Source organism: Pseudomonas sivasensis, assembly GCF_013778505.1.
In the GTDB taxonomy this organism is placed as follows: domain Bacteria; phylum Pseudomonadota; class Gammaproteobacteria; order Pseudomonadales; family Pseudomonadaceae; genus Aquipseudomonas; species Aquipseudomonas sivasensis.
In genome coordinates this window covers 169147-226817 of record NZ_JAAOWU010000007.1, presented here as the reverse complement: position 1 = coordinate 226817, position 57671 = coordinate 169147, and the positions used below count along the sequence as shown (strand labels likewise).

The following is a 57671-nucleotide window of genomic DNA, read 5'->3' as shown; positions in this document are numbered from 1 at the left end:
ATCACCCCGCAGCAAAGCACGGCAATTCTGAAGAGCTTCAACGAAACTTCGGTCACCGACTTTCGTGGTTTCCTCAGCACACTAGCCAAGGGAGACCTGGGCAAAACGGCGGATGTAGGCCCTGCAATCAGCGTCTTCCTCGACAACCAGACCCTGACCGCCGACCAGCAGAACGAGATCCATCGCTTGCTGGGTATTTACACCCGAGTTAAATACGGAAAAGCCGCCCTAGAAACTCTGCGCGAACTGGTGGAAATCCCAACCTTCAACGTAGACGGTGTTCCGCAATACAAGAATCCGGAATTCACCCGGATTGCCGACAAGCTACAGGCCCTGGCCAAGACCTTTGACCTGAACTTCCGTAACGTCGACAACCGCGTGTACGAAATTTCCCTGGCAGGCAGCGGCGACGAAGTGGTGGGCATCCACGCCCACGCCGACGTGGTGCCGGTAACCCCGGAAAACTGGGTACTGAAAGACGGCACCAAGCTTGATCCGTTCAAGGTCACGCTGATCGGCGACCGCATGTATGGCCGTGGTACCGAGGATGATAAAAACGGCATCGTGGTGGCTATGTATGCCATGAAAGTGATCAAGGAAGAAAAGCTGCCGCTGGCGCGCAATTTCAAACTGCTGGTGGATACCACCGAGGAGACCTCCGGAGACGCGATCCCTTACTACTTCGAACGCAACCCGACACCGCAATACAACCTTGCGCTGGATGGCGGCTATCCGGTGGTGATTGCCGAAAAAGGTTATGGCACCGTCATGGCCACCTTCCCCCGCCGCAAAGGGGAAGGCAAAGGCGCAGAAATCATCGCAATGACCGGCGGCATGGCCACCAACCAGATTCCATCGGCGTCGGTGGCCACGTTTATCAGCGACAACCCTAAGGAATTAGCAGCCAGCCTCCAAAAGGCCGGCACGGAATACGTCAAGCGCAACGGTGGCGATTTTGAGGTGAGCGCCAAGGTCAACGGCAAGGACGTCAAGCTGACTGTCACCGGCGTGTCGGCGCACTCCTCCGAGCCGGAGTCCGGCATCAACCCGGTGGCGCGCATGCTGGAGCTGATTCACAGCGTCGACGGCAAGATCGCTCTCAAGCACAACCACATCACCGACGCTGCGCGGTATGCGTCCGACAATTGGGGCCTGGATTACTTGGGTGGCAAATTGGGCGTGGGTTTTGCGGATGATTTCATGGGCCCGCTGACCACCTCACCGACCTTTGTCGGGCTGGATGAAAAGGCTTTCAAGCTGGCAGTCAACCTCCGGGTGCCGAAGGGTAAATCCCCGGAGCAGCTCAAGGCCGAGATCGCCGAAAAGTTGAGCGCCTGGGACAAGAAAACCAAGGTCAACGTGGACTTCACCTACTCGGTGGCCGAGCCGATGTTCCGCAACCCGGAAGGTGAATGGGTGAAGGCCTTACTTGCGGTAGCCAGCGAAAACCTGGGCATGGAACACAAGTTCGGCACCTCGGCTGGAGCGACCTCCGTGCACGAGTTGCCCAACGGTGTGCAATTTGGCCTGGCGCGACCGGAAGTGAAGTACACCGGGCATACCGACAATGAGTTCAAGACGGTCGACCAGTTCTTGCTGGATCTGCAGATCGTCACCGAAATGATGGGGCGTATCGGACAGCTGCCCAAGCTCTGATAGCGGCTGAAGCGCTCCCCAACAACAAACGCCGATCATTGCTGATCGGCGTTTTTGTGTGCGGCGCAGGGGTTAACGCGTCAACCCGCAGCGCCCAGGAACGGCAGCGCCAGATACAACTTGATCACCACCGCATTGGTGATATCGATAAAGAATGCGCCCACCATCGGCACCACCAGAAACGCAATCTGTGACGGCCCGAAGCGTTGCGTCACCGCCTGCATGTTGGCAATCGCCGTCGGCGTGGCACCGAGCCCGAACCCGCAGTGCCCTGCGGCCAGCACTGCCGCATCGTAATTGCTGCCCATGACCCGGAACGTGATGAAAATCGCAAACAGCGCCATCAGCAACGCCTGCGCGGCCAGCAGGATGACAATCGGCAAGGCAAGTGCTGCCAGGTCCCACAGCTTGAGCGACATCAAGGCAATAGCCAAGAACAACGACAGACTGACATTGCCCAGCACCGATACCTCGCGCTCGAACACCTGATGCCAGCCCAGCGCCGACAAGCCGTTACGCAGCACGACGCCGACAAACAGCACACAGACGAAAGTGGGCAACTCCAGTGCTGTGCCTTGAAGGAAGCCGTTGAGGTAGGTGCCGACCTGGAGGCTGATCGCAAGCAACGCGAGGGTTTCGATGAATGAGAACGGGGTAATCAAACGCTCCCGGTTCGGTTGCTCGAAGCCCTTGGGCAGGCGCGGCTGCACCTGCTCGATACCAGGCACCTGGACCCGCTTGATCAGCAAGCGGGCAACCGGACCTCCAATCAAGCCCCCGAGTACCAAGCCGAAGGTTGCGGAGGCGATCGCCAATTCTGACGCGGAGGCCACGCCATACTTCTCGCTGAACACAGTCCCCCAGGCGGCACCCGTACCGTGTCCGCCTGACAGCGTCACCGAGCCGGCGAGCAAGCCCATCAACGGGTCGAGTCCCAAGGCCTTGGCCAATGCGATGCCCATGGCGTTTTGCACCACCAGCAGTGTGGTCACGACCAACAGAAAGATCGCCAGGATTCGGCCGCCTTTCTTCAAACTGGCGAAATCCGCGTTCAGTCCAATAGTGGCGAAAAATGCCAGCATCAACGGGGTTTGCAACGAAGGGTCGAAGCGCACCTCAATATCGGCCAGCCCCCGCAACGCCAAAAGCACTAAAGCGACCACCAGGCCGCCGGCTACCGGCGCGGGAATATTGTAGGCGCGTAAAAAGCCTATGCGGGCAACCAGCCAGCGGCCAAGCAAAAGCACAAGGGACGCGGCGACCAGGGTTGAATAGAAGTCCAGCTGTAACATCCGGGCAGCTCTCTGAGGTGAACAAGGAAAATAGGCACGCCAGAGTAGAGACAGCGGGACCAATTCGCATCAACCTCACGGAAAGTACAGACTATTCCTACAAGACCCACCACATCAGCGGCGCAGCAGATGGCTTTACCAGGAAAAGCACATCTGGAACCTGTAAGAATGAAAAAAGAGGCCGAAGCCCCTTTACGTAAATCGCAGGCAAAAAAAAGCCACTCGCTTGAGTGGCTTTTTTCTTGAATATGGAGCGGGAAACGAGACTCGAACTCGCGACCCCGACCTTGGCAAGGTCGTGCTCTACCAACTGAGCTATTCCCGCAAATGGCGTCCCCTAGGGGACTCGAACCCCTGTTACCGCCGTGAAAGGGCGGTGTCCTAGGCCACTAGACGAAGGGGACACGCTACTGAAACACATGGTGTGTATTTCAGTGCCCAGAGGCCTCATCCGAAGATTGGGTCCTGGTTTCACTCAGTGCCGCCCGAAAGCCACACTGTTTGTAAATTGGAGCGGGAAACGAGACTCGAACTCGCGACCCCGACCTTGGCAAGGTCGTGCTCTACCAACTGAGCTATTCCCGCATATGGCGTCCCCTAGGGGACTCGAACCCCTGTTACCGCCGTGAAAGGGCGGTGTCCTAGGCCACTAGACGAAGGGGACACACGTACAACATTCACTACTCAACGCGTTTCGCTGTGTGCTTTACGCTTTAAGTGGCGCGCATTCTATGGATGGATTGGGGGATCGTCAACCCCCAAGGATAAATTTATTAAAATCAATGACTTCGCCCGCGTTTACCAGCCGTTGCGAGCATTCTGCCCGTCCGCACCTTGACGCCTATATTCTGGCACCCGACAAGACGTTATAGTTCGCCCTGGCAAATAATGGCAATGTGCATCTACGCAGGGAGCGCTTGTCTATATAGAAGAAACTACCCGGGCAGCTGGTCGATCAGCTCTATCCGATAGCCGGCCCAGTCACTACACTCCATTGCAAACCCTATAAAGAGGTCACACCGGTGACACCACTCATGATCACCCTGCTGGTAATAGCCGGGATCGTAATACTGATCGCCATTGGCTATATGAACCACGTGGTGGAAAACAACAAGCTGGAAAAGCAGCGCGTCCAGATCGAGCTTAACGATCGCCTGCGCCGTTGCGGTGAGATCACCGAAACATTCCCAGGCCAACTGATGACCCCGGCGCTCAAACTGTTGTTGACCCGCCTGGAGCTCAACGTGAACCAGCGCCTGTTGAACCTCAACAAGACCAGTGCTCCTATTAAAGCGCGCATCACTGAGCTGAACACACTGGTGGCCCAGGGCGAATCGATCCCGGTCAACAACCCCCCGGCACCGATCCAGACCGAAGCCAAGGCCAAGGACGTGCGCTTCCTACTGGAAGCCCTGCACGGCCAGGTCACGCGCGCAGCCCAGGACGGTTTCCTACCCTCCAACGAAGCCAAGCATTGGATCAAAGAAATCCGCCATATCCTGGTGCTGCTGCACATCGAGTTCTTCAACAACCTCGGCCAGCACGCGCTGCAGCAGGGCCAACCGGGCCAGGCACGCCTGGCCTTCGAGCGTGGTGTGCAGTACCTGCGCAAACAGCCGGAGCCGGTACTCTACAGCGCCCAGCTGCAATTGCTGGAAGGCCAACTGGCCCGCGCCAACTCCACCGTGCTGGCTAACAGCAAACAGGCCGCAGAAGAGGTCAACGAACTGACCCAAGGCATGAAAGAAGTCGACGCCGACGCCGAGTGGAAGAAGAAAGTCATCTACGATTGATCCTCGCAAAATAATAGGTGCCATCATCCTGGCACCTATCCTCCGCCCCCCGACTAGCGTAAAAAAGTGCGCCTCACTCCGTGAAGTCAGAGGCCTGCTATGCCTATCGCCGTCATTGATGGACAACCCCTGCACTACCTCGACCAAGGCACCGGCCCGGCCGTGCTGCTGGGCTCCAGCTACCTGTGGAACCGCGACATGTGGGCACCGCAGATCGACGCCCTGTCGCAACAGTACCGTGTGATCGTGCCCGAGCTATGGGGCCACGGTGAATCGGGCCAACTGCCCACGCAAACGCGCTCCCTCGACGACCTCGCACGCCAGACCTTGGCCCTGCTGGATCACTTGGCTATCACGCAGATCAACCTGGTGGGCCTCTCGGTCGGCGGTATGTGGGGCGCGCGCCTGGCGTTGCAGGCCCCCGAACGCATCAACAGCCTAATACTGATGGACACCTACCTCGGCGCCGAGCCCGAGGCCACGCGCCAGTATTACTTCTCGCTGTTCAAGATGATTGAAGACGCCGGCGCCATTCCCGAGCCGTTGCTGGATGTGATCGCACCGATCTTCTTCCGCCCGGACATCGACCGCGAATCAGCGCTGTACCAGGACTTTCGCACGTCACTGCGGGCCTTTTCCCGAGAACGCCTGCTGCAGAGCGTCGTGCCCTTGGGCCAGTTGATCTTCAGCCGCGACGACGTGCTGGAGCAACTACCGCGCCTGGACGCCGATACCACTTTGGTGATGTGCGGCGAGCAGGACAAACCTCGTCCACCCGTCGAATCCAAGGAAATGGCCGAACTGATTGGCTGCGCACTGACGTTGATTCCAGACGCAGGGCATATCTCCAGCCGGGAGAACCCGGACTTCGTCAACGAAGCGCTGCTGACCTTTCTCGCAAACCACGCTTGATCGCCCTCCCCTTTGATCGCAGCCTCGGTGCTGCGATCAAAGGCGGAAATGCCCCACCATCCCCTTGAGCTCCGCCCCCAACTGCGCCAGCTGGATACTCGACGCCGCATTGCCCTGCATGCTCAACGCCGATTGATCGGCACTCGCACGAATACTGGTGACGCTACGGTTGATCTCTTCAGCCACCGAGCTTTGTTCCTCAGCGGCAGCGGCGATCTGCTGGTTCATCTGCTGGATCAACGACACCGCCACCGCGATGCTGCCCAGGGCGCTCTCGGTTTCCAGGGCATCGCTGACCGCCAGCTTGACCAGCTCACCGCTTTGCTGGATCTGCTGCACCGATGATTGCGCCGCGCTGCGCAAGGTGCTGACCAACCGCTCGATTTCTTCGGTCGATTGCTGGGTACGCTTGGCCAGCGCCCGCACTTCATCGGCCACTACCGCAAAGCCACGGCCCTGCTCACCCGCACGGGCAGCCTCGATGGCCGCGTTCAGGGCCAGCAAGTTGGTCTGCTCCGCCACGCTTTTGATCACGCCCAACACAGTGCCAATGTTCTGGATTTCGGCACTGAGGCTCTCGATGCTCGCACTGGCATTGTTACTGGAAGTGGCCAGCAACTCGATGCGCTGCAAACTCTGGCGCACCACTTGCTGACCGCTGTCGACCTTGTCATCCGCGGTCTGCGCGGCTTGCGCGGCCTCTTCAGCGTTGCGCGCCACATCGTGCACCGTGGCGGTCATCTGGTTCATAGCAGTGGCCACCTGCTCGGTTTCCTCCTTCTGGCTGCTGACCTCGACATTGGTTTGCTCGGTCACGCTGGAGAGCGACTGCGCCGAGCTGGCCAATTGCTCGATACCGGCCTGCAGGCCGCTGACCATCTGGCTCAGGCCGTTGCCCATCTGTTGCATCGCCTGCATCAACTGGCCGATTTCATCACGACGACTGACCTCCATACGCCCGCTCAAATCCCCGGCGGCAATCTGCTGCGCCACCGCGATCACACTGCGCAGCGGCGCGACGATCAAACGGGTAATCACCCACGCTGCAATCAGCCCCACCAGCAAAGCCAGGGCCGACGAGCCGATGATCAACATCGCGTTTTTTTTCAGTTGTGCCTGCATCGACAGGTCTTCGGCGTCATAGGCCTGGTTGACCCGGCTGACCACCAGAGCCGCCCGGTCATGCAGTTGTTTGTAGACCACTTTTTCCTGGGCCAACAGGCCGGTGTATTCACCCAGCTTCTCGCTGAACGCGGCAATGTGCCCTGAGACTTCATTGAGCACCGTCTGATAACCGGAGTCCTTGACCGACGTTTTCAGTTGCTCGACTTGAGCAAGAGCCTGGTCAGCCTGCTCGATCTTGCCTTGCTCGGCATCCTCGGCATCCACTTTGCGGCTCTGGTCCAAGCGTACGTGAGCTTCGTTCATGGCCTGCAACATCAAGCGCGACACCTGACTGACCTGTCCAGCCTGCTCGATAAACTCGGCGCCCTCCTTGCCCTGGCTTTCCTTGAGGCCATAAGCCCCGTCGTCCGCCAGGCCGGCCTGCAACACGTCCAGGTTGTTCGCCACGCTGGACACTGACCAAGTGGCCATTTCCAGCGCCAGATCCTTGGTCTGGGTCAGCTCGACAAACTCATCGAACGCCTGGCGGTAGGCGACCAGGGCCTGCTCGACGTCAGTCATCACCGTCACATTCGCCGCAGACTGTGCCTTGAGGGCGGCGGCCTGGGCCGCCAAGGCGTCGACGCTTTCATGCAGGGCGTCGACAGCCTTGGGGTCGGCGTGCAGCGCGTAGTCCTGCTCGATCAGGCGCACCTTGAGCAAGCCGCTGTTGAGCGAAGACATGGCCTTGAGCCCCTCGAAACGCTGGCCAACGGTCTGCAGGGACCACACGCCGATAGCTGCTACCAAAGCCGTCAGCAGCAGCACCAGCATGAAGCCAAAACCCAGTTTTTTCGCCATACCGAGGTTGGCGAAACGTCGTTGCACGCCTGAAATCATTGCACTTGAATCCTCTTGCAATGGCAGATGCCATCAAGCCCGATTGACATCCAGCGAGATTCGCAACCACAAGGCACTGAACACAAGACGTTGGCGCCACAATAATGGCAAAAAGCTACACGCTCGTCGTTTTCAGAATGGTCGAGGTCGATCTGGTAGGCCCCATGGCACGGAACAATGCCAAAGCCCGTGGATCAGTTGCATAGGCCACATTGATGCGCAGCCACTCACAGGGCTCCGCCGTTGGGCTGAACAACGCCCCGGGAGACAACAACACTCCCAGACGTCGGGCACACCTCTGCAGCAGCGAAGGTTGCGCCTCCCCCGGCCGCGCCCACAGGAACATGCCTCCGGCAGGCACCGCGAACACCTCCCACTCCTCGTCTTCCAGCACTTGCAGGGTGGCTCTCATTTCAGTGCCCAGTCGCTTGCGCAGGCGCTGTACCCATTTACGATAGGTGCCATTGGCCAATAGCGTAGCAACCACTGCCTCGGCAAACCGCGAGGTGCCGAATCCGGTCAAGGTCTTGAGGCTGGCCAGTTGCGTGATGATCGCCGAACTGGCAGTGAGATACCCCACGCGCAACGCACTGCTCAGGGTCTTGGAGAAACTCGCGACATAGATCACCCGGTCATCATGGGGCAATGCCGCGAGCCGTATGCAACTGGCATGTTGCAGATCGCCGTAGACGTCTTCTTCAATGATCAGGAAGTTTTCGCGGTGCGCCAGTTCCAGCAAACGCTCGGCCACCTCGCGGCACAGACTCGTCCCGGTGGGGTTGTGATAAAGGCTGTGGATGAACAGGCATTTTGGCCGATGATCTTGTAGTAACGCTTCCAGGGCCAGGAGGTCGGGGCCGCCTCGGGTACGCGGCACCTCCAGCAGTTGCACACCCTGGAACGCCAATTGTTGATAGAGGTTGCCGTACCCCGGGGTTTCGACCACCACGCAATCGCCGGCCTTGAGCAGCGTGCGTATCAGCAGGTCCTGGGCATGGCCAGCGCCCGCGGTAGTGAGGATGCAGTCCACGCTGGAGGGGATATGAATCTGAGTCAGGCGCTTGGCCAGTTGTTCGCGCAACGCGGGTAAACCTAAGGGCGTGCTGTAGTTGAACAGTGCTGCAGTGTCGGTGCGGGTAACTTCACGGATTGCGTAACTGATGTCATCGCTTTCGCGCCAGGCGTCTGGCAACCAGCCGCAGCCCAGTTTCAACTCGCCCAGCGGATTATCGGCAAAGGCCCCCCATTCGCGCTCCGCCCCTTCATACCAATTGCCTTCGTGGGAGACGGCTGGCTGGGCCACTACAAATCCCGAGCCTTGCCGGGGGGCCAGCACTCCCTGGGCGACCATCCGTTCGAATGCTTCGATCACGCTGGATTGGCTGAGCAGATTATCCCGAGCCAGTTGGCGGATGGAGGGCAAGCGTGTGCCGGGGCTTACCTCGTCCTTGCGAATCCATTGCGCCACTGCACTGACAATTTGCTGCACCACCGGTACAAGGGCTTGTCGATCAATCCTTAAATCCATGAGCCACTCACTTCAACTGTCTGTTATCAACCCGAAGAGTTAAGCACAGAAGCCGTTGACTGCCGGTCACACAAATTTATTAAAGTATTGATTTAATTGAATTATTTACCTACTGACACATATTCGGTCGCGGCGTTTTGCCAGCTCTGGAAAAGCCCCACATCCCCCCAAGGCGTTTTCGAATAGAAGGCGACGCGAGGTCCTAGATCGCCGTCGCGCCACCGTCCACCGCCAAGGCGTGCCCGGTGGTGAATGCGGCGCCATCGCTGCATAGGTAAAGCACGGCGCTGGCGATTTCTTCTACTTTGCCGATACGCCCAACCGGGTGCATGGCGGCGGCGAATTCAGCCTTGCGGGGGTCGGCCTCATAGGCACGGCGGAACATATCGGTGTCGATCACCGCCGGGCAAACGGCGTTGACGCGAATTTTCTTCTTCGCGTACTCGATGGCCGCCGATTTGGTCAGGCCGATCACTGCATGCTTGGAGGCCGCGTAGATGCTCATCTTCGGCGCCGCCCCCAGGCCCGCGACCGACGCGGTGTTGACAATGGCCCCGCCGCCTTGGGCCAGCAACAGTGGCAATTGGTACTTCATGCACAGCCACACGCCTTTGACGTTGACGCCCATGATGGCGTCGAACTCATCCAGGCTGCCGTCCGCCAGCTTGCCCTTCTCAATCTCGATGCCGGCGTTATTAAAGGCGTAGTCCAAGCGGCCATAAGCGCCGATGGTCTGCGCCATCAATTGCTGCACATCCGCCTCCTGTGTGACGTTGCAGCGTACAAACAACGCCTCGCCACCGGACTGATGGATCAGCGCGACAGTGCCCTCGCCGCCCTCCACATCCAGGTCGGCAACGACGACCTTCAAACCTTCGGCGGCGAACGCCAGCGCGGTGGCGCGGCCAATACCGGCGGCGGCGCCGGTCACCAGGGCGACTTGGCCGGAAAACGTCATGCTCATGGGGGAGTGTCCTATGGGAGAAATAGCCGTGGGCCGAGTCTAGCCAACACTGACACTGGCGCGTCAGCACTATCAAACGCCCGGTTAGGGCTGCATGAGTACCAGTGATAAGGACACCCTGCGCACTATCAACGCAGCCTATCGACCAGCATTCGCGCCTTCAGCCGACCTTGCCCCCAACCCGCTCAAGGTCTATCACTCATGCTCCACTTCTTAAGAGTCCCTGCCATGACTGCCCAGACCAACCGCCAATTCCTGCTCGCCAAACGCCCGGTCGGCGCGGCGACGCGGGAAACCTTCACGTACCAGGAAGTACCGGTGGGCACACCCCAGGACGGGCAAGTGCTGGTACGCAATGAATACTTGTCCCTCGACCCGGCCATGCGTGGATGGATGAATGAAGGCAAGTCCTACATTCCGCCCGTCGGTATCGGCGAAGTGATGCGCGCGCTCGGCGTGGGCAAGGTGATTGCCTCGAACAACCCGAAATTCGCGGTCGGCGACTACGTGAATGGTGCCTTGGGCGTGCAGGATTATTTCCTCGGCGAGCCGCGCGGCTTCTACACCGTCGACCCAAAGCTCGCCCCTCTGCCCCGCTACCTTTCTGCACTGGGCATGACCGGCATGACCGCCTACTTCGCGCTCCTGGACACCGGCGCGCCCAAGGAAGGTGAAACCGTGGTCATTTCCGGTGCAGCCGGCGCCGTGGGCAGTATTGCCGGGCAGATCGCCAAGCTGAAAGGTTGCCGCGTGGTCGGCATCGCCGGTGGCGCTGACAAGTGCAAGTTTCTGGTAGACGAATTGGGCTTTGATGCAGCCATCGACTACAAGAACGAAGACGTACCCGCCGCCCTCAAGCGCGAATGCCCGAAGGGCGTGGATGTGTATTTCGATAACGTCGGCGGCGACATTCTTGACGCAGTACTTAGCCGCCTGGCGCTGAAGGCGCGGGTGGTGATTTGCGGCGCCATCAGCCAGTACAACAATAAGGAAGCCGTGAAAGGCCCGGCCAACTACCTGTCACTGCTGGTCAATCGCGCGCGGATGGAAGGCTTTGTGGTGATGGATCACGCGGCGAATTTTGCCGCCGCCGGGCAGGAAATGGCCGGCTGGATGGCGCAGGGCAAGCTCAAGAGCAAAGAGGATATTGTCGAGGGCCTGGAGACGTTCCCGGAGACGTTGATGAAGTTATTCAACGGCGAGAACTTTGGGAAATTGGTGCTTAAGGTCAGCTGACACACTGCATAGCAAATGTGAGAAGGGGCTCGCTACAGCAAGCCCCTTCCCCATTCGGATCAGGCGATCTCGGCAACGACCGCCGCCAACGCCTTGGCCGGATCCGCCGCTTGGCTGATCGGGCGACCGATCACCAGGTAGTCAGAACCTGCATCGAGTGCCTGACGCGGGGTCAGGATACGGCGCTGGTCATCCTGGGCGCTGCCCGCCGGGCGGATCCCCGGGGTCACCAATTGCAACGACGGATGGGCGGTCTTCAAGGCCTGGGCCTCCAGCGCCGAGCACACCAAGCCATCAAGGCCGGCTTTCTGGGCCAGGGCTGCCAGGCGCAGTACCTGCTCCTGAGGCTCGATGTCCAGGCCGATACCGGCCAGGTCTTCGCGCTCCATGCTGGTCAGCACGGTCACACCGATCAGCAGGGGTTTAGGGCCGCTGCGCTGTTCCAGCACTTCGCGGCAGGCGGTCATCATGCGCAGGCCGCCGGAGCAGTGCACGTTGACCATCCACACGCCCATTTCGGCGGCGGCCTTGACCGCCATGGCGGTGGTATTCGGGATATCGTGGAATTTCAGATCGAGGAACACTTCGAAGCCTTTGTCACGCAGGGTGCCGACGATTTCTACGGCACAGCTGGTGAACAGTTCCTTGCCGACCTTGACCCTGCAAAGCTTGGGGTCCAACTGGTCAGCCAGCTTCAGTGCGGCGTCACGGGTGGGGTAATCCAGGGCGACGATGATAGGAGTCTGGCAGACGGACATTGGAATGGGCTCTCAGGCAAGTCGAAATCGGCGCGGATTGTAGCGCAAGCAGCGGCGTTGCGGGATCCGATGATCGGTAAATACTGACCAACCGGCATTTGGCGGGCCTTTCGGGCAAATATTTCAAAGCTGATACATTCACGACATGCCCCCAACACGCCCCACCGCTAGCCTCGCCCGCACGACCCAACGACCAGCACTTCCAGCCATGGGGCTGGGCGCCTATGCTGACCGCAACAACCAGGCAGATGATCGCACTATGCATACCCCTTTTGTCCCAGTGAACGACGAACAAAAAGGCGCGGTGACCGCCGAGGACAAGCGCTGGAATACCCGCGCGCTGATCGTCGACGACGATGTGCCGATTCGCGAACTGCTGATCGACTACCTGGCACGCTTCAATATCCTCGCCACCGGCGTCACCGACGGCGCCGCGATGCGCCTGGCCATGCAAGCCGAAACCTTTGACGTGGTGGTGCTAGACCTGATGCTGCCAGGCGAGGACGGCCTTTCGCTGTGCCGCTGGCTGCGCTCGGAGTCGGATATACCGATCCTGATGCTTACCGCCCGCTGCGAACCCACCGACCGCATCATCGGTCTGGAACTGGGCGCCGACGACTACATGTCCAAGCCTTTCGAACCGCGCGAACTGGTGGCACGTATCCAGACTATCTTGCGCCGAGTGCGTGATGACCGCACCGAACAGCGCGCCAATATCCGTTTCGACAACTGGCGCCTCAATAGCGTGTTGCGCCAACTGGTGGCGGACGATGGCCTCGTGGTGCCGCTGTCCAACGCCGAGTTTCGTCTGTTGTGGGTGTTTATCGAGCGCCCGCGGCGGGTGTTGAGCCGTGAGCAATTGCTGGATGCCGCTCGTGGGCGATCCATCGAAGCGTTTGATCGCAGCATCGACTTGCTGGTGTCGCGCCTGCGTCAGAAACTGGGGGATGACCCCAAGGCACCACAGTTGATCAAAACTGTGCGGGGCGAAGGCTACCTGTTTGACGCGCGGGATATCGGTTGATGCGTGCCGCCTTCAATACGCTGTTTGGTCGGCTGTTCGGCGTGTTGCTGGTGGCGATTGTGCTGGCCCATGTGCTGGCGATCTGTTGGTTTCGTTATTACGGTCCTCCCCCGCCACCGCCTCAGGAAGCCTTTGTCGAACAGCCTGATGGCACTATGACGCAACGGCATAAGGAACATCGCCGCCCGTGGTTTGGCGGCCCGCTGGTCCCGCTGACGTTCCAGTTCATCTGCCTGATCATTGCCGCCTGGTACGGCGCCAAGCTGCTGAGCCGGCCGATCCAGCGTCTGAGCGAAGCGGCCGAGCGCCTGAGCCTGGACCTCGACAGCCCGCCGCTGGATGAGTCCGGCCCGCAGGAAGCGCGCAAAGCAGCATCGACCTTCAACCTGATGCAACGGCGTATCCGCGAACAGGTCAGCCAACGCGCACGTATGCTCGGCGCCGTCTCACATGACCTTCGCACTCCGCTGTCACGCCTCAAGCTACGCCTGGAACAGATCGACGACACGAAGTTGCAGGGCCAGATGCGCCAGGATCTGGACGACATGATCAACATGCTCGACGCCACCCTGAGCTACCTGCATGAACAACGCACCAGCGAAACACGGCATTGGCTGGATGTGCAGGCGTTGGTGGAATCACTGAGTGAAAACGCCCAGGACCAGGGCTCTGATGTGCAATTCGCCGGCACTTGCGTTCCGTTGCAGGTGCAACCGATGGCCCTGCGCTCCTGCTTGAACAACCTGATCGACAATGCCTTGCGCTATGCCGGCACGGTGCGTGTTGAACTTGAAGACAGCCGCGAAGCCCTGATCATCCGCGTGATCGACCACGGCCCTGGGATTGCCGCCGATATGCGCGAGGCGGTGTTTGAGCCCTTCTTCCGCCTGGAAGGTTCACGCAACCGCAATTCCGGTGGCGTAGGCCTGGGCATGACGATTTCCAAGGATGCCGCTGAGCGCCTCGGCGGCCGCCTGAGCCTGGAGGAGACCCCAGGCGGCGGTTTAACTGCAGTGATGTGGTTGCCCAGGGCTTAAAGAGGCTTGTCTTCGCGTCGCCCTTGAGCTTGTGTCGCGCTCCAATCCATCAACAGGCTGTAAGCCACGGCCAACAAGGTCGGGCCAATAAACAGGCCGATAAAACCAAACGCGATCAAGCCGCCGAACACCCCAAGCAAAACGATCACCAACGGCAGATTGCCGCCACGGCTGATCAGGTACGGCTTGAGCACGTTGTCCACGCCGCTGATGATGAACGTACCCCATACGCCCAGGAACACCGCATAGGTGTAATCGCCCTTCCAGGCCAGCCACGCCGTGGCCGGGATCCACACCAGCGGCGGGCCCATGGGGATCAGGCTGAGCAGGAAGGTCACGATCCCCAGCACCAGGGCGCCCGGCACGCCGGCAATCCAGAAACCGATCAGCGCCAGCAATGCCTGGGCAGCAGCGGTGCCGATCACGCCGTTGACGACACGTTGAACAGTACCTGCAACCAGTTCGATGTAATAACCGGCGCGATCACCGATCAAGCGCTCCAACAGGCGATGCACGAACATCGCCAACCGTGGCCCATCGCGATAGAAAAAGAACACGAACACCAGGCTCAGTGTCAGCTCAAGGATACCGCCGCCGATCTGTGCACTGCGCGCCAGCAGCCAGTTCCCCACTTGGCCCAGGTACGGCTTGATGCTGACCATCAGCGCCGCACCCTGCTCGTCAATGCTGTTCCACATCCCAACCAATCGCTCACCCACAAAGGGAATTGAGCCCAGCCAGTTCGGTGCCTCGGGCAGCCCGTCTACCTGGATATCCTTGATCAACGCCACCGCATCGCGCACATGGTCCGCCAGGTTGAATCCCAGCCACACCAGCGGCACCGCCACCAACAGCATCCAGCCCAGCGTCAGGATGCCGGCAGCCAGGGATTCACGGCCACCCAACCAGCGCGTCAGCAGCACCATCAGTGGCCAACTGGCGAACGCCAGAACGGCGCCCCAGAACAGCGCCGACCAGAACGGCGCCATTACCCAGAAACTGGCACCAAAGAGCACCAGCAGCAGGATTTGCACCAGCAGGCGATCGTTATTGAGCATGGGGTATCTCGGAAAAAGGCTGTAGGAAGAAAGCTTAGGCGAACGGCGCGGGTCCGTTCGCCTTATATGGGTCAGCGTATCAGATGCAGGTGCAGACCTTTGGTTTCACCGGTTCCGGTTTCAAGGCGCGCAGCGCGCACGCCTTTTTCGACCAAAGCCTGGCGCCAGGCTTCGGCGTGGGTGCCGGTCAAGCTGACGCGCAGGGTGGTATCGAGGTTCAAGCCACGGGAGATGAGGGTCAACCAGGTGTCGTCAGGCTCGGCGCCCAGCGCTGGGAAATCCAGTTCGCCGGTGCTTTTCAATTCGCGCAAGAGGGTCGCGGAGGTGGGCAGCAGGTCACCCAGCGGTGCGCTGGCGTCCAGTTGTTCCACATGCAGATAGGCACGGCGGTTGCCTCGGGTGATGCCGTACAACGCCACCAAGGAATTGTCCTGCGGTGCGGCCAGACGCAACAGCAGGTATTCCTGCTGGCCATCGGCGCCGACCAGCTTGGCGTTGCCGAACACCTCATTGGCCCACAGGCTGCTCTCGCCGCAGTCGCGGGCCTTACACCAGAACAACAGCTGTGCACCCTTTGCCTGCAATGCTTCGCGGGTCGCGGTGAACGCGGCGCTGGAGCTGTGTTCAGCGGGCAGTTCATAGGTGATGGCTGTGGTTTGGCCCCGGGCGGTGGCCTGGCCTTCATAGCGCAGTTGGCCACTGATCTTGCGGATCGCACCCATGGGGTAGATGCGTTCTTTTTCTTCAGCGGGACGGTAATCGACAATTTGTGCGTCGACCTGTCGGGCCACGGTGGGCAGGTCCTGGCTGCCCGGCAGGTCGGCGGCGAATACCATTGGGCTGAGCAGGCTCAGCCCCAGGATACGGATACATCCGTTACGCACGCTCATAAGCTCAAAAAGCCCTGGCCATTGGAGGTCGTAGCGGTGTTGAAAACATTCATGGTTGACTCCCTTTCAATCTGCCCAGCCTCGGCAGTTGACCGCCCCAAGTCAAGGCGCGGAGAAGAACCGATTGAAACAGTCTGCAACAAGGACTGCGCCGGGCTCATCATTCAGGTGCAAATGATGGCCGCCTGGCAGCGTAGTTACCGCAAAGGGCAGCTGGGAAAGCAAGTCAGGATGTTTCGCCAACATACCGTCGGCGGCAACCACCAACTGCGTAGGGCAACCCACTCGCCGCACGAAGGCCATTGCCTGCTCATCGGTCAGACGCATCGGCGAAGCCAGGGTGAGGCGACTGTCCGTACGCCAGGTGTAACCACCCGGCACCGGCATCAAACCGCGCTGGGCCAGCAGCTCTGCGGCTTCACGGCTGACGGCGACCAAGCCTTTCATGCGCGCTTCGACCGCTAGATCCAGGGTGCTGTAGACCGGTTTGCGCTTGCCCTGCAGGTTCAATTGCGCCTGCAATGCCATGCCCAAACGCTCCGCAGCGTTCTCACCACTGGCGGTGGGTGGGATCACGCCGTCGATCAAACCCAAGTGCGTTACCCGCTCCGGCAACGCGCCGGCCAGTACCAGGGAAACGATGGCTCCCAGGGAGTGGCCAAGTAATGCAAAACGTTTCCAACCCAGTTGCTCGGCGACTTGCAGTACATCGTGGACGTAATCCCACAAGGCATATCCGGCACCCGTAGGACGATGCGCGGAATGCCCATGGCCCGCCATGTCCAGGGCCACGATACGCAACCCTGAAAGCTTGGGCGCCAGACGCGCAAAGCTGTTGGCATTGTCCAGCCAGCCATGTAGGGCAATCACTGGCAAGCCATCCTCGGGGCCAAATAGATGGGCCGCCAATTCGATATGGGGCAGGCTCAGGCGCACTTCTTCGACCGGCGTGCTCATGCGCAACTGCGCTCACGGGCTTCCCAGCGAGTGAACAGGGTTTTGATCAAGGTCGCGGTGTCCTGAGGGCGTTCGAGTGGGAACATATGGCCACCGGGCATGGTGAGCATTTCACCCATGGGCAGACGGTCGACCCCGCTGGCGTGGTGACGCATCACTACCCGGCTCTGGCGGCCACGCACCACTGCCAGCGGCACCTTCAGTTGGCGCACCTGGCCGGGGCTGGTGTGGGGTACGCCACGGTAGATGCTGATTTCGGTGGCTGGGTCGAAGCGCAGGCGCAGGCGATCACCCGCCTGGTAAAGCCCGTGTTGCAAGTACGCGTCGAAACATTCCGGGTCGAAGCCACGGAACAGGGTCTTGCCAGCGAAGTAACTACGCGCGGCGTCGATGTCGCTGAACTCTTCACGACGGCCCAGCGTGCGGCCGGCCGGGGTCAGGCGATCGATAAAGCCGAAACGCTTGGCGGCGCGGATCACCCAGCGGTCCGCGCGGGTCAGCACTGGCGAATCGAGCATCACCACGCCGCGATAGAACTGTGGGCAACGCATGGCGGCGTGCAAATGCAACACACCGCCCAGAGAGTGGCCCACACCCCATACCGGCTCCGGCTGCTGCTCCAGATGGTGGATCAACTCGTCCACCAGATTCTGCCAGTTATCGTCCACCGGGAACCTGGGGTCGTGACCGTGCTGCGGCAGGTGAGCCACTGCGTACTCCGGCGCCAAGGCGGCAAACAGCTTGCCGTACGTGGCCGAAGGGAAGCCATTGGCGTGAGTAAAAAACACATGCTGCGACATACCGGACCCATCTACAAAAACAGAAATTGATTGTCACCATGCCTGGGCAGTACAGCAATGACTGTAACTGCCAGGAATGATGACACTCACGCCACGCCTATCGTGCCGGCGGGTTCTCGCCCAGCGGAACCACGGCCATGGTCAGACGTGAAACGCAGCTGGCCTTGCCATCTTCCGTGGTCAGGCGGATATCCCACACCTGGGTGGTGCGCCCAATATGGATCGCCCTGGCCACCGCAGTCACTCGCCCACTGCGCACGCCACGCAGGTGATTGGCGTTGACCTCCAGGCCCACGCAATAGAACTTGCTGGCGTCGACGCACAGGTAAGCCGCCATAGAGCCAACGCTTTCGGCCAGCACCACCGAAGCGCCGCCGTGCAGCAGGCCGTAAGGTTGATGGGTCCGGTGATCAACCACCATGCTGGCGGTCAGGGATTCGTCGTCGAAGCTTTCAAAGCGAATATCCAGCAGTTCACCGATGGTGTTTTTCTGGATGGCGTTGAGTTGTTCGATATTCGGTTGGGTACGCCACAGGCTCATGCGGTTGTCCTTGTTGGTTTTATGATGACCCTAATCCTGCCACACAACCGCCTCGGAACGCTCGCTCCAGTCCTGAAACTGTGGACCGTAAGTCGATTCGATCACGTTGCGCTTGATCTTCAAGGTCGGGGTCAGAAAGCCGTTCTCCACTACCCAGTTGTCCTTGACCACCACCAAACGGCGCAAACGCTCATGTTTATCCAGCGTCTGGTTGACCTGCTCCAGCCAGCGTTCGAGGCTGGCGCCAAGCGCTTGCCGGTCCTGGTCCTGCGCTGACAGCACACACAAACCGATTGGCGCGCCAAGGCCATCGCCCACCACGCAGACTTGTTCGATGCGCGCGTGCTCCGCCAGACGGTTCTCAATCGGCGCCGGAGCCACGTATTTGCCCTTGCTGGTCTTGAAGATTTCCTTGAGGCGTCCGGTCAAGCGCAGGCGACCCTCAGCGTCCTGCTCACCTTTATCGCCCGTGCGCAGGAAGCCGTCCCCAGTAAGGGTTTCAGCGGTTTTTCCAGGATCCTTGAAATAGCCGAGCATGGTCGCGCCGCTGCGCACCTGAACCTCACCCGACGCATCGATGCGCACTTCCACACCGGGGCACGGCAGGCCGATCCAGCCGATTGTCTGCTGACCAGGACGACACACATGGGAATAGCCGCAGCTCTCGGTCATGCCATACACCTCCAGCACATCCAGGCCCAGGCGTTGATACCATCGCAGCAACGCCTCGGGAACCGGCGCGGCACCGGACAACGCAATCCGCAGTGCATCCAATCCGAGGCCGGCGAGCACCTTGCGGCCTACGCGCTTGCCGATAAACGGCAGCCGCAGCAGGGTGCCCAGGCGCTTTTCAGGGATTTTGCTGTAAACACCCAGCTGGAATTTGGTCCAGATACGCGGCACACCAAACAGCGCTGTAGGCCTCGCCCTGCGCAAATCCGTCAGAAAGGTATCCAGGCTCTCGGCGAAAAATACCGTTTGCCCGGTGTAGATTGAGGCCATCTCTACAAACATCCGCTCAGCCACATGGCACAGCGGCAGGTACGACAGCAGCCGGTCGCCCTCCCCCAGGCCAAACAACTCAGTACCGTGTGTGGCGGCAAACCCCAGGGTGCCGAAGCTGTGCATCACGCCCTTGGGCAAGCCCGTGGTGCCAGACGTGTAGATGACAGTAGCCAGTTCAGAGGCAACGGGTGTGGGGCTGTCCTGGATCGGTGAGCAGGTTTGCAGGGCTGCCCACGTGAAGTCGAACGCGCCGGGTGGGCACAGCGGCAGGCTGATGGTAGGAACACCGTCCGGAACGCCGGGGGCCATGGTAGGCCAATCATCGAGCTTGCCGACAAACACCAGCGCCGCCTCGGAATGAGTGAGTACGTGACCAACGGAATCGGCGGTGAGATTGGGGTAAAGAGGGACCGAAACATGCCCCGCCATCCAGATTGCCAGATCGGCGATGATCCAGTGGGCGCAGTTTTTCGAGATCAGGGCAATGTGCGAGCCCTGAGGAAGCTCCCTGGCGCGCAGCCAGTGCGCAGCGCAACGAGCCTGTTGGCCAACGTCGCCCCAGGTGAGGGTCTGCACCTCGCCCCCGCCAACGGGTTGAACCAGATAAGCCTGGCGCGGGTGTCGCGCTTCACGTTCGAAGAAGAGCTGCAACGGCAAACGAACAGCGACGGGCATGGGACGCGCTCCTTTGTGGTCCGACCATAGCCAACCAAGCACTTGCTTGGTTGACTGTATAGCACACACAAAGCAGCGGTATTGCCTACGGGTTCTTCACACTTACCAGGCTCATCAGCCCGGCCAGCGGGAAGTCACCCTCCAATTCCGCCAGGCTGGCGGTGTACATCGGCTCTGGCTGGCGCTGATGGCCGTGCTGCAAAAAGCTGATCAAGCTGCCGACCAAGGGCTGATGACTAACCAGCAGCACATTGTCATCCGTGTCGAGCTTTTCCAGCACATGCAGTGGGTTGCCCTCCGGTGTCAGCCAAGGCACGGTCCGGACTTCTGGCTCGAACCCCAACACGTCGCGTACCAATTGAGCGGTTTGCTGCGCCCGCACATAGGGGCTGGCGATAATGGCGCTGAGCGGTTGGCCAATCAGATGCGCGGCACTGCGCAACACTTCGCCACGGCCATGCTCAGTAAGGTTACGTTCGGCGTCGGTGCGGGCCTGCCCTTCTGCCTCGCCGTGGCGCAAAATCCATAGTTTCACAGTTTCGGCTCTTCATCGCGCACAGGGTGCGGCGCCGGCGGTACGCTGTGGGCGGCTTCGCCCTCGGGCGCGCGCGGGGTTGGCCAGTCGGCGAACGGCCAAGGCTTCTGCTCGCTATGAAAGCTGCCGAAACGGCCGATCTGCGCCAGGAACTGGCTTAGGCTGTCGCCAAAATTCATCAGGCCCAGGTTCGGCGCGCCGTAGATCAGTCGATAGATCAGTTGCACCACGACCAACGCGCCGAGAATGAATTGCGCCACTTGCCACACCAGGGCAAACACCAGCATCCACAGGATGCGTAGGACAATGGATTCGTACTTGGGGGCTGCTTTCGGATCGTTCATGACGCGTTCCTCAGTTGAAACCACTGGTGGAAATAAAGTCGACATCGGTTTTCGGCTCGGCGCGCATCAGCAACTCGATAACCTGGTTCAAAGTGCGCCCTTCAAACAGGATCGCGTGCAACCCCGCGACCAGCGGCATGTACACGCCCACTTCCTGGGCCTTGGCTTTCAGTACCTTGAGGGTGTTGACGCCTTCGGCCACTTCCCCCAGACGCGTCACCGCGTCTTCGAGGCTCAGCCCTTGGCCTAGGGCGAAACCCACCTGGTAGTTGCGACTTTTCGGCGACGAACACGTAACGATCAGGTCGCCGACGCCTGCAAGGCCGAGGAATGTCATCGGGTTGGCGCCTTGGTTCACCGCAAAGCGCGTCATTTCCGCCAGTGCACGGGTGATCAGCATGCTCTTGGTGTTTTCGCCCATGCCCAGCGCCACTGCCATACCGGCGATGATGGCGTAGACGTTCTTGAGCGCACCGCCCAACTCAACGCCGAAACGATCACTACTGGCATACACGCGGAAAGTACGGCCATGCAGCACCGCCTGGACACGTTCGCACAGGGCTTCGTCTTCGCTGGCGACCACAGTGGCGGTCAGCGCGTGCTCGGCGACTTCCCGCGCGAGATTCGGCCCGGACAACACGCCAATACGTGCCTGGGGCGCGATTTCTTCAAGGATTTCGCTCATCAACTTGAAGGTTTGCGCCTCGATGCCCTTGGTCAGGCTGACCAGCATCTTGCCTGCCAGACGTTCGGCATGGGGCGCCAATACCGAGCGCAAGGCGCTGGAGGGCAGCGCGACAAAGCACAGATCGCAGTCCGTCAGGGTAGCCAACAGATCGGTGACCGGCTCGACCGCCGGATGAATCTTGATGCCTTTGAGGTAACGAGGGTTTTCCCGATGCACGCGGATGGCCTCGGCCTGCTCGGGATCGCGCATCCACTGACGCACCGCGTGACCGTTCTCGGCCAGCAGGTTAGCCACGGCGGTACCAAAACTCCCGCCTCCCAGGACCGCAATAGGGCGCTGCTCAGTCATATGCAATCCGTTAATCCATACCAGTGGCGATGGCGGCATTATACGGAGCGACCCGCTTGCGGCCAGCCCCCGTTTCAATTCGTGCGCCTGTGGGAAAATGCCCTACTCGTGTGACGTAATTGCAAAGGCACTGACTGGCAAATACCCCAGCCTCAGTTAACATGGGCGGCTATCCGTCATTATCAAGGCCGTGTCGTGTATTTGGGCCCTTCTTCCCATTCGTCTCTACTGCTATTGCTGTTGTGCAGTACATCAGTGCTGGCTGACGATCTGTTCCTCGACAGCCAGCCGCTGCCGCAGGTATTGACCGCCACACGCCTCAAGCAATCGGCCGCCGCCGTACCCGGCAGCATGACCGTGATCGATAGCGAGCTGATCAAAGCCAGCGGCGCACGGGACATCAGCGAACTGCTACGCCTGGTGCCGGGAATGATGGTCGGCTACACCACCGGCAACCAGGCTGCAGTGAACTACCACGGCACCAGTGCCAACGATGCGCGGCGCATGCAGGTGTTGATCGACGGGCGTTCGGTATACCGCGCCGGCCTCGCCACGGTGGACTGGAGCGATATTCCTGTGGCCATGGAGGATATCGAGCGTATCGAAGTCTTCCGCGGCCCCAACACCGTCAGCTACGGCGCCAATGCGTTGATGGCGGTGGTCAATATCCTTACGCGGTCACCGGCTAACAGCCACGGCTCACGGGTAAAGGTGATTCGGGGCGAACGTGGGATCAACGACTTCTATGCCAGCCAGGGCGTGGGCTGGGAAACCGGTGATTTGCGCCTGTCCCTGTCCGGGCAGCAGGACGATGGCTTCGACAGCGATGCCGCCGGTGCTGATCGCCGCGACAGTCGCCGCCTCAACCGCTTCAGCCTGGCAATGAGCCAGACGTTGAACGCGCAGCAGAGCATCGACTGGCAACTGGATGCCAAGGAAGGCACCAATCAGCGTCCGTATACCTACACCCCAGTATTTGCCGGGATTACCGAAGGCGGTAACAACTCCGACGTCGCGGCCAAGGACTACGCAGGCTCCCTGCGCTGGAACATCGACTTAAATCCCGAGCACAGCCTGTATATCCAAGGCTCGGCCCAGCAGTGGAATCGCCGGCAAATTTGGAAGGCCTGCGACGCCAAGGTCTCGTTCAGCCCCGAGCTGACCCAATTGTGGCAATTGAACCCGAATTACGCCGAACTGCTGGCCCGGCACATGGACACCTACAGCCAAGGCACCGCACCGCCGGGCAGTGCCGCCGAGCAAGCCCTGGCCAATCAGGTGCTGGACCAATGGCGGAACGGCGCGAACCAGAGCGTGTGCGGTGACATCGACCAGAGCACGCGCGAAAGCCGCTACGACCTGGAGATTCAAGACACCCTCAGCCTGTCCGACAGCCTGCGCCTGGTCAGCGGCATGAACTACCGCTACGACCGCGCCGACTCCGACACCTACTTCAACGGCACCCTGGACGACACCACCTGGCGCCTGTTCGGCCAGTTGGAATGGCGCGCCAGCGAGCATTGGCTGCTCCAAGGCGGCGCCATGTTCGAAGACACACAACTGAGTGGCCACTCACTCACGCCAAGAGTGGCGGTCAACTATTTGATCAACCCGCGCCACGGCCTGCGCGCGGTGTATTCCGAAGCCATCCGTTCACCGGACATGTTCGAGAACAACGTCAACTGGAGCTATCGCGTCACCAACCTCAGCTCCCCGGCCTACGGGCAGAGCTCCGGGCAGTACTTCGTGAAGACCCGGGGCCCGGGCAATTTGGACAAGGAACTGATGCGCTCGCGGGAACTGGGATACAACGGGTTCTTTGCCGATCTCGGGCTGACCATGGACGTGAAACTGTTCTATGACGAAATCACCGACATGATCAGCTCGCCCCTGCGCAACAACCAGTACATCGCCAGCAACGCCAACAGTTCGCGGTTTACCGGGGCCGAGTCGCAATTCGATTGGCGGGTGAGCAGCGCCGATCGCCTGCGGCTGACCTATGCTTACGTCGACGCCGCCACCAGCAACCCTCTGGACAAAGCCCAGACGGCGCGCAACAGTGGCTCCGCCGGCTGGTTGCGCGAATGGGGCCGCGGCTGGTCCAGCGCGCTGTTCTACTATGGCGATGACGCACTCAACCAATATCGCTTCGAACGGGTCGACCTGCGGGTGGCCAAGCGCATTGCCCTGGGCAACGCCAACGTGGAGCTGGCCGGCATGCTGCAAGAACGCCTCGATAACCAGCCCACCACTTGGGCCGACAACACTTACGACCATCGCCACGTCCTCTACTTCAGCGCGGAGCTAGAGTTCTGACATGGGCGACTCGTCACGGATGACCCGCTTCTTTATCTATAAGTGCTGCCGACGCGCCGTGCTGCTGGCCTGCCTGTTGCTGGCCGCACCGGCGTGGAGCGCCGAAATCCTGCTGACCGCAGACGAAGACGGTGCAGGCGTGCAAGCCTTTGCCCGGGCCCTGGCCCAGCAACGCCCCGAAGACCACGTTACTTTCACTCCTCTCAAGGACTTGCCCGCGCCCAGCCGCTTGCCCTCCAGTACGCGCTTGATCCTGCTGGACCTGCCTGGCCTGGACTGGCGTCTGCAGGACCTACAAGGCCCGCCGACCCTGGTGATGCGCATCAGTCGGCTACAAGCCCACCAACGTCCGGAGGCCTCGCGGCACGCGCGGATCAGCCTGTTGTGGAGCGACCCACCGCTGGAACGCCAACTGCGCCTGATCACCAGCATCCTGCCCCAGGCGCAGCGCATCGGTGTGCTCTACAGCACCGAGAGCGAATTCCTGCTGCCCGAGCTACGCCGCTATGCAGAGGCGCTGGAGCTGGCCATCGAACCTCAGCGCTGGGACAACACAAACGACAGCCGCCCACTGCAAAACCTGTTCAGGAGCAGCCACGTACTGCTGGGCCTCGACGACCCGCAACTGTACAACCCAAAGACCGTGAAAAACCTGCTGCTGAGCAGCTACGCCCAGCAATTACCGCTGGTGGGCCCGAATGCCGGGTTTGTGCGCGCCGGCAGCCTGGCCAGCACCTACAGCGACCAGACCGACTGGCTGGCGGTACTCGACCGCTTGCTGGACCAGCCGCCGGCCAGTTGGCCACGATCACTGTATCCAGAACATTTCAAAGTCTTGGGCAACCCGCAGGTCGCGCGCTCACTGGGCATTGAACAGGTGGACGAAGCCAGAGTCGCCGCCCGATTGGCAGAAGGAGAAAAACGCCCATGACCTTGCGTCGTCGTTGGGACATCAACACACGCACCCAGCTCATCACCCTGGGTCCGGCACTGTTGCTGACGTTGCTGCTGATCAGCTTTTTCACTTTCGTGCGTATCCAGGACCTGCGCCAGGAACTGGACCACACGGGCCAACTGATAGCCAACCAGCTCGCGCCCGCCACCGAATACGGCGTGATCTCAGGCAACAACGATGTGCTTGATAGCCTGCTGCGCGCGACATTGGCCACGCCCCATGTGCGCTTCCTGGAGATTCAGGACAGCAGCGAAAACATTCTGGTGTACGTCGAGCAGCCGTCGGAGAAACACGACCGCTCGCTGTCGGTGAAAATCTTCCAGGCGCCGATCCGCCTGCAACATATCCAGCTGGGCAACGACTTTTTCGAGGACAACCTCAACGAATCCAAGGCGCCGCGCGCGGATTACCTGGGACGGGTGATTGTCGGCATGTCCAATGACGCCTTCAGCCAGCGCCAACAGGAGATTCTGTTCAAGGCGGGCATCCTGGCGTTGTTCGCCCTGCTGTTTACCTTCCTGCTCGCCCGGCGCCTGGCCGCCAGCCTGTCGCAACCGATCAGCGCCATGGGCAATGCCGTCAAGGCGATCCAGCAAGGCGACTACAAGACGCCACTGCCGATTGTGGATGATTCAGAGCTGGGCGACCTTTCGAGGCACATCAACAATTTGGCCGAAGGCCTCAACCAGGCCAGTCGTGAACAGCAGCAGGCCATGGCGCAACTGATCCAGACCCGTGAAGAAGCCGAGCGTGCCAACAATGCGAAGTCAGACTTCCTGGCGATGATGAGCCACGAACTGCGCACGCCGATGAACGGCGTACTGGGCATGCTGCAACTGCTGGAAACCACCGAGATGACCGAGGAGCAGACTGAATACGCGGCGCTGGCCTCCGAGTCCACCGAGCATCTGCTCAAAGTGATCAACGATATCCTCGACTTCTCGCGCATCGAACGCGAGGCCCTGGAGCTGGAACATATTTCGTTCAACCTGGCCGACCTGATCAACAGTTGCGCCCAGGCCTTCCAGCACAGCGCGCAGCAGCGTGGGCTGGTGCTCAAGCTGCCGATCCCGCCGGGTATGGATGCACTCCGAGTGCGGGGGGATCCGACGCGGATCCGCCAGATTCTGGTGAACCTGATCGGCAATGCCTTGAAGTTCACCGAGCACGGCACCGTCAGCGTCGAACCCCATTGGCAAACCCTCGACCATGAGCTTGTGTGGTTCACCTGCACCGTGCGTGACAGTGGTATCGGAATTTCCACGGAACGCCTGGAATTGATGTTCGATGCGTTCCAGCAGGCCGACAGTTCCATTTCAAGACGTTACGGCGGCACCGGGCTGGGACTTCCCATCGCCCGCACCCTGGCCGAGCGCATGGGCGGCACCCTCCGCGCTCAGAGCGAAGAAGGCCGTGGCTCGGTGTTTACCCTGGAAATTCCACTGGCGCTGGATCAACAAAGCCTGCCCGCGGTGGCCCAGAATGCTGAGGGCAAGCACAGCGCTGGTGATGGCCGCCATGTGTTGCTGGTGGAGGACAATCCGGTCAACCGCACCGTGGTGGAAGCGATGCTGCGCAGCCTGGGGTTCGAAGTGAGCCTGGCCACTGACGGTGCCGAAGCGATCCGCAGTGCCGAGAGCCTAATTTTCACGGCGATCCTGATGGATTGCCGACTGCCGCTGATTGATGGCTACGAAGCCACCCGGCAGATTCGCCAGTTGCCAGGGTGTGCCGACCTGCCAATCATCGCTCTCACCGCCAACGCCTTGCAGGGCGACCGCGAAGCCTGCCTGGCGGCGGGCATGAACGATTACCTGGCCAAGCCGTTCAAACGTACGGATTTACAGCAAATCCTGCAGCGTTGGGTGCAATAGCGGTGCGCCATCAACCAAGTCCGACTGGCGTGAAAGACGAAAGTGCGGCAGTCTTAGGCACCCGAACGGGCCCCTCAAACGGGCCCGGTTTAAAATTTCAGTGAACAAGTGTACATTCAGTGCCTAACGCTGTGACTTTCACTACAACGCAATAGTCTATGTGTAGGCTGCCGACATGAGGCATGAACGCTTCATTCGGTTCGGGAAGATTTGCCCTACCCTGCCGCATGGGATTATTGAGGAGCTCGCATGACCAAACAAAACGCCTTTACTCGGGAAGACCTGCTGCGCTGCAGTCGCGGTGAGCTGTTCGGCCCAGGTAACGCGCAACTGCCCGCCCCGAACATGCTGATGGTGGATCGCATCACCCATATCAGTGAAGAGGGTGGCAAGTACGGCAAAGGTGAATTGGTCGCCGAGCTGGATATCACCCCGGACCTGTGGTTCTTCGCCTGCCATTTCGAAGGCGACCCTGTGATGCCAGGTTGCCTGGGCCTCGACGCCATGTGGCAACTGGTCGGCTTCTTCCTCGGCTGGCAGGGTTTGCCAGGCCGCGGCCGCGCCCTGGGTTCGGGCGAAGTGAAGTTCTTTGGCCAGGTCCTGCCGACCGCCAAGAAAGTCACCTACAACATTCAGATCAAGCGCGTCCTCAAGGGCAAGCTGAACCTGGCCATCGCCGATGGTTCGGTGAGCGTCGACGGTCGCGAGATCTATACTGCCGAAGGCCTTCGGGTCGGCGTATTCACTTCCACTGACAACTTTTAAGGGTTATCCGCATGCGCCGCGTCGTTATCACTGGTCTGGGCATCGTTTCTTGCCTGGGCAATGACAAAGAGACCGTCACCGCTAACCTGCGTGCAAGTCGCCCTGGCATCCGCTTCAACCCGGAATATGCCGAAATGGGTCTGCGTAGCCAGGTTTCCGGCTCCATCGACCTGCCCCTCGAAGAACTGATCGATCGCAAGATCTATCGCTTCGTTGGCCACGCTGCCGCCTACGCCTATCTGGCCATGAAAGATGCCATCGCCGACTCCGGCCTGAGCGAAGACCAGGTATCGAACGTACGCACCGGCCTGATCGCCGGTTCGGGCGGCGCATCCACCCTGAACCAAATGGAAGCGCTGGACATCCTGCGCGAGAAAGGCGTGAAGCGCGTTGGCCCGTACCGTGTAACGCGGACCATGGGCAGCACCGTTTCGGCCTGCCTGGCTACACCGTTCGCCATTAAGGGCGTGAACTACTCGATCTCCTCCGCCTGCGCCACCAGTGCTCACTGCATCGGTACTGCGGTAGAGCAGATCCAGCTGGGCAAGCAGGACATCGTGTTCGCCGGCGGCGGTGAAGAAGAACATTGGAGCCAGTCGTTCCTGTTCGACGCCATGGGCGCACTGTCCACCCAGTACAACGAAACCCCGGAAAAGGCCTCCCGCGCCTACGACGCCAAGCGTGACGGCTTCGTCATCGCCGGCGGTGGCGGCATGGTGGTGGTCGAGGAGCTGGAACACGCTCTGGCCCGTGGTGCCAAGATCTACGCGGAAATCGTTGGCTACGGCGCGACGTCCGACGGCTACGACATGGTTGCCCCGAGCGGTGAAGGCGCTATCCGTTGCATGCAGATGGCCATGTCCACTGTAGATACCCCAATCGACTACCTGAACACCCACGGCACCTCGACTCCGGTCGGCGACGCCAAGGAAATGGAAGGTGTACGTGCGGTATTCGGCGACAAGGCTCCGGCCATCAGCTCCACCAAGAGCCTGTCGGGTCACTCCTTGGGCGCCGCTGGCGTTCACGAAGCGATCTACTGCCTGCTGATGATGGAAGGCAACTTCATGGCCGGTTCGGCCAACATCGACGAGATCGACCCGGTCGTCGCCGATATGCCGATCCTGACCAAGACCGTTGAAAACGCCAAGATCGACACAGTGATGAGCAACAGCTTCGGCTTCGGTGGCACTAACGCCACCTTGGTACTGAAGCGCTGGCAGGGTAAGTAAGACCTGTAGCTTGATCCACTGAAAAAGCCCCGACTGGTTCGGGGCTTTTTTATGGAAGACTGGAGTTGACCGGGTATACATCCGTTACCTGAACAACGGACATACACCCAACCTGCGCACTACACCGAAAACCGCGCCACCATCGAATTCAAATCCACCGCCAACCGCGACAACTCCTGACTCGCCGCACTGGTCTGATTAGCTCCGGCGGACGTCTGATGCGCCAGGTCGCGGATATTCATCAAGTTGCGATCCACCTCCCTCGCCACCGCCGCCTGCTGTTCAGACGCACTGGCAATCACCAGGTTGCGCTCATTGATCAGCGTGAACGCCGATGCAATTGCCTCCAGCGCAGTCCCCGCCGACTTGGCGATGTCCAAGGTGGAACGCGCCCGGGTGTTGCTCTGCTGCATTGAACTGACGGCTTGCTCCGTGCCTTGCTGAATCCCACCGATCATCTGCTCGATTTCCTGCGTCGACTGCTGAGTGCGATGGGCCAACGCGCGCACCTCGTCGGCGACCACCGCAAAGCCGCGCCCCGCATCACCTGCCCGCGCAGCCTCAATGGCAGCATTCAGCGCCAACAGATTGGTCTGCTCGGCAATCGAACGAATCACATCCAGCACCTTACTAATGCCATAGACCTTCTGAGCCAAGTCCTCGACCTGGGTCGCATTGGCGGTCACATCCGAGGCCAGCGCCTCAATCGACACTACCGTTTGATGCACCTGCTCACGCCCTTGCTGGGCGATACGGTCAGACTCGCGAGATGCCTGTGACGTGGCCACCGCATTGCTTGCCACCTCCTCCACCGCGGCCGTCATCTGATTGACCGCCGTTGCGGCCTGTTCGATTTCCTGGCTTTGCTGGTGCAAACCGCGGGTGGCATCCTCGGTAACGCAGCTGAGTTCCTCGGACGCCGACGCAAGTTGGCTCGAAGACTCCGAGATACGCCGGATGGTGTCACGCAAGGTGTCCTGCATCCCCTTGAGCGCCCGCTGCAAGCGCGCGGGTTCATCCTTGCCACTCAGTATGATGTCCCCAGTCAGATCGCCGCTGGCAACGTTCTGGGCAACTTTGAGCGACTGAGCCAGTGGCAACACGATACTGCGGGTCAGCCAGACCGCCAGGCCGATGGTGACCAGCGCAGCCAGGGCAACCATGGCGATCACCCAAGTACGCGACTGGCTGAATACATGCTGTGCCTGCTTTGCCGCTTCGTTGGCACTGGCCTTGTTTAGATTAACCAGGGATCGCAAGGTCAGTGCCATTTCGTCAGCCAACTGATTCATCTCACCGTTGACCACCTGAATCGCTTCCTCCAGCCGGTTAGCCTTGGACAGCGCCACCACCTGCTCCTGGCGCTGCAGGTAGCGCTGCTCCTCGACCTTGAGTCGATCAAACAACACACGCTCCTCGGGCAATACGATCAACGCTTCGTACAGCCCTTCGGCGTTATGCAGCGCGGCTTTGATCTCGGTGATTTTCTGCTCGTTCTGCGCCACGGCCTGGGGATCGCGGGTGACCAGCAAGCGCAAGGTCAGCGCGCGAATGCGCAACACGTCCTGGCTCATCTCCCCCACTGCCATCACGCTGGGCAGCCAGTTGTTTTCCACCTGATCCGACTGCTGGCGCATGTTGGCCATCTGCAGCAGCGCAAAGCCGCCCAGAGCAAACACCATCACCGCCAGCACGCCAAAGCCCAAACCGGCGCGCGGGGCAATATTCAAACTACGGATATTCATTGCCTGGATCCTTCCAAAAGCGCTGCATTCACCTGCAGCCGGTCTCCTGGAAGTTATCGGCGCTCTACTGTATTTGCGTAAGACGAAAACGCGATATCAACGTGCGCCACCATCGCGAGGTAGTTTAGGCAGAATGGCCAGGAAGTTATCCCGTGCAACCTTGTGGGCGACGTCTTCGGGCAATGCATCGAGGAAGGGATCAAAGCGGCGCATTTCCTTACCCAGCTTATTGAAACGCCCTACGACGTCCGAGCCCAGCATAAAACGCTCCGGGAAGCGCTCCACCAGCTTTATCCACTCCGGCCGAGGCTGACCCGCATCGTCCAGCAAATACGGCGTGAGCATGCTCCAGGACAGGTCGATATACAGATTGGGATAGGCCTCCAGCATCCGGCTTAACGTGGGCAGCAGGAAGTCCATCTGGACCTGATGACGGTGAATTTCCTTGCTGGTACCGGCATGGGCCCAGATAAAACGGGTGTGCGGGTGGTTGCGCAACGGCTCTTCGATCTCAGCTAAATACAGCGGGTTACGCTCGCGCTTGGAGGTGATGTTCGAGTGCAGCATTACCGGCAGGTCGTTTTCGGCGGCCAGGTGGTATATCCGCGTCATTGCCTCGTTATTGGCACGTGGGGTATCGCCTGAGGTAAGCGCGGTCAGGTCATCGTGACGGGTGAACACCTCTCCAATGCCCTGCCAGAGCCCTGGATTAAGGTCGAGCATGCGTTGGATATGGGCGGCAGAGTTCTTGTCGTTGGGATTGAAGCCGCTTAGAAACGGATGAAAATGCTGGCGCTGTTCTGGGGTGAGCTTGTTCACGGCCGCAGCGACGATGACGTCAGTGGCGCTGTACCAATAGGCATCGGCGTCATCACCGGCGTAGTAGCGCGGGCGTTTGGGCTCGTCTTCGTGCCATTTCTTCGCAACGGGAATGCCGGAAATCATCACATGCTCGATGCGATTCTCGGCCATGGCCTTGAGCAATTTATCCATGCCGGCAGTTTCCTGGAAAAAATCCACGTAATGCAGGTGGGCGTCGCTGTAGGCATAGTCACGCGCCTGCACAGCGAGACTACCGGCGGCGAGCAACAGGGCAAGACTCAGGCGGATCCAGGGCACGGTACAACCTCAATGGGGGCCAATACGGGTAGACCTTGTGCCCTGTGCCGAGGTTCATCGTGGAAAAACGCGGAACACTGAAGTGCCAGCATGCTCTATAACTGCATGACCTTCATCCTGCCACCCTGTGAGGTTTGCCATGCCTGTTACCGTGAACACATTGAACGCTGAAAACTTCCGCCACAGCGTCAACATCAACAACCACGAGCTGTTTACCGACCTGCCCAAGAGCCTGGGTGGCGACGACTCGGCGCCCTCCCCCCACGATTACTTCGATGCCGCACTGGCGTCGTGCAAGGCCTTGACCGTCAGGCTCTATGCCCAGAAGAAAGATATCCCGCTGACCGGCGTGACCGTGGAAGTCACCCACGACGCCGCCGAAGAGCCAAAAGGCAAATACACACTCAACGTCAAATTGACCCTCAAGGGCGTACTCACAGACGCGCAGCGCGATGAACTGCATCGCGTGGCGGACAAGTGCCCGGTGCACAAGCTGATGACCACTGCCGAAATCAGCATCGAGACCCAGCTGTCCGAAGGCGCATTCAGCCAATAGCGGCAACCTCTCGTCGAGCGGGTTATGCTCAATCACACCTAACCCGCTCAGACTGGGACGTACCATGACCACCCTCACCGTGATCCGCCCTCGCCCCGAAGACGTTGAAGGCCAGCCGATCCTGCGCCCCTTGCCCTCAAGGGAATGCCGTAGTGTCGGGCCCTTTGTGTTCTTTGATCACATGTTGCCCACCCAGTACCCAGCGGGCAGCGGCATGAACATCCGTCAGCATCCGCATATCGGCCTATCCACTCTCACCTATCTGTTCGACGGTGCGCTGCAGCATAAGGACAGCTTGGGTTCTGACCAGGAGGTGCAAGCGGGTGATGTCAGCTGGATGACTGCCGGCAGCGCGATTGCCCATGTGGAGCGCACACCCCAAGCACTCAAGGCCAGTGGCTTCAGCCTGCATGGGTTGCAAGTGTGGCTTGCGTCACCCAAGGATCATGAAACCGGGCCCGGCCACTACAGCCACCACCCGGCGGCGAGCCTGCCGATCAGCGACAACTTGGGCGTGCAGATTCGCATGATCGCCGGCAATGGGTTTTGCCTGAAATCGCCAGTGCCAGTGCTGACGCCCACGCTGTATGCCGAGGTGCGGATGCAGACGGCCACTACCCTGCTGATCCCTGACGAGCATGAGCAACGGGCGGTGTACGTGCTGGAGGGTGAAGCACAGTTGGAGGGCGAGGCGCTTGAGGTGCAGAGTCTGGTGGTCTTGCCGGCAGGACAGGAGATGACGCTGTGCGCCGGGAGCGATTGCCACCTGGTGGTGTTTGGCGGTGCACCGCTGGATGGGCCACGGCGGATCAATTGGAATTTTGTCGCGAGCGATCCGTTGAAGATCGAGCAGGCCAGGCAGCGCTGGGCCGCTGGGGATTGGCCGACGGTGCCGGGTGAAACTGAAAGAATTGAGTTGCCTCTGAGATAGCTAACGGGGGCAAGTCGAATCTTCGCACCGCCCCTCCCACACTTGATCGGATTCACACGGTCAACATGTGGGAGGGACTTGCCCTCGATGAGGCCGGAACAAGCGCTTAAGCGTTAGCCCTTGAACACTTCATCCAACAAGTTATGCATCGACTGGAAGGCCCGTGCTGCGGTCTTCGCGTCGTACATCATCTTGCCCGGCACATTGGCCTCCGGGTCAGTGAAGGAATGCACCGCACCGCCGTAGCTCAGCAATTGCCAGTCCACGCCAGCCGCGTTCATTTCATCTTCGAACGCCGGCAGCTGCTCTTTTGGCACCAACGGGTCGGAAGCACCGTGCAGCACCAGCACCGAGCCCTTGATGTTCTTCGCGTCCGCCGGATTCGGCGTGTCGAGGGTGCCGTGGAAGGACACCGCAGCCTTCAACGGCGCGCCGGTACGTGCCAGCTCCAGGGAGCAGCAACCGCCAAAGCAGAAACCAAAGGTCGCCAGCTTCGAGGTATCCACTGCGGCTTCGGTCTGACCTTGCAACTGCTCAAAGGCCGCCTGCATGCGCTTGTTCAGCAACGGGCGATCATTCTTCAACGGCATCATCGCGGCACCGGCTTCGTCGCCATTCGACGGGCGCACACTTTGCCCGTACAAGTCGGCAATCAGCACCACATAACCTTTGCCGGCAACGGCCTTGGCGATTTCTTCGGCACCCGCACTCACGCCCATCCAGTTCGGCGCCATCAACAAGCCCGGCAACGGACCCTGGTGGCTGGCATCGAATGCCAGGCGGCTCTCATAAGGCTGGCCATCAATCTGATAGACCACGGAACGCACAGTGACTTGGCTCATCATTTACTCCAGTTGAGGTGCAGTAGAACGAAAAAACCCGCCGAAGCGGGTTTTTCTACAACGGGGTCAAACCGACAGTTCAACCAACAGCTTGTTCAGGCGGCGCACATACGCGGCCGGATCCTTGAGGCTGTCGCCAGCGGCCAGGGCCGCCTGATCGAAGAGGATGTGCGACAGGTCGCCAAACCGCTCTTCGCTCTGCTCGCCGTCGAGTTTCTCGATCAGCGGGTGAGCCGGGTTGAATTCGAAGATCGGCTTGGAATCCGGAACCTTCTGGCCGCTGGCTTCGAGAATCTGGCGCATCTGCATGCCCAGGTCCTGCTCGCCGATAGCCAGGATCGCCGGGGAGTCGGTCAGGCGGTGGGAAACCCGCACTTCACTGACCGCATCGCCGAGGGCCGTCTTGATCCGCTCAACCAGGCCTTCTTTGGCCTTGGCGACTTCCTCGGCTTCCTTCTTCTCTTCTTCGGAGTCCAGGTTACCCAGGTCTAGGTCACCACGGGCAACGTCGACAAAGGTCTTGCCGTCGAATTCGCTGAGGTAGCTCATCAGCCACTCATCGATACGGTCGGTCAGCAGCAGCACTTCGATGCCTTTCTTACGGAAGACTTCCAGGTGCGGGCTGTTCTTGACCTGAGCGTAGGTTTCGCCGGTCAGGTAGTAGATCTTGTCCTGACCTTCCTTGGCGCGTGCCAGGTACTCGGCCAGGGACACCACCTGCTCGCCATCTTCGCCCTGAGTCGAGGCAAAACGCAGCAGGCCGGCGATTTTTTCCTTGTTGGCGAAATCTTCCGCCGGGCCTTCTTTCATGACCTGACCGAAGTTTTTCCAGAAGCCTTTGTATTGCTCAGGCTCGTTCTTCGCCAGTTTTTCCAGCATGTCGAGGACGCGCTTGGTCAACGCCGACTTCATGGAGTCGATGATCGGGTCTTTCTGCAGGATTTCCCGCGACACGTTCAGCGACAGGTCATTGGAGTCGACCACGCCTTTGATGAAGCGCAGGTAAAGCGGCAGGAACGATTCCGCCTGGTCCATCACGAACACGCGCTGCACGTAGAGCTTCAGGCCTTTCGGCGCTTCACGCTGGTACAGGTCGAACGGAGCACGGGCAGGTACGTAGAGCAGCGAGCTGTATTCCAGCTTGCCTTCGACCTTATTGTGGCTCCAGCTCAGTGGGTTTTCGTAGTCGTGGGCGATGTGCTTGTAGAACTCCTGGTATTCCTCGTCCTTCACTTCAGTGCGAGGACGGGTCCACAGGGCGCTGGCACGGTTGACCACTTCCCATTCCTGGGCAGGCGCTTCTTCGCCTTCGGCGGCAGCCTGCTCTTTCGGCAACTCGATTGGCAGAGCGATGTGGTCGGAGTATTTCTTGATGATATTGCGCAGGCGGTAGCCGTCAGCGAACTCATCTTCAGCGGATTTCAGGTGCAGCACGATGCGGGTGCCACGGTCGGCTTTATCGATGGTGGCGATTTCAAACTCGCCCTCACCCTTGGAGGACCAATGCACGCCTTGGCTGGCGTCAAGGCCGGCGCGGCGGCTGAACACTTCAACCTTGTCGGCAACGATGAAGGCCGAGTAGAAGCCCACACCGAATTGGCCGATCAGGTGTGAATCTTTCTTCTGGTCACCGGACAGGTTCTTCATGAAATCAGCGGTGCCGGATTTGGCGATGGTACCCAGGTGGGTGATCGCATCGTCACGGCTCATGCCGATACCGTTGTCTTCGAGGGTGACGGTCTTGGCGTCTTTATCGAAGCTCACACGGATTTTCAGTTCGGCGCCACCTTCCAGCAACTCAGGCTTGGACAGGGCTTCGAAACGTAATTTGTCGACAGCGTCAGAGGCGTTCGAGATCAATTCGCGAAGGAAAATTTCCTTGTTGGAATACAGCGAATGGATCATGAGGTGCAGCAGTTGCTTCACCTCGGTCTGGAAGCCCAGGGTTTCCTTTTGAGTTTCCACACTCATGGTCATCAAACTCCAATTGGATGGCAGTGGCCGTACCCTTGAGGGTTGGCGGCGGGTTGTCATCAAAGTTGGGGGCTAAGGCCAGGATTTCAAGGGCGAGTCGTTTCCTCAATTTTGAAATGCGCACGGGCGGTGGCAATAGGTTCTGCCGGGGTGCTCTGCCAGGCGGTAATTGCCACGTTCGCGACCCGTCGGCCCTGGCGCCAGACCTGGCATTTGGCATAAGTGTCGCGGAACTGGCCTGCACGCAGGTAATCCAGGGAGAAATCGATGATTTTCGGCAAGCCCGGCGCACCGGTAAATACCAGCAGGTGCAACGCCGCCGACAGCTCCATAAAGCCGGCAATCACCCCGCCGTGCAGCGCCGGCAATATGGGGTTACCAATGTTGTCTTTGTTGGCGGGCAGGCGAAACAGCAATTCATCGCCCAGGCGTGTGCATTCGATGCCGATCAGCTTGGCGTAAGGAATCAACGCCAGCAGCGCCTCATAGTTTCCGAGTTCGTGGGCCTGTTCCAGGCGCGTCTTGAATCGATGCGTCATGCCTGTTCTCCCTTGATTGTGCTGCTCAGTCCTTGGGCTCCCTTGAGCCGCTTGCCCATGCGCATGAACGTGCCCACCACATGGGCAATGGGCTGCTGCGGGTCATCCTGATAGGCAACGCCACGGGTAAAGATCACGTCAGTCGTCACCCGGTAACATTGGGCGAAGCCATAAACCGGCTTGTGGGGTTCGGCGGTGTGCATGTAGTCGACGCGCAGGTCGAGGGTCGGGCACACCTCGAACTCTGGTAATACACACAAGGTGGCCATGCCACAGGCGGTGTCCATCAGCGAAGTCAGCGCACCGCCATGGATCACCCCGGTGCGAGGGTCGCCGACGATGGAGGGGCCGTAGGGCAGGACCAAGGTCATACCTTCCAGGTTGGCGGCATGCACGGTAATCCCCAGCACCTGGCAATGGCGCAGGGCCGAAACAAAGCGCGTCGCACGCTCTAACAGTGGGTTTTCGGTCATTCGGTCTAGACTCTTATTAGCGTTAATCCGCGGAGTAGGCAGTGCGGTTGAAAGTTCCTTGGGGGGCGCTGTTTATATATCTGCGCAATAAAAGGAACTAATGCTGAACCCTCAGGCTCGAAAGGCCAGTAGATATCTTCAATAAGGAGAAACACCCAATGCGCAAGACTTTAGCTATTTCCATGATGCTCGCCGCTGCCCTCGGTCTCGCTGCCTGCGACAAAAAATCCGAAGACAAAGCCCAAGACGCTGCCGCGCACTCTGAGCAAGCTCAGAAAGATATGGCGAAGGCTCAGGATAAAGTGAACGACGCTGCGAAAGAAAACGCCGATGCTGCCAAAGCTCAGGCTGAATCGAACGAAGCCGCCGCAAAAGAAGCAGCACCTGCTACTCCAGCCACCGGTTCTTGAGACCGCGGTTTGAAATAGCTTCGCTGCGATAAAGAAAGCCCGCTCAAATAGCGGGCTTTTCTTTGCCTGTGGTTTTTAATTTGAAGCGTTAACTCGCTGAAGTGGACTAAGCCGACTCTTTGATCGCCTCAGGCACTGGCGTATCAGTCTGCGTATACACCATCACTTGCAGCACGTCGGAATGAAACTCTCGACGGTAAAGCACGACTACCACTCCCGCGCTCATCAACATGAATAACCATGGGCTGACAAACCACGCCAACATGGTCATGCCGAAGTAATAAGCGCGCAGACCAAAGTTAAACTGGTTGGCGGCCATGGAGATTACCCTTGCCGCCCGCAAGGCAAACGCCTTGCGCTCTTGCTCGGACACATGCCGCTCACCGATCATCGGCGCAGACCCCACCAACACCGCCGCAAAGTTGTACTGGCGCATACACCAGCTGAACGTGAAGAAGGCGTAGACGAACACCAATGCCAGGCACAACAACTTAATTTCCGACATGCCCTGGGACGCCTGCTGCACCATAGGAATGTCCGCTAGCAAGGACACGGCCCGCTCAGAGGCGCCAAGCACGGTGAGAATACCAGCGAGGATAATCAGGGTACTGGAGGCAAAGAACGAAGCATTGCGCTCCAGGTTGCCGATCACGCTGGCGTCGGCAATGCGGTTGTCGCGCAGCAGCATGCGACGCATCCAGTCTTCACGATACAAATGCAACACACTGGCCAGGCACGCAGTGTCCCGGGCTTTCCAGGTCGCATAACGGGTGTAGCCGCCCCAACACAGAACGAACCAGAGGGCGGCAAGCAGGTGGATTTGATTGGTTTCGACGAACGACATGCGGGTCCTATATCAAGAAAGTTTTTGAAAACGTGGTCAACATTGGGGGAGAGGCTTTGATCCCGAATGCTTGCTGGCAGTCACTGCATCTGTTGAATGGCACAGTGCCGTCTGAGGCAAGCCCCCTCCTACATCGACCGCGCTCCAACTTTAGAAGGTCGTAGTCTACCAAGCATAAAAAATGCCCCGTATTGATTGATACGGGGCATTTCTGTGCAGCCTTGAAGCGGTGTTACGCGATCGCTTCGCTACGCTTGCCAAGCATACGATCAACCACCACAGCCACGACCAAGGTCATTACCGACGGCACCAACCACGCCAGGCCCTGCTCGCTCAGCGGCAGATGCGCCAGTTGCGACGGCAGCCAGTCGGCAAAGCCCGCGCCCTTCAGCGCATCAATGCAGCCAAAGATGAACGACACCAGCATCACCGGGCCAACGATCCGGCCCTGTTCCTGCCAGAAGTCTTTGCAGAAGCTCAGGGCCACCAGCACGATGCACGGCGGGTAGATCGCGGTAAGCACCGGGATCGAAAAGGCAATCAGCTTAGTCAGGCCCAGGTTGGACACGAACAACGAGAACAGCGCCAGGATCACTACCAGGGTCTTGTAGGACAGCGGCAGGATTTTGCTGAAGTACTCGGCGCAAGCGCAGGTCAGGCCAACCGCGGTAACCAGGCATGCCAAGGAAATCAACACCGCCAGGAAACCACTGCCCAGGGAGCCGAAGGTGTGTTGCACGTACGCGTGCAGTACGGCTGCGCCATTAGCCGCACCAGCGGCCACTTCATGACTTCCCGCACCAAGGCGGAACAGGCTGACGTACACCAGCGCAAGACCAACGCCAGCAATCAGGCCAGCGATGATCGCGTAGCGGGTGATCAGCTTGGGCGAATCAACACCACGGGAGCGGATAGCGTTGACGATCACAATGCCGAATACCAGAGCACCAAGGGTGTCCATGGTCAGATAACCATTGATAAAACCTTGGGAGAACGGTGCAGCGACATATTCCGGAGTGGCGACACCCACCTCACCGGCCGGCAAGGCAAACGCAGCGATGCCGAGGATGGCTAACGCGATGATCTTCAACGGCGCAAGGAAACGACCGACAGTGTCCAGCAGGCGCCCTGGGTACAGGGACACAAAGAACACCACCAGGAAGTAAACGGAGCTATAGAGGAACAGCGCCAACGGGCTTTCACCGGTGAGCGGCGCCAAGCCGACTTCAAAGGACACCGTCGCGGTACGCGGGGTAGCGAACAGCGGTCCTACCGCCAGATACGCAGCCGCCGCAAGCAGGCCACCGGCGATCTTGCCGATCGGGCTGCTCAACGCATCCATTCCACCGCCGACCTTGGCGAGGGCAATCACGGTGACCACTGGCAAACCCACTGCGGTGATCAGGAAGCCCAACGCCGCCATCCAGACGTGAGGTCCGGACTGCAAGCCAACGATAGGCGGGAAGATGATGTTACCGGCGCCCACGAACAGGGCAAAGGTCATGAAGCCCAGCGCCAGGATATCCTGGCTTTTCAACACTTTCATTTCGGGAAATACCACACTACTGAATCGGAATTTAGAGAGGGATTCCCTGTGGATGAGGGAAATACTGCCGGCCCTGATGGGGCCGACCGGTCTAGCGCGCGGCTTCCTTTTGGGAGGCCAGCGCATAAAGAGGCGGGTAGGTTACAGAATCAGGCTGACAAACGCACTGTTGCGGGGCGAACTGTCCGATAAGCGACATCTTGATGTCGCGTTTTCATACTTATGTTGGCAATACAAACAAATGTGTGAGGGCTAGTTGAATCGTCGCACTGCCCCTTACATAGGATCGAGTACATCCAAACGCACAAAGGCCACCCGAAGGTGGCCTTTGCTGGTAAAGCGTCAGCTAAGCGCGAAGCTTACTTGACAGCCCAACCGGTCAGCTCGGACAAAGCCTTGCCGATGTCTGCCAGCGAACGCACGGTTTTAACGCCTGCGTCTTCCAGGGCAGCAAACTTCTCGTCTGCAGTGCCTTTGCCGCCAGAGATGATTGCGCCAGCATGGCCCATGCGCTTGCCCGCAGGGGCAGTCACACCAGCGATGTAGGAAACAACCGGCTTGGTCACGTGTGCCTTGATGTAGGCAGCCGCTTCTTCTTCAGCCGAACCGCCGATCTCACCGATCATCACGATCGCTTCGGTCTTCGGGTCTTCCTGGAACAGCTTCAGGATGTCGATGAAGTTCGAACCTGGGATCGGGTCACCGCCGATGCCGACGCAAGTCGACTGACCGAAACCGGCGTCAGTAGTTTGCTTGACAGCTTCGTAGGTCAGGGTGCCGGAACGGGAAACGATACCGACTTTACCTGGCAAGTGAATGTGACCTGGCATGATGCCGATCTTGCATTCGCCTGGGGTGATCACGCCTGGGCAGTTAGGGCCGATCAGGACAACGCCCAGTTCGTCGCACTTAACTTTAGCGTCCAGCATGTCCAGGGTAGGAATGCCTTCTGTGATGCAGACGATCAGCTTGATGCCGCCGAATGCTGCTTCCAGGATGGAGTCCTTGCAGAAAGGAGCTGGAACGTAGATCACGCTGGCGGTGGCGCCAGTGGCAGCTACAGCATCTTTCACGGTGTTGAACACTGGCAGACCCAGGTGCTCGGTGCCGCCTTTACCAGGAGTTACGCCGCCAACCATCTTGGTGCCGTATTCGATGGCTTGCTGGGTGTGGAAACTACCTTGCGAACCGGTAATACCCTGGCAGATAACTTTGGTGTCTTTATTGATCAGGACGCTCATTATTTGCCCTCCGCAGCTTTAACAACTTGTTGAGCAGCGTCGGTCAGGCTGGTAGCCGCGATGATGTTCAAACCGCTTTCTGCCAGTACTTTAGCGCCCAGTTCAGCGTTGTTACCTTCAAGGCGAACAACAACCGGGATTTTAACGCCAACTTCTTTCACTGCACCGATGATGCCTTCGGCAATCATGTCGCAACGAACGATGCCGCCGAAGATGTTTACCAGCACTGCTGCGACGTTGGAGTCGGACAGGATGATCTTGAAGGCTTCGGTAACGCGTTCTTTGGTAGCACCGCCGCCTACGTCGAGGAAGTTGGCTGGTTTGCCGCCATGCAGGTTGACGATGTCCATGGTACCCATGGCCAGGCCAGCACCGTTGACCATGCAACCGATGTTACCTTCCAGGGCTACGTAGTTCAGTTCGAACTTGGCAGCGTGCGCTTCGCGCGGATCGTCTTGCGACGGATCGTGGAAAGTCTTCAGCTTAGGCTGACGGTACATGGCGTTGGCGTCGATGTTGATCTTGGCATCGAGGCAGTGCAGATCGCCATCAGCCTTGATCACCAGCGGGTTCACTTCCAGCAGAGCCAGATCGTGATCCTGGAACAGTTTGGCCAGACCTACGAAGATCTTGGCGAACTGGGCAACTTGCTTGCCTTCCAGACCCAACTGGAAAGCCAGCTCACGACCCTGGAACGGCTGAGCGCCAACCAGTGGATCGATAGTGGCTTTCAGAATTTTTTCTGGGGTTTCTTCGGCGATCTTCTCAATGTCCACGCCACCTTCGGTGGAAGCCATGAACACGATGCGACGGCTCGAACGGTCAACGACAGCGCCCAGGTACAGCTCTTTAGCGATATCAGTGCACGATTCAACCAGGATCTTGGTGACTGGCTGGCCATTGGCATCAGTCTGGTAAGTCACCAGACGCTTGCCCAGCCATTGCTGTGCGAAGGCCTTGGCGTCTTCTTTGCTGCGAACCAGCTTAACGCCGCCCGCTTTACCGCGACCACCAGCGTGGACCTGGGCTTTGACAACCCACTCGGTGCCGCCGATTTTGTCGCAGGCTTCTGCTGCTGCTTCCGGGGTGTCTACTGCGTAGCCCTTGGATACTGGCAGGCCGTATTCAGCGAACAGCTGCTTACCCTGATACTCGTGAAGATTCATGCTTTTTACCGTCTTCGTTAGGTACTGCGCATTCGGCGCTGCGCTCATTATGAGTGCCGCGCCACCTGTGACTGCTGCTTGCGCAACTTGCTGGGCTTTAAGGCCCGTAAAGCTGCGCAAGACTGCGTCCAGCGGATATTCCGCGGTGAGTCTTGCGCGCAAGGCTCACGACGGGCAACTCCGCCGTGGTTTCTTATTATCTCGCTTAGCGCTTCTTGCGGTTGGCGATGTGGATGGCGCCGCCATTCACAGCCAACGCTGCTTCGTGCAACGCTTCGGACAGGGTCGGATGGGAGAAAACCATCATGCCCAGGTCCTCGGCACTGGTGCCGAATTCCATACCGATTGCGCCTTGCTGAACCAGTTCTGCAGCGCTCGGGCCAATCACGTGGACGCCCAATACGCGGTCAGTCTTGGCATCAGCGATGACTTTGACAAAACCACCGGTGTCGTTGGCTGCCATGGCACGGCCAGAAGCAGCAAACGGGAAGGTACCGACGTTAACTTCAACGCCTTCAGCTTTCAACTGCTGTTCGTTTTTGCCGACCCATGCAATTTCCGGGTGGGTGTAGATAACCGATGGGATCAGGTCGTAGTTCATCTGGGTTTTGTGGCCCTTGATGCGCTCGACAACCATGATGCCTTCTTCGGAAGCTTTGTGCGCGAGCATCATGCCGCGAACCACGTCGCCAATGGCGTAGACGCCAGGAACGGTGGTAGCGCAGTGATCGTCAACGTGGATGAAGCCACGCTCATCGATGTTCACGCCACTGTCGGAAGCCAGCAGGTCGGTGGTCACTGGACGGCGACCTACGGCTACGATCAGCTTGTCGAAAGTGATGGTCTGCTCGCCGTCTTTGTCGGTGTAGGTCACAACGACTTCTTCGCCGTTGACCTTCGAACCGGTAACACGTGCGCCCAGCTTGATATCCAGACCTTGTTTGGTCAGGGTTTTCAGCGCTTCTTTGGACACAGCGGTGTCGGCAGCCAGCAGGAACGTGTCCAGGGCTTCCAGTACAGTCACTTCAGAACCCAGGCGGGACCAGACCGAACCCAGTTCCAGGCCGATCACGCCAGCGCCGATCACGCCCAGACGCTTTGGAACTGCTTGGAATTCCAGGGCGCCGGTCGAATCAACGATTACGTTCTGGTCAACTGGAGCTGGTGGAATGTCGATAGGACGCGAACCCGGAGCCAGAATCACGTTCTCGGCTTCGATGACTTCAACCGAGCCGTCTGGCTTGGTGATTTCAACTTTCTTGCCGGCCAACAGTTTGCCGTGGCCTTGCAGGGAAGTGACGCCGTTAGCCTTGAACAGGGTTGCAACGCCGGAAGTCAGGCCCTTAACAATATTGGCTTTACGGCCGACCATTGCTGGCACGTCCATGGTCACGCCAGCATGGTTGATGCCGTGGATCGCGAAGCCGTCTTGGGCTTCGTGGAATTTCCAGGAGCTGTCCAGCAGCGCCTTGGAAGGAATGCAACCAACGTTCAGGCAAGTACCGCCCAGTGCCAGTTTGCCTTCCTTGTCGGTGTATTTTTCGATGCAAGCAGTCGAGAGGCCCAGTTGTGCGGCCTTGATGGCGGCAACATAGCCTCCAGGACCTGCACCAATCACTACAACGTCAAATTTCTGCGACATGAAAATAGTTCCTCTATTTAGCAGCAAGCTTTCAAGCCACACGCTCCAGGTCAAGCCGCCCTATTTGGCGGCTTGCCCGGAGCCTGCAGCTGCTTCTATCAGATATCCAGCAGCAGACGAGCCGGGTCTTCCAGCAGGTTCTTGATGGTCACCAGGAAAGTCACGGCTTCTTTACCATCGATCAGGCGGTGATCGTAAGACAGTGCCAGGTACATCATTGGGCGGATCACGACTTGGCCGTTGATCGCCATCGGACGCTGGATGATGTTGTGCATGCCCAGGATCGCGGCTTGTGGCGGGTTGACGATCGGGGTCGACATCATCGAACCGAAGGTACCACCGTTGGTGATGGTGAAGGTACCACCGGTCATCTCGTCGATGGTCAGCTTGCCGTCACGGGCTTTCTTGCCGAAGCCGGCGATGCCGCCTTCGATTTCGGCCAGGCTCATCAGCTCGGCGTTACGCAGGACCGGAACCACCAGGCCACGGTCGCTGGACACGGCAACGCCGACGTCTGCATAGCCGTGGTAAACGATGTCGCCGCCGTCGATGGAAGCGTTGACTGCCGGGAAGCGTTTCAGCGCTTCGGTGGCCGCTTTCACGAAGAACGACATGAAGCCCAGGCGCACGCCGTTGTGGGACTTCTCGAACAGATCCTTGTACTTCGAACGCAGGGCCATGACTTCGGTCATGTCGACTTCGTTGAAAGTAGTCAGCATCGCCATGTTCGACTGTGCTTCAACCAGGCGCTTGGCCACGGTGGCACGAACGCGGGTCATCGGAACACGCTTCTCGGTGCGGTCGCCAGCAGCGAACACAGGAGCAGCGGCAGCCGGGGCAGCAGCCTTGGCAGGCGCAGCAGCAGGAGCGTTTTTCTTGGCTTCAACAGCAGCAACCACATCTTCCTTGGTCACACGGCCGTCTTTACCGGTGCCTTTGATGGAAGCCAGGTTGATACCGTTTTCTTCAGCCAGCTGACGCGCAGCCGGTGCAGCGATTGGATCTTCACCACCCGCAGCCGGAGCGGCAGCAGGTGCCGAGGCAGCGGCCGGTGCAGCAGCGGCAGCAGGAGCAGCGGCAGCGCTGCCTTCTTCGATCGAGCCCAGTACCTGGTTCGACAGAACGGTAGCGCCCTCTTCGGCAACGATTGCGCCCAGTACGCCGTCAGCTTCGGCCAACACTTCCAGAACGACTTTGTCGGTCTCGATGTCGACGATCAGGTCGTCACGCTTTACAGCGTCGCCTGGTTTCTTGTGCCAAGTGGCAACGGTGCCATCGGCAACCGATTCCGGGAATGACGGGGCTTTGATTTCGATAGCCATTATCTGTGGGTCCTTAAAATTCGGTTTCAGTCAGCGCGAAGGCGTTAAACAGTGAAAGCATCTTGCAGCAGTTTTTCCTGCTGCTCGGCGTGCATCGACGCATAACCACAAGCAGGTGCAGCAGAAGCATCACGACCGGCGTACTCCAGGCCCAAGGCCTTGTTGTGGTTGCCGATACTGCGACGCAGGTGATGCTGGCTGCTGTACCAAGCGCCTTGGTTCATCGGTTCTTCCTGACACCACACAACATTAGTGAGGTTGGTGTAAGGCGCGATGATCTCCATGAGGTCATCTTCCGGGAACGGGTAAAGCTGTTCGATACGTACGATGGCGATGTCTTCGCGGCCCTCGGCACGACGTTTTTCCAGCAGGTCGTAGTAGACCTTGCCGCTGCACAGGATCAGGCGAGTGACCTTGGCCGCGTCCAGCGTATCGATCTCTGGAATCACGGTCTGGAACGAACCATCCGCCAGATCTTCCAGGGTAGAGATGGCCAATTTGTGACGCAGCAGCGATTTCGGGGTCAGCACTACCAGCGGCTTGCGCAGCGGGCGGATCACCTGGCGACGCAGCAAGTGGTAGATCTGCGCCGGAGTAGTCGGCACGCACACCTGGATGTTGTGCTCGGCGCACAGCTGCAGGTAACGCTCCAGACGGGCCGAGGAGTGCTCCGGACCCTGACCTTCATAACCGTGTGGCAGCAGCATGGTCAGACCGCACAGACGGCCCCACTTGTGCTCGCCGCTGGTGATGAACTGGTCGATAACCACCTGGGCACCGTTGGCGAAGTCACCGAACTGGGCTTCCCAGATCACCAGCGCCTGCGGCGTGGTGGTTGAGTAACCGTATTCGAACGCCAGTACGGCTTCTTCGGACAGGAACGAATCGTACAGGTCGAAACGCGGCTGGCCTTCGTACAGGTTCTGCAACGGGATGTAGGTGCCCGCGTCTTTCTGGTTGTGCAATACCGCGTGACGGTGCGAGAACGTACCACGGCCGATGTCCTGGCCGGTCATGCGGATCGGGTGACCTTCAAACGCCAGGGTCGCGTACGCCATGGTTTCGGCATAGCCCCAGTTGATCGGCAGGCCGCCGGCTTGCATCTTCTGACGGTCTTCGTAGATCTTCGCAACCTGGCGCTGCACCACGAAGCCATCCGGGATTTCCAGCAGCTTGGCGGACAGTTCCTGCAGGGTCTTCAGATCGAACGAGGTGTCGTGACGCGCCGTCCAGGTGTGACCCAGGTACGGACGCCAGTCAACGAACAGCTCTTTGTTCGGCTCTTTGACCAGGCTTTTTACTACGTGCAGACCATTGTCCAGCGCGTTGCGGTATTCATCGATCTTCGCCTGAACACGCGCATCATCAACAATACCGGCCTTCGTCAGGCTTTCGGCATACAGCTCACGTGTGGTGCGCTGCTTCGTGATCTGCTGGTACATCAGCGGCTGGGTGCCGCTTGGTTCGTCAGCTTCGTTGTGACCGCGACGGCGGTAGCAAACCAGGTCGATCACCACGTCACGCTTGAACTGCATGCGATAGTCGACGGCCAGTTGGGTCACGAACAGCACAGCTTCCGGATCATCACCATTCACATGGAGGATCGGCGCCTGAATCATCTTGGCAACGTCGGTGGCGTACTCGGTGGAGCGCGCATCCAGTGGGTTGCTGATGGTGAAGCCAACCTGGTTGTTGATGACGATGTGAACGGTACCGCCGGTCTTGAAGCCGCGAGTCTGCGACATCTGGAACGTTTCCAGTACCACGCCTTGACCGGCGAATGCCGCGTCACCGTGGATGGAAATCGGCAGAACCTTTTCACCGGTGGTGTCGTTACGACGATCCTGACGAGCACGGACCGAACCCTCGACCACTGGAGAAACGATTTCCAGGTGGGATGGGTTGAAGGCCATGGCCAGGTGAACTTCGCCGCCTGTGGTCATGACGTTGGACGAGAAGCCCTGGTGATATTTAACGTCGCCGGAACCCAGCTCGACCTTCTTCTTGCCTTCGAACTCGTCGAACAGTTCACGCGGGTTCTTGCCGAAGGTGTTGACCAACACGTTCAGGCGACCACGGTGAGCCATGCCGATCACTATTTCCTTGGTACCGTAGGAACCGGAACGCTGGATCAGCTCGTCGAGCATCGGGATCAGGCTTTCGCCGCCTTCCAGGCCAAAACGCTTGGTGCCTGGGTATTTGGTGCCCAGGTATTTTTCCAAACCTTCAGCTGCGGTCACGCGCTCAAGCAGGTGGCTGCGAACGTCGGCGGACAGCACCGGACGGCCACGCACACCTTCCAGGCGATGCTGGAACCAGTGACGTTGCTCGGAATCAGTGATGTGCGTGAACTCAGCGCCGATGGTGCGGCAATATGTCTGCTGCAACGCTTCGTGAATTTCGCGTAGGCTCGCTTCCTCTTTGCCGATGAACAGGTCGCCGGCACGGAAGGTCGTATCAAGATCGGCATTGGTCAAGCCGTAATGATTGATCGACAGGTCAGCAGGTGCAGGACGCTGCCAGAGCCCCAGCGGGTCAAGCTGGGCCGCCTGGTGGCCACGCATCCGGTAGGCCTGGATCAGTCGCAGTACTTCAACTTGCTTCTTCTCATGCTCACTGCTCACGCTACCGGCGGAAACCGGTTGGGCGCGGCGCTGGTTCTTTGCCAGCAGCACAAACTGATCGCGAATCGTTGCGTGCGATACATCGGTGGCAGCGTTGCCGTCTGAAGACAACGTCTGAAATTTGGTGCGCCATTCTTCTGGCACAGCGTTAGGGTCGTGCAGGTAGAGCTCATAAAGCTCTTCCACATAGGCAGCGTTACCACCTGAAAGATAGCCGCTGTTCCACATGCGCTGCATCACGCTTTCTTGCATGCTTGGTCACCCTCGATTTGGGGACACCACCGGCGGAAACACCGAGTTTGCTTGCAAAAGGCCAAGTGCAGCGACCAAAACAAGCCACTTAGGATCACGCTGATAGTTCGGGTACCAACCCGAATGCCCCTGCTTGTCTCATTTCTTCAAAATAAGAGCCGCGGCTTTGTAAGTCGCTGCTCAAGTTAAAACTACGGCGCCGGTTGAAGCCTGCGCCGCAGCATTTACGGGCACAACGGTCCTGCTTTGTTACAACGTCAGTTACACGCCGCTTTGGAGCAGCATGTTACGGATGTGACCAATGGCCTTAGTCGGGTTCAGGCCTTTGGGACATACGTTGACGCAGTTCATGATCCCGCGGCAGCGGAATACGCTGAACGGGTCATCCAGCGAAGCCAGACGCTCGGATGTCTTGGTGTCACGGCTGTCTGCCAGGAAGCGATACGCTTGCAGCAGGGCAGCTGGACCCAGGAACTTGTCCGGGTTCCACCAGAAGGACGGGCACGAGGTCGAGCAGCAGGCGCACAGGATGCACTCGTACAGACCGTCGAGCTTTTCACGCTCTTCAGGGGACTGCAGACGCTCGATGGCCGGAGCCGGCGTGTCGTTCTGCAGGAACGGCTTAACTTTCTCGTATTGCTTGTAGAAGATGCTCATATCGACGACCAGGTCACGGATAACCGGCAAACCTGGTAGAGGACGAACGATCAGCTTGTTGCCTTTAACAACGGCGGACAGCGGCGTGATGCACGCCAGGCCGTTTTTGCCGTTGATGTTCATGCCGTCGGAACCGCAAACACCTTCACGGCAAGAGCGACGATAGGAGAAACCCTCGTCCTGCTCTTTGATCAGTGCCAATACATCCAGCACCATCAGGTCTTTACCACCGGTATCGACCTGGAACTCCTGCATGAACGGCGCAGCGTCCTGATCAGGGTTGTAGCGGTAAACACTGACTTTCAACATGGCAGCCACCCTTAGTAAGTCCGAATCTTCGGTTCAAACGTCGGAACCGTCTTCGGCGAGAAGTTCACGGCACGCTTGGTTACGCGCTTGTCACCCGGGAAGTACAGGGTGTGGCACAACCAGTTTTCGTCATCGCGGTCTTCAAAGTCTTCACGAGCGTGAGCACCACGGGATTCTTTACGAACCTCGGCGGCGATCGCAGTCGCTTCAGCCACTTCCAGCAGGTTTTGCAGTTCAAGGGCTTCGATACGAGCGGTGTTGAACGCCTGGCTCTTATCGTTGATCTTGACGTTGGCGATGCGCTTGCGCAGATCGGCCAGCTGGGCAATACCCTTCTGCATGTATTCGCCGGTACGGAATACGCCGAAGTAGTTCTGCATGCAGCTTTGCAGCTCACGACGCAGAGTTGCCACGTCTTCGCCATCAGTGCGCTCGTTCAGAGCGTTCAGGCGGGCCAAGGCAGCCTCGATGTTAGCGTCGGTAGCGTCATCGTATTCGATGCCGTCGGTCAGCGCTTTTTCCAGGTGCAGGCCGGCCGCGCGACCGAATACCACCAAGTCGAGCAGCGAGTTGCCGCCCAGACGGTTGGCACCGTGTACCGATACGCAAGCCACTTCGCCTACTGCGAACAGACCGTGGATGATCTCGTCAACGCCGTCGGCGTTCTGGGTGATCGCCTGGCCATGAATGTTGGTCGGAACACCGCCCATCATGTAGTGGCAGGTTGGAACAACCGGAACCGGAGCAACCACTGGGTCAACGTGGGCAAAGGTCTTGGACAGTTCACAGATACCCGGCAGGCGGCTGTGCAGTACTTCTTCACCCAGGTGATCGAGCTTCAGCAGAACGTGGTCGCCATTCGGGCCACAGCCGTTACCGGCGATGATCTCTTTAACCATGGAGCGAGCTACAACGTCACGACCCGCGAGGTCTTTCGCGTTCGGAGCATAACGCTCCATGAAACGCTCGCCGTGCTTGTTGATCAGGTAACCACCTTCACCACGGCAACCTTCAGTCACCAGTACACCGGCGCCGGCGATGCCGGTCGGGTGGAACTGCCACATTTCGATGTCTTGCACGGGCACGCCAGCACGCAATGCCATGCCAACGCCGTCACCGGTGTTGATCAGGGCATTAGTGGTCGACGCGTAGATACGGCCTGCACCGCCAGTTGCCAGAACAGTAGCCTTGGCACGGATGTAGGTGGTTTCACCGGTCTCGATGCAGATGGCGATAACACCAACAAATGCACCGTCGGCGTTCTTCACCAGATCAACCGCGTAGTACTCGTTCAGGAACGTGGTGCCAGCTTTCAGGTTGCCCTGATAAAGGGTGTGCAGCAGCGCATGACCGGTACGGTCGGACGCAGCGCAGGTACGGGCAGCTTGGCCACCTTTACCGTAATCCTTCGACTGACCGCCGAATGGACGCTGGTAGATACGACCTTGCTCGGTACGGGAAAACGGCAGGCCCATGTGGTCCAGCTCGAACACCGCAGCCGGACCTTCCTGACACATGTATTCGATAGCGTCCTGGTCACCGATGTAGTCGGAACCCTTGACGGTATCGTACATGTGCCAGCGCCAGTCATCGTTTGGATCGGCGGAGGCGATGGCGCAGGTGATGCCACCCTGGGCCGATACGGTGTGGGAGCGGGTCGGGAACACCTTGGTGATCACGGCAGTCTTGTGACCACCCTGGGCCAGCTGCAGCGCTGCGCGCATGCCAGCACCGCCGCCGCCAATAATGATGGCGTCGAAGGAAATAGTTGGAATGTTAGCCATGAATCAGATACCCCAAAGAATCTGCACACCCCAGACGAAGTAAGCGAACATCGCAATGCCGCATACTGCCTGGAAGAGGAAACGGACTGCGGTTGCGGACTTGCCCAGCGCCATAGGCGTCAAGTAGTCAGTCGCAATGGTCCACATGCCAACCCAGGCGTGAGCGCCCAGGGCTACAAGGGCCAGCAGGCTGAAGATTCGCATCGCATTGTGGGAAAACAGGCCGTGCCATTGCTCATAGCCGATGCCCGGATTTGCGACGAGGTATCCGATCAGGAAAATGAAATAAGCCGCGAGAACGACCGCAGACACACGTTGTGCCATCCAGTCATAGAGGCCTGAACGCGAAAGGTTCGTAACGCTGGTTACCATATCCAAACTCCTGCCAGAACGATCAGCACCACGGAAATGGCGATGATGATTTTCGAGCCCAGGCGGCCGCCTTCCAGCGTCTCACCGATACCCGCATCCATGATCAAGTGGCGCACACCGGCTACCAGGTGATAAAGCAGAGCGGACAGGAGGCCCCATGCTACGAACTTGGCCAGCGGGCTGGTCAAGCATGCCTTCACCTCGGCGTAACCTTCCTCGGAACCCAGGGATTTGCTCAATGCATAAAGCATGATGCCCAAGCCCAGGAACAGGATGATGCCGGAAACACGGTGCAGGAACGACGTAACGCCGGTGATGGGGAGTTTGATGGTCCTTAGGTCTAGGTTTACAGGTCGTTGGCTATTCACGGCTTTTTTTCACACTGAAGAGCCCCTAACAATCAGGGCAAAGTTGTTGGGGAGTGCACTGGTCAGGTAAGCACCACCCAGGGAGTGCGACCCCCAATGAAAGCAAGCCCAAAAGCCCTTGGCGGTCGGTGGCCGAGTATAGACAGTTAGGTTACTAATGACAACGCGCGCTCCTCACCCTAATAGCGGATTGCGCTGGCGAGATAAAAGGCGTAAATGGCAGTCAATTTCGAGGAAAAAGTACGGTTAAAGCCTTCTGGAGCAAGACTTTAGGCAAATTGACATCTGAATTTATCTCACTATAGTGGTGCGGGCCCTGCGTGGGGGGTCTGTCTGATGATTTGAAGCATAAATAGGAGGCCACATGGCTGACAAAAAAGCGCAGTTGATCATCGAGGGCGCAGCCCCCGTCGAGCTGCCCATTTTAACCGGCACCGTTGGTCCCGATGTTATCGACGTAAGGGGCCTGACGGCCACGGGCCGTTTCACTTTCGACCCAGGCTTCATGTCGACCGCCTCTTGCGAGTCGAAGATCACCTATATCGACGGCGACAATGGCATTCTGCTGCATCGGGGCTACCCGATCGAGCAACTGGCTGAAAAGTCGGACTACCTGGAAACCTGCTACCTGCTGCTAAATGGCGAACTGCCAACAGCCGAGCAAAAAGCCCAGTTCGTCAGCACTGTAAAGAACCACACCATGGTTCACGAGCAGTTGAAGACCTTCTTCAACGGCTTCCGTCGCGACGCCCATCCGATGGCCGTCATGTGCGGTGTGGTTGGCGCCCTGTCAGCCTTCTATCACGACTCCCTCGACATCAATAACCCGCAGCATCGCGAAATCTCCGCGATCCGCCTGGTTGCCAAGATGCCGACTCTGGCCGCAATGGTTTACAAGTACTCCATGGGTCAACCCATGATGTACCCGCGCAACGACCTGACGTACGCGGAAAACTTCCTGCACATGATGTTCAACACCCCGTGCGAGATCAAACCGATCAGCCCGGTACTCGCCAAGGCCATGGACCGGATCTTCATCCTCCACGCCGACCACGAGCAAAACGCCTCGACGTCCACCGTACGCCTGGCAGGCTCTTCGGGTGCCAACCCGTTCGCCTGTATCGCCGCCGGTATCGCTGCACTGTGGGGCCCTGCCCACGGCGGTGCGAACGAAGCCGTATTGACCATGCTCGATGAAATCGGCGATGTGTCCAACATCGACAAGTTCATCGCCAAGGCCAAAGACAAGAACGATCCGTTCAAGTTGATGGGCTTCGGTCACCGGGTCTATAAGAACCGCGACCCGCGCGCGACCGTGATGAAGCAGACCTGCGATGAAGTATTGAAGGAACTGGGCATCAAGAACGATCCGCAACTCGAACTGGCCATGCGCCTGGAAGAGATCGCCCTGACCGACCCATACTTCATCGAACGCTCGCTGTACCCGAACGTCGACTTCTACTCGGGGATCATCCTCAAGGCGATCGGCATTCCAACCAGCATGTTCACTGTAATCTTCGCCCTGGCCCGCACCGTGGGCTGGATCTCCCACTGGAAAGAAATGCTCTCCAGCCCGTACAAGATTGGCCGTCCGCGCCAGCTGTACACCGGCTACGAGTCGCGTGACATCTCCAAGCTGGAAGATCGCAAGTAAGCACCTTTTAGCAGCACCGAAAACGGCCTCCCTCAGTGGAGGCCGTTTTTATTTGTGTCGACTGATCTACCACCATCAGGGGCAAGCCACCTCCCACATTGAAGTGCATTCCAAATGATGCACTCGGTTAACTGCAGGAGGAGGCTTGCCCCCGATGGCATCGGCACAAGCACCTCATAACCTCCAGACAAAAAAATGCCCCGGCCTTTCGACCGGGGCATTTCCTTATCCAGCTTCAACCTTAGTGGTTAACCGCCCCACTCGCCCCCAGGCCAGTCTGCGAACGCACAAACTGCGGGAAGTACAGCGCACGCTCTTTCTCTGCCGCCGCCGACTTGTCGGTGATGGAGAAGAACCAGATACCCACAAACGCGATGATCATCGAGAACAGCGCTGGGTATTCGTACGGGAAGATGGCTTTTTCATGATGCAGGATCGAGACCCAGATGGTCGGACCCAGCACCATCAGGCCAACGGCGCTGATCAAGCCCAACCAGCCACCGATCATGGCGCCACGGGTGGTGAGGTTTTTCCAGTACATGGAAAGCAGCAACACCGGGAAGTTACAGCTGGCCGCAATCGAGAACGCCAGGCCGACCATGAACGCAATGTTCTGGCTTTCGAACAGGATGCCCAGGCCGATCGCCAACACTGCGAGGGCGATGGTGGTGATCTTCGACACGCGAATCTCGTCCTTTTCGTTGGCCTTGCCTTTCTTGATCACGCTGGCGTACAGGTCATGGGACACCGCCGAAGCACCGGCCAGGGTCAAGCCGGCCACTACCGCGAGGATGGTGGCGAAGGCCACGGCCGAGATAAAGCCCAGGAAGATACTGCCGCCCACCGCGTTAGCCAGGTGCACCGCCGCCATGTTGTTACCGCCCAACAGAGCGCCTGCAGCATCCTTGAACGCCGGGTTAGTGCTGACCAGCAGGATCGCGCCGAAGCCGATGATAAAGGTCAGGATATAGAAGTAGCCGATGAAGCCAGTGGCATACAGCACGCTCTTACGCGCTTCCTTGGCGTCGCTTACGGTGAAGAAGCGCATCAGGATGTGCGGCAGGCCGGCGGTACCGAACATCAGTGCCAAGCCCAGGGAGAACGCGGAGATCGGGTCCTTCACCAGGCCGCCGGGGCTCATGATCGCTTCACCTTTAGGGTGAACCTTGATTGCCTCGGAGAACAGCATGTTGAAGTCGAAGTTGACGTGCTTCATCACCATCAGCGCCATGAACGACGCACCGGACAGCAACAGCACTGCCTTGATGATCTGTACCCAAGTCGTCGCCAACATGCCGCCGAACAGTACGTACATGCACATCAGGATGCCGACCAGGATTACCGCGACGTGGTAGTCCAGACCGAACAGCAGTTGGATCAGCTTGCCCGCCCCCACCATCTGAGCGATCAGGTAAAACGCCACCACCACCAGGGAGCCACAGGCCGACAGGCTGCGGATCTGGGTTTGGCCGAGGCGGTAGGACGCTACGTCAGCAAAGGTGTACTTGCCAAGGTTACGCAGGCGCTCGGCGATCAGGAACAGAATGATCGGCCAGCCCACCAGGAAGCCGATCGAGTAGATCAGGCCATCGTAGCCAGAGGTGAACACCAGCGCGGAAATACCCAGGAAGGACGCGGCCGACATATAGTCGCCGGCAATCGCCAAGCCATTCTGGAAACCGGTGATCTTGCCGCCGGCCGCGTAATAGTCGGCCGCCGAGTTGTTACGCTTGGACGCCCAGTAGGTGATGCACAGCGTCGCGCCGACAAAGGCTACGAACATCAGGATCGCTGCGATATTAAGCGGTTGTTTGTGCACTTCACCGGTCAATGCATCCGCCGCCCACACAGCGGGCGCGAAGACCGAAGCGCCGAATACAGCCAATAGACGACGGATCATTGCGCAGCCTCCTTGAGAATCGCATTGTTCAGGTCGTCGAATTCGCCGTTGGCGCGTCGTACGTAGATGCCGGTGAGGACAAAGGCCGAGACAATCAGCCCGACCCCAATAGGGATACCCCACGTAATAGATGAACCAGGGCTCAGTTTGGCCCCTAGCACTTGTGGCCCGTAGGCGATCAACAGGATGAATCCGGAGTAAAGCCCTAGCATGATCGCCGAGAGAATCCAGGCGAACCTTTCCCTTTTTCTCACCAGCTCCTTGAAACGAGGGCTGTTTTGAATCGAGAGGTAAATGCTGTCGTTCATTGTTTTTATCCTCGCAGCACAGCTTTTTTATTATTGGAACATAGCCACTGTATGCGGCTGCGGAACAGGTTCCAGACGACCTTAGTATTAGAGGAAGTGTAGCGAGGGATTGGGAGGGCAAAGAAACATTTGCGGATGACGAAAATAATGTGGGAGAGGGCTCGCTCCCGATAGCGGTGAGCCAGTCAGATCATTGACGACTGACACACCGCAATCGGGAGCAAGCCCCCTCCCACAGGGGTTGTATCAAGGCATTGGGGGGTTATTTACCGGTCCACTCGGCTACACGCTCAGGGTGCTTGGCGACCCAGTCCTTGGCCGCTGCATCAGGCTTGGCACCTTCTTGGATAGCCAACATGACTTCGCCGATTTCGTCCTTGGAGGCCCACTGGAATTTCTTCAGGAAGGCCGCGACTTCCGGCGCTTTCTTCTCCAGGCCCTTGCTACCGATGCTGTTGACGGTTTCAGCAGCACCATAAATCCCTTTTGGATCTTCCAGGAAACGCAGTTTCCACTTGGCGAACATCCAGTGCGGCACCCAACCGGTGACCGCAATGGATTCCTGTTTGTCTTCGGCACGGGTCAGTTCGGCGATCATTGCTGCGCCCGAGCTGGCCTGCAGTTTGTAGTCCAGACCGTAGGCCTTGATCGCTTCGTCGGTCTTGAGCATCACGCCTGAACCGGCGTCGATACCAACGATTTTGTTCTTGAAGGTGGTGTCGGTCTTGAGGTCTTCGATGGACTTGGCCTTGACGTACTCCGGCACGATCAGGCCGATTTTCGCATCCTTGAAGTTGGGGCCGTAATCGACCACCTTGTCCTTGTTCTTGGTCCAGTATTCACCGTGAGTCACGGGCAGCCAGGCGGAAAGCATGGCATCGAGTTTGCCGGTCGCCACGCCCTGCCACATGATGCCGGTGGCAACCGCCTGCAGTTTCACGTCATAACCGAGCTTTTGTTTGATCACTTCTGCCGCCACGTGGGTGGTGGCAACGCTGTCCGACCAACCATCAACGTAGCCGATGCTCAGGGTTTTGCTGTCGGCGCTGGCCAGTGTGGAGCTCATCGCAACTACCAGAGTGGCAGCTGCGCCCAAGAGTCGTCGCATCTTCATCGTACTTCCCCGAAAGTGCTGCGCCCGACGGATGCCGAGCGACGTCAACCTGTTGTTATGTAGTGCACCGCGCCCCGTTCACGCGCATCGATCCGGTGGCTGCGACATCAGTTGAGTACTGACACCCTGATCATCAACCCGCAGAAGCCGTCGACCTGCTCTGTCAGCGACCTTATGCAAGCAAGAAACGACATCACATCGCCAGCAGGACGTTTCCTGGAACATGGCGTCAATATTCCGCCCGAACTTTGCATGTCAAAATTATGCAGCCCCACTGGGAGAGGGCAAATCCGGGTAAGATGCGCGCCTTTGCTCCCCCAGATAAGCCGACCATGCCCGCGACCGCCCGCTTCCCTGCCCTGCCCTATTTCTTCGCCCTGATCCTCGGCCTGCTGGCCCTGGTCGGCTATTGGTATGGCCTCGGCCGTCCGGTGGTGTTGCCGGATGTCGCCAGTGCCAGCCATAAACTGCAATGCGCGTCCTACACGCCGTTCGACAAAGACCAATCCCCGTTCGACCAGCCGTTCAAACTACGCCCCGAGCGGATGGACGCCGACCTGGCCCTACTGGCCACCCGATTCGAATGCATCCGCACTTACTCCATGACCGGCCTGGAAGCCCTGCCAGGCATGGCGCGCAAACATGGCCTCAAGGTGATGGCCGGCGCTTGGGTCAGCAGTGATCCGGTGGCCACCGAAAAAGAAATCGACGAGTTGATCGCAGCGGCAAACGCCAACCCGGACGTGGTGACCTCGGTGATCGTCGGCAACGAAGCGCTGTTGCGCAAGGAAG

The 57671-nt window shown here is 59.1% G+C and carries 50 protein-coding genes, 4 tRNA genes and 1 pseudogene (2 of these 55 only partly in view); 16 read left to right on the top strand and 39 right to left on the bottom strand.

What is annotated here, in order from left to right:
* On the top strand, positions 1-1656 hold the 3' portion of the coding sequence (locus G9Q84_RS14820) for a dipeptidase (RefSeq protein ID WP_032889228.1). It extends 84 nt beyond the left edge of the window; 1656 of the gene's 1740 nt are visible here — the last part of the coding sequence; its start codon lies beyond the left edge, outside the window; the stop codon is at positions 1654-1656.
* A gap of 80 nt (positions 1657-1736) precedes the next feature.
* Here the strand turns inward: G9Q84_RS14820 and gltS are convergent, their stop codons facing one another.
* The 5 genes from gltS to G9Q84_RS14795 all read right to left on the bottom strand — a co-directional run bounded on the left by gltS (position 1737) and on the right by G9Q84_RS14795 (position 3612).
* The gene (gene gltS, locus G9Q84_RS14815; RefSeq protein ID WP_095184274.1) at positions 1737-2948 is read right to left on the bottom strand and encodes a sodium/glutamate symporter; all 1212 of its coding nucleotides are present in this window, start codon (positions 2946-2948) and stop codon (positions 1737-1739) included.
* A gap of 249 nt (positions 2949-3197) precedes the next feature.
* Positions 3198-3273 (bottom strand) — tRNA-Gly (locus G9Q84_RS14810).
* A 3-nt stretch (positions 3274-3276) separates the two neighbouring features.
* A tRNA-Glu gene (locus tag G9Q84_RS14805) sits at positions 3277-3352 on the bottom strand.
* A gap of 105 nt (positions 3353-3457) precedes the next feature.
* A tRNA-Gly gene (locus tag G9Q84_RS14800) sits at positions 3458-3533 on the bottom strand.
* A gap of 3 nt (positions 3534-3536) precedes the next feature.
* Positions 3537-3612: transfer RNA gene (locus G9Q84_RS14795), tRNA-Glu, on the bottom strand.
* A gap of 358 nt (positions 3613-3970) precedes the next feature.
* On the opposite strand from G9Q84_RS14795, the gene G9Q84_RS14790 reads away from it, so the two are divergent.
* A complete protein-coding gene (locus G9Q84_RS14790) occupies positions 3971-4741 on the top strand; it encodes a hypothetical protein (RefSeq protein ID WP_032889225.1) in 771 nt (256 codons plus the stop codon).
* Between the two features lie 99 nt (positions 4742-4840).
* Positions 4841-5653, top strand: a complete 813-nt coding sequence (locus G9Q84_RS14785; protein WP_032889223.1) for an alpha/beta fold hydrolase — start codon at positions 4841-4843, stop codon at positions 5651-5653.
* 36 nt (positions 5654-5689) lie between these two features.
* Here G9Q84_RS14785 and G9Q84_RS29840 read toward each other — a convergent pair whose 3' ends face one another.
* The 4 genes and pseudogenes from G9Q84_RS29840 to G9Q84_RS14770 form a co-directional block, all read right to left on the bottom strand.
* The gene (locus G9Q84_RS29840) at positions 5690-6532 is read right to left on the bottom strand and encodes a methyl-accepting chemotaxis protein (protein ID WP_371260739.1); all 843 of its coding nucleotides are present in this window, start codon (positions 6530-6532) and stop codon (positions 5690-5692) included.
* Positions 6533-6547: 15 nt separating this feature from the next.
* A pseudogene (locus G9Q84_RS29835) lies at positions 6548-6748 on the bottom strand (HAMP domain-containing protein); the annotation flags it as partial.
* 1024 nt (positions 6749-7772) lie between these two features.
* A complete protein-coding gene (locus tag G9Q84_RS14775) occupies positions 7773-9185 on the bottom strand; it encodes an aminotransferase-like domain-containing protein (RefSeq protein ID WP_032889220.1) in 1413 nt (470 codons plus the stop codon).
* A 202-nt stretch (positions 9186-9387) separates the two neighbouring features.
* Complete coding sequence (locus G9Q84_RS14770; RefSeq protein ID WP_122680085.1) at positions 9388-10149, bottom strand: SDR family oxidoreductase; 762 nt, start codon at positions 10147-10149, stop codon at positions 9388-9390.
* A gap of 228 nt (positions 10150-10377) precedes the next feature.
* Here G9Q84_RS14770 and G9Q84_RS14765 point away from each other — a divergent pair, with 228 nt between their 5' ends.
* Positions 10378-11385, top strand: coding sequence for an NADP-dependent oxidoreductase (locus G9Q84_RS14765; protein WP_095184270.1), 1008 nt, complete (start codon positions 10378-10380; stop codon positions 11383-11385).
* Positions 11386-11444: 59 nt separating this feature from the next.
* Here G9Q84_RS14765 and pyrF read toward each other — a convergent pair whose 3' ends face one another.
* Positions 11445-12143 carry an orotidine-5'-phosphate decarboxylase gene (gene pyrF / locus G9Q84_RS14760; RefSeq protein WP_181643587.1) on the bottom strand — a complete coding sequence of 233 codons (699 nt, stop codon included), beginning with the start codon at positions 12141-12143 and terminating at the stop codon, positions 11445-11447.
* Between the two features lie 259 nt (positions 12144-12402).
* Here pyrF and G9Q84_RS14755 point away from each other — a divergent pair, with 259 nt between their 5' ends.
* Together G9Q84_RS14755 and G9Q84_RS14750 are read left to right on the top strand one after the other, a co-directional pair.
* Entirely contained in the window at positions 12403-13167 is a 765-nt protein-coding gene (locus G9Q84_RS14755; protein ID WP_181643586.1) for a response regulator, read from the top strand.
* Positions 13167-14204, top strand: a complete 1038-nt coding sequence (locus G9Q84_RS14750; protein ID WP_095184269.1) for a sensor histidine kinase — start codon at positions 13167-13169, stop codon at positions 14202-14204. The genes G9Q84_RS14755 and G9Q84_RS14750 overlap by 1 nt, the downstream gene beginning before the upstream one ends.
* Here the strand turns inward: G9Q84_RS14750 and G9Q84_RS14745 are convergent.
* From G9Q84_RS14745 to G9Q84_RS14705, 9 genes are all read right to left on the bottom strand, one after another.
* Entirely contained in the window at positions 14201-15262 is a 1062-nt protein-coding gene (locus G9Q84_RS14745) for an AI-2E family transporter (protein ID WP_032889210.1), read from the bottom strand. The genes G9Q84_RS14750 and G9Q84_RS14745 overlap by 4 nt on opposite strands.
* 71 nt (positions 15263-15333) lie before the next feature.
* Positions 15334-16152: a DUF4892 domain-containing protein gene (locus G9Q84_RS14740; protein WP_122752727.1), complete on the bottom strand. Its 819-nt coding sequence runs from the start codon at positions 16150-16152 to the stop codon at positions 15334-15336.
* 102 nt (positions 16153-16254) lie between these two features.
* Positions 16255-17109, bottom strand: coding sequence for an alpha/beta hydrolase (locus G9Q84_RS14735; protein WP_032889206.1), 855 nt, complete (start codon positions 17107-17109; stop codon positions 16255-16257).
* Positions 17106-17909, bottom strand: a complete 804-nt coding sequence (locus G9Q84_RS14730; protein ID WP_122680086.1) for an alpha/beta fold hydrolase — start codon at positions 17907-17909, stop codon at positions 17106-17108. The genes G9Q84_RS14735 and G9Q84_RS14730 overlap by 4 nt, the downstream gene beginning before the upstream one ends.
* 97 nt (positions 17910-18006) lie before the next feature.
* Positions 18007-18450 (bottom strand): hotdog fold thioesterase, encoded by a 444-nt coding sequence (locus G9Q84_RS14725; protein ID WP_032889200.1) that lies wholly within the window; start codon positions 18448-18450, stop codon positions 18007-18009.
* Positions 18451-18480: 30 nt separating this feature from the next.
* Complete coding sequence (locus G9Q84_RS14720) at positions 18481-20130, bottom strand: AMP-binding protein (RefSeq protein WP_181643585.1); 1650 nt, start codon at positions 20128-20130, stop codon at positions 18481-18483.
* An 85-nt stretch (positions 20131-20215) separates the two neighbouring features.
* Positions 20216-20665 carry a phosphohistidine phosphatase SixA gene (gene sixA / locus G9Q84_RS14715; protein ID WP_181643584.1) on the bottom strand — a complete coding sequence of 150 codons (450 nt, stop codon included), beginning with the start codon at positions 20663-20665 and terminating at the stop codon, positions 20216-20218.
* Complete coding sequence (locus tag G9Q84_RS14710) at positions 20662-21009, bottom strand: DUF4389 domain-containing protein (protein WP_029292722.1); 348 nt, start codon at positions 21007-21009, stop codon at positions 20662-20664. Before G9Q84_RS14710 ends, sixA begins: the two co-directional genes overlap by 4 nt.
* A gap of 10 nt (positions 21010-21019) precedes the next feature.
* Positions 21020-22045, bottom strand: coding sequence for an NAD(P)H-dependent glycerol-3-phosphate dehydrogenase (locus G9Q84_RS14705; RefSeq protein WP_032889192.1), 1026 nt, complete (start codon positions 22043-22045; stop codon positions 21020-21022).
* A gap of 195 nt (positions 22046-22240) precedes the next feature.
* Between G9Q84_RS14705 and G9Q84_RS14700 the strand changes: the two genes are divergently transcribed.
* From G9Q84_RS14700 to fabB, 5 genes are all read left to right on the top strand, one after another.
* Positions 22241-24361: a TonB-dependent receptor plug domain-containing protein gene (locus tag G9Q84_RS14700; protein WP_181643583.1), complete on the top strand. Its 2121-nt coding sequence runs from the start codon at positions 22241-22243 to the stop codon at positions 24359-24361.
* Position 24362: 1 nt separating this feature from the next.
* A complete protein-coding gene (locus G9Q84_RS14695) occupies positions 24363-25292 on the top strand; it encodes an ABC transporter substrate-binding protein (protein ID WP_122680090.1) in 930 nt (309 codons plus the stop codon).
* Positions 25289-27190, top strand: a complete 1902-nt coding sequence (locus G9Q84_RS14690) for an ATP-binding protein (protein WP_181643582.1) — start codon at positions 25289-25291, stop codon at positions 27188-27190. The genes G9Q84_RS14695 and G9Q84_RS14690 overlap by 4 nt, the downstream gene beginning before the upstream one ends.
* A 249-nt stretch (positions 27191-27439) precedes the next feature.
* A complete protein-coding gene (gene fabA, locus G9Q84_RS14685) occupies positions 27440-27955 on the top strand; it encodes a 3-hydroxyacyl-[acyl-carrier-protein] dehydratase FabA (protein ID WP_010211704.1) in 516 nt (171 codons plus the stop codon).
* Positions 27956-27966: 11 nt separating this feature from the next.
* Entirely contained in the window at positions 27967-29187 is a 1221-nt protein-coding gene (gene fabB / locus G9Q84_RS14680; RefSeq protein WP_012723103.1) for a beta-ketoacyl-ACP synthase I, read from the top strand.
* A gap of 119 nt (positions 29188-29306) precedes the next feature.
* Here the strand turns inward: fabB and G9Q84_RS14675 are convergent, their stop codons facing one another.
* Entirely contained in the window at positions 29307-30932 is a 1626-nt protein-coding gene (locus tag G9Q84_RS14675; protein WP_181643581.1) for a methyl-accepting chemotaxis protein, read from the bottom strand.
* 96 nt (positions 30933-31028) lie between these two features.
* Positions 31029-32051: an amidohydrolase family protein gene (locus G9Q84_RS14670; RefSeq protein ID WP_181643580.1), complete on the bottom strand. Its 1023-nt coding sequence runs from the start codon at positions 32049-32051 to the stop codon at positions 31029-31031.
* Positions 32052-32190: 139 nt separating this feature from the next.
* Here G9Q84_RS14670 and G9Q84_RS14665 point away from each other — a divergent pair, with 139 nt between their 5' ends.
* Together G9Q84_RS14665 and G9Q84_RS14660 are read left to right on the top strand one after the other, a co-directional pair.
* Complete coding sequence (locus tag G9Q84_RS14665; RefSeq protein ID WP_122680092.1) at positions 32191-32607, top strand: OsmC family protein; 417 nt, start codon at positions 32191-32193, stop codon at positions 32605-32607.
* A 64-nt stretch (positions 32608-32671) separates the two neighbouring features.
* Entirely contained in the window at positions 32672-33538 is an 867-nt protein-coding gene (locus G9Q84_RS14660; protein ID WP_181643579.1) for a pirin family protein, read from the top strand.
* Between the two features lie 113 nt (positions 33539-33651).
* Here G9Q84_RS14660 and G9Q84_RS14655 read toward each other — a convergent pair whose 3' ends face one another.
* The 4 genes from G9Q84_RS14655 to G9Q84_RS14640 form a co-directional block, all read right to left on the bottom strand.
* Entirely contained in the window at positions 33652-34380 is a 729-nt protein-coding gene (locus G9Q84_RS14655; RefSeq protein ID WP_122680094.1) for a dienelactone hydrolase family protein, read from the bottom strand.
* 66 nt (positions 34381-34446) lie between these two features.
* On the bottom strand, positions 34447-36351 hold the full coding sequence (htpG, locus tag G9Q84_RS14650) for a molecular chaperone HtpG (RefSeq protein ID WP_032889307.1): 1905 nt from the start codon (positions 36349-36351) through the stop codon (positions 34447-34449).
* An 89-nt stretch (positions 36352-36440) separates the two neighbouring features.
* Positions 36441-36893 (bottom strand): PaaI family thioesterase, encoded by a 453-nt coding sequence (locus G9Q84_RS14645; RefSeq protein WP_122680095.1) that lies wholly within the window; start codon positions 36891-36893, stop codon positions 36441-36443.
* Positions 36890-37366: a PaaI family thioesterase gene (locus tag G9Q84_RS14640; RefSeq protein ID WP_099601485.1), complete on the bottom strand. Its 477-nt coding sequence runs from the start codon at positions 37364-37366 to the stop codon at positions 36890-36892. Before G9Q84_RS14640 ends, G9Q84_RS14645 begins: the two co-directional genes overlap by 4 nt.
* Positions 37367-37524: 158 nt before the next feature.
* Between G9Q84_RS14640 and G9Q84_RS14635 the strand changes: the two genes are divergently transcribed.
* Positions 37525-37776: a hypothetical protein gene (locus G9Q84_RS14635; RefSeq protein WP_010211724.1), complete on the top strand. Its 252-nt coding sequence runs from the start codon at positions 37525-37527 to the stop codon at positions 37774-37776.
* 106 nt (positions 37777-37882) lie between these two features.
* Here the strand turns inward: G9Q84_RS14635 and G9Q84_RS14630 are convergent, their stop codons facing one another.
* From G9Q84_RS14630 to sdhC, 11 genes are all read right to left on the bottom strand, one after another.
* Positions 37883-38620: a DUF599 domain-containing protein gene (locus tag G9Q84_RS14630; protein WP_032889167.1), complete on the bottom strand. Its 738-nt coding sequence runs from the start codon at positions 38618-38620 to the stop codon at positions 37883-37885.
* 232 nt (positions 38621-38852) lie between these two features.
* Positions 38853-40166 (bottom strand): branched-chain amino acid transport system II carrier protein, encoded by a 1314-nt coding sequence (gene brnQ, locus G9Q84_RS14625; RefSeq protein WP_032889165.1) that lies wholly within the window; start codon positions 40164-40166, stop codon positions 38853-38855.
* A 359-nt stretch (positions 40167-40525) separates the two neighbouring features.
* A complete protein-coding gene (sucD, locus tag G9Q84_RS14620; RefSeq protein ID WP_003210566.1) occupies positions 40526-41407 on the bottom strand; it encodes a succinate--CoA ligase subunit alpha in 882 nt (293 codons plus the stop codon).
* A complete protein-coding gene (sucC, locus tag G9Q84_RS14615; RefSeq protein WP_003210567.1) occupies positions 41407-42573 on the bottom strand; it encodes an ADP-forming succinate--CoA ligase subunit beta in 1167 nt (388 codons plus the stop codon). Before sucC ends, sucD begins: the two co-directional genes overlap by 1 nt.
* 205 nt (positions 42574-42778) lie before the next feature.
* Positions 42779-44215 carry a dihydrolipoyl dehydrogenase gene (gene lpdA, locus G9Q84_RS14610; RefSeq protein WP_032889163.1) on the bottom strand — a complete coding sequence of 479 codons (1437 nt, stop codon included), beginning with the start codon at positions 44213-44215 and terminating at the stop codon, positions 42779-42781.
* A 98-nt stretch (positions 44216-44313) separates the two neighbouring features.
* Positions 44314-45537, bottom strand: a complete 1224-nt coding sequence (gene odhB / locus G9Q84_RS14605) for a 2-oxoglutarate dehydrogenase complex dihydrolipoyllysine-residue succinyltransferase (protein WP_032889161.1) — start codon at positions 45535-45537, stop codon at positions 44314-44316.
* Positions 45538-45581: 44 nt separating this feature from the next.
* Positions 45582-48413, bottom strand: coding sequence for a 2-oxoglutarate dehydrogenase E1 component (locus G9Q84_RS14600; RefSeq protein WP_032889159.1), 2832 nt, complete (start codon positions 48411-48413; stop codon positions 45582-45584).
* 261 nt (positions 48414-48674) lie between these two features.
* Positions 48675-49379, bottom strand: coding sequence for a succinate dehydrogenase iron-sulfur subunit (locus tag G9Q84_RS14595; protein WP_003172807.1), 705 nt, complete (start codon positions 49377-49379; stop codon positions 48675-48677).
* 11 nt (positions 49380-49390) lie between these two features.
* Positions 49391-51163, bottom strand: coding sequence for a succinate dehydrogenase flavoprotein subunit (gene sdhA / locus G9Q84_RS14590; protein WP_032889157.1), 1773 nt, complete (start codon positions 51161-51163; stop codon positions 49391-49393).
* 3 nt (positions 51164-51166) lie between these two features.
* Positions 51167-51535 carry a succinate dehydrogenase, hydrophobic membrane anchor protein gene (gene sdhD / locus G9Q84_RS14585; RefSeq protein WP_032889156.1) on the bottom strand — a complete coding sequence of 123 codons (369 nt, stop codon included), beginning with the start codon at positions 51533-51535 and terminating at the stop codon, positions 51167-51169.
* Positions 51529-51903: a succinate dehydrogenase, cytochrome b556 subunit gene (gene sdhC, locus G9Q84_RS14580; protein WP_016979564.1), complete on the bottom strand. Its 375-nt coding sequence runs from the start codon at positions 51901-51903 to the stop codon at positions 51529-51531. Before sdhC ends, sdhD begins: the two co-directional genes overlap by 7 nt.
* Before the next feature lie 364 nt (positions 51904-52267).
* Between sdhC and gltA the strand changes: the two genes are divergently transcribed.
* Positions 52268-53557 (top strand): citrate synthase, encoded by a 1290-nt coding sequence (gltA, locus tag G9Q84_RS14575; protein ID WP_032889154.1) that lies wholly within the window; start codon positions 52268-52270, stop codon positions 53555-53557.
* Between the two features lie 241 nt (positions 53558-53798).
* On the opposite strand, the gene G9Q84_RS14570 is transcribed toward gltA, so the two are convergent.
* From G9Q84_RS14570 to G9Q84_RS14560, 3 genes are all read right to left on the bottom strand, one after another.
* The gene (locus G9Q84_RS14570; RefSeq protein WP_095184254.1) at positions 53799-55457 is read right to left on the bottom strand and encodes a cation acetate symporter; all 1659 of its coding nucleotides are present in this window, start codon (positions 55455-55457) and stop codon (positions 53799-53801) included.
* Positions 55454-55765 (bottom strand): DUF485 domain-containing protein, encoded by a 312-nt coding sequence (locus G9Q84_RS14565; RefSeq protein ID WP_027607054.1) that lies wholly within the window; start codon positions 55763-55765, stop codon positions 55454-55456. Before G9Q84_RS14565 ends, G9Q84_RS14570 begins: the two co-directional genes overlap by 4 nt.
* A gap of 262 nt (positions 55766-56027) precedes the next feature.
* Positions 56028-56879 carry a glycine betaine ABC transporter substrate-binding protein gene (locus G9Q84_RS14560; protein ID WP_032889150.1) on the bottom strand — a complete coding sequence of 284 codons (852 nt, stop codon included), beginning with the start codon at positions 56877-56879 and terminating at the stop codon, positions 56028-56030.
* A 332-nt stretch (positions 56880-57211) separates the two neighbouring features.
* On the opposite strand from G9Q84_RS14560, the gene G9Q84_RS14555 reads away from it, so the two are divergent.
* Positions 57212-57671, top strand: partial view of a glycoside hydrolase family 17 protein gene (locus tag G9Q84_RS14555; protein ID WP_181643578.1) — the start only. 1094 nt of this gene lie beyond the right edge of the window; the window shows 460 of its 1554 coding nt (coding positions 1-460); the start codon lies at positions 57212-57214; its stop codon lies off the right edge, out of view.

Coding starts and splice junctions, on each gene's coding strand:
- G9Q84_RS14665 (WP_122680092.1), top strand. CDS start 32,191: ATGCCTGTTACCGTGAACACATTGAACGCTGAAAACTTCCGCCACAGC.
- sucD (WP_003210566.1), bottom strand. CDS start 41,407: ATGAGCGTCCTGATCAATAAAGACACCAAAGTTATCTGCCAGGGTATT.
- G9Q84_RS14750 (WP_095184269.1), top strand. CDS start 13,167: ATGCGTGCCGCCTTCAATACGCTGTTTGGTCGGCTGTTCGGCGTGTTG.
- lpdA (WP_032889163.1), bottom strand. CDS start 44,215: ATGTCGCAGAAATTTGACGTTGTAGTGATTGGTGCAGGTCCTGGAGGC.
- fabB (WP_012723103.1), top strand. CDS start 27,967: ATGCGCCGCGTCGTTATCACTGGTCTGGGCATCGTTTCTTGCCTGGGC.
- G9Q84_RS14635 (WP_010211724.1), top strand. CDS start 37,525: ATGCGCAAGACTTTAGCTATTTCCATGATGCTCGCCGCTGCCCTCGGT.
- G9Q84_RS14755 (WP_181643586.1), top strand. CDS start 12,403: ATGCATACCCCTTTTGTCCCAGTGAACGACGAACAAAAAGGCGCGGTG.
- G9Q84_RS14655 (WP_122680094.1), bottom strand. CDS start 34,380: ATGAGCCAAGTCACTGTGCGTTCCGTGGTCTATCAGATTGATGGCCAG.
- G9Q84_RS29840 (WP_371260739.1), bottom strand. CDS start 6,532: ATGGTCAGCGGCCTGCAGGCCGGTATCGAGCAATTGGCCAGCTCGGCG.
- sdhD (WP_032889156.1), bottom strand. CDS start 51,535: ATGGTAACCAGCGTTACGAACCTTTCGCGTTCAGGCCTCTATGACTGG.
- G9Q84_RS14710 (WP_029292722.1), bottom strand. CDS start 21,009: ATGAACGATCCGAAAGCAGCCCCCAAGTACGAATCCATTGTCCTACGC.
- pyrF (WP_181643587.1), bottom strand. CDS start 12,143: ATGTCCGTCTGCCAGACTCCTATCATCGTCGCCCTGGATTACCCCACC.
- brnQ (WP_032889165.1), bottom strand. CDS start 40,166: ATGAAAGTGTTGAAAAGCCAGGATATCCTGGCGCTGGGCTTCATGACC.
- htpG (WP_032889307.1), bottom strand. CDS start 36,351: ATGAGTGTGGAAACTCAAAAGGAAACCCTGGGCTTCCAGACCGAGGTG.
- fabA (WP_010211704.1), top strand. CDS start 27,440: ATGACCAAACAAAACGCCTTTACTCGGGAAGACCTGCTGCGCTGCAGT.
- G9Q84_RS14630 (WP_032889167.1), bottom strand. CDS start 38,620: ATGTCGTTCGTCGAAACCAATCAAATCCACCTGCTTGCCGCCCTCTGG.
- G9Q84_RS14690 (WP_181643582.1), top strand. CDS start 25,289: ATGACCTTGCGTCGTCGTTGGGACATCAACACACGCACCCAGCTCATC.
- gltA (WP_032889154.1), top strand. CDS start 52,268: ATGGCTGACAAAAAAGCGCAGTTGATCATCGAGGGCGCAGCCCCCGTC.
- G9Q84_RS14735 (WP_032889206.1), bottom strand. CDS start 17,109: ATGAGCACGCCGGTCGAAGAAGTGCGCCTGAGCCTGCCCCATATCGAA.
- G9Q84_RS14570 (WP_095184254.1), bottom strand. CDS start 55,457: ATGATCCGTCGTCTATTGGCTGTATTCGGCGCTTCGGTCTTCGCGCCC.
- G9Q84_RS14640 (WP_099601485.1), bottom strand. CDS start 37,366: ATGACCGAAAACCCACTGTTAGAGCGTGCGACGCGCTTTGTTTCGGCC.
- G9Q84_RS14645 (WP_122680095.1), bottom strand. CDS start 36,893: ATGACGCATCGATTCAAGACGCGCCTGGAACAGGCCCACGAACTCGGA.
- G9Q84_RS14705 (WP_032889192.1), bottom strand. CDS start 22,045: ATGACTGAGCAGCGCCCTATTGCGGTCCTGGGAGGCGGGAGTTTTGGT.
- G9Q84_RS14695 (WP_122680090.1), top strand. CDS start 24,363: ATGGGCGACTCGTCACGGATGACCCGCTTCTTTATCTATAAGTGCTGC.
- sucC (WP_003210567.1), bottom strand. CDS start 42,573: ATGAATCTTCACGAGTATCAGGGTAAGCAGCTGTTCGCTGAATACGGC.
- G9Q84_RS14660 (WP_181643579.1), top strand. CDS start 32,672: ATGACCACCCTCACCGTGATCCGCCCTCGCCCCGAAGACGTTGAAGGC.
- G9Q84_RS14785 (WP_032889223.1), top strand. CDS start 4,841: ATGCCTATCGCCGTCATTGATGGACAACCCCTGCACTACCTCGACCAA.
- G9Q84_RS14730 (WP_122680086.1), bottom strand. CDS start 17,909: ATGTCGCAGCATGTGTTTTTTACTCACGCCAATGGCTTCCCTTCGGCC.
- G9Q84_RS14740 (WP_122752727.1), bottom strand. CDS start 16,152: ATGAGCGTGCGTAACGGATGTATCCGTATCCTGGGGCTGAGCCTGCTC.
- G9Q84_RS14595 (WP_003172807.1), bottom strand. CDS start 49,379: ATGTTGAAAGTCAGTGTTTACCGCTACAACCCTGATCAGGACGCTGCG.
- G9Q84_RS14775 (WP_032889220.1), bottom strand. CDS start 9,185: ATGGATTTAAGGATTGATCGACAAGCCCTTGTACCGGTGGTGCAGCAA.
- gltS (WP_095184274.1), bottom strand. CDS start 2,948: ATGTTACAGCTGGACTTCTATTCAACCCTGGTCGCCGCGTCCCTTGTG.
- sdhA (WP_032889157.1), bottom strand. CDS start 51,163: ATGGCTAACATTCCAACTATTTCCTTCGACGCCATCATTATTGGCGGC.
- G9Q84_RS14720 (WP_181643585.1), bottom strand. CDS start 20,130: ATGCCCGTCGCTGTTCGTTTGCCGTTGCAGCTCTTCTTCGAACGTGAA.
- G9Q84_RS14565 (WP_027607054.1), bottom strand. CDS start 55,765: ATGAACGACAGCATTTACCTCTCGATTCAAAACAGCCCTCGTTTCAAG.
- G9Q84_RS14600 (WP_032889159.1), bottom strand. CDS start 48,413: ATGCAAGAAAGCGTGATGCAGCGCATGTGGAACAGCGGCTATCTTTCA.
- odhB (WP_032889161.1), bottom strand. CDS start 45,537: ATGGCTATCGAAATCAAAGCCCCGTCATTCCCGGAATCGGTTGCCGAT.
- G9Q84_RS14675 (WP_181643581.1), bottom strand. CDS start 30,932: ATGAATATCCGTAGTTTGAATATTGCCCCGCGCGCCGGTTTGGGCTTT.
- G9Q84_RS14765 (WP_095184270.1), top strand. CDS start 10,378: ATGACTGCCCAGACCAACCGCCAATTCCTGCTCGCCAAACGCCCGGTC.
- G9Q84_RS14725 (WP_032889200.1), bottom strand. CDS start 18,450: ATGAGCCTGTGGCGTACCCAACCGAATATCGAACAACTCAACGCCATC.
- G9Q84_RS14560 (WP_032889150.1), bottom strand. CDS start 56,879: ATGAAGATGCGACGACTCTTGGGCGCAGCTGCCACTCTGGTAGTTGCG.
- G9Q84_RS14770 (WP_122680085.1), bottom strand. CDS start 10,149: ATGAGCATGACGTTTTCCGGCCAAGTCGCCCTGGTGACCGGCGCCGCC.
- G9Q84_RS14745 (WP_032889210.1), bottom strand. CDS start 15,262: ATGCTCAATAACGATCGCCTGCTGGTGCAAATCCTGCTGCTGGTGCTC.